41 protein-coding genes (1 of these 41 only partly in view) are annotated in these 57671 nt (G+C 72.1%); 17 read left to right on the forward strand and 24 right to left on the reverse strand.

What is annotated here, in order from left to right:
• Both P1V51_05270 and P1V51_05275 read left to right on the forward strand, forming a co-directional pair.
• Positions 1 to 971, forward strand: the end of a protein-coding gene (locus P1V51_05270; GenBank protein ID MDF1562432.1) for a xanthine dehydrogenase family protein molybdopterin-binding subunit. Its footprint begins 1327 nt before the window's first position; only the last 971 of its 2298 coding nucleotides appear in the window; its start codon lies off the left edge, out of view; its stop codon occupies positions 969 to 971.
• Positions 968 to 1447, forward strand: a complete 480-nt coding sequence (locus tag P1V51_05275) for a hypothetical protein (GenBank protein MDF1562433.1) — start codon at positions 968 to 970, stop codon at positions 1445 to 1447. Before P1V51_05270 ends, P1V51_05275 begins: the two co-directional genes overlap by 4 nt.
• Here P1V51_05275 and P1V51_05280 read toward each other — a convergent pair.
• The 3 genes from P1V51_05280 to P1V51_05290 all read right to left on the reverse strand — a co-directional run bounded on the left by P1V51_05280 (position 1444) and on the right by P1V51_05290 (position 3628).
• Positions 1444 to 1911 carry a hypothetical protein gene (locus tag P1V51_05280; protein ID MDF1562434.1) on the reverse strand — a complete coding sequence of 156 codons (468 nt, stop codon included), beginning with the start codon at positions 1909 to 1911 and terminating at the stop codon, positions 1444 to 1446. The genes P1V51_05275 and P1V51_05280 overlap by 4 nt on opposite strands.
• A 174-nt stretch (positions 1912 to 2085) precedes the next feature.
• Positions 2086 to 2547: a hypothetical protein gene (locus P1V51_05285; GenBank protein MDF1562435.1), complete on the reverse strand. Its 462-nt coding sequence runs from the start codon at positions 2545 to 2547 to the stop codon at positions 2086 to 2088.
• A gap of 193 nt (positions 2548 to 2740) precedes the next feature.
• Positions 2741 to 3628: an SDR family oxidoreductase gene (locus P1V51_05290; GenBank protein MDF1562436.1), complete on the reverse strand. Its 888-nt coding sequence runs from the start codon at positions 3626 to 3628 to the stop codon at positions 2741 to 2743.
• 151 nt (positions 3629 to 3779) lie between these two features.
• On the opposite strand from P1V51_05290, the gene P1V51_05295 reads away from it, so the two are divergent.
• A complete protein-coding gene (locus P1V51_05295) occupies positions 3780 to 6710 on the forward strand; it encodes a hypothetical protein (protein ID MDF1562437.1) in 2931 nt (976 codons plus the stop codon).
• On the opposite strand, the gene P1V51_05300 is transcribed toward P1V51_05295, so the two are convergent.
• The 11 genes from P1V51_05300 to P1V51_05350 all read right to left on the reverse strand — a co-directional run bounded on the left by P1V51_05300 (position 6707) and on the right by P1V51_05350 (position 17571).
• A complete protein-coding gene (locus P1V51_05300; protein MDF1562438.1) occupies positions 6707 to 7813 on the reverse strand; it encodes a cation:proton antiporter in 1107 nt (368 codons plus the stop codon). The two genes, P1V51_05295 and P1V51_05300, sit on opposite strands and share 4 nt — an antisense overlap.
• A gap of 12 nt (positions 7814 to 7825) precedes the next feature.
• A complete protein-coding gene (locus tag P1V51_05305; protein MDF1562439.1) occupies positions 7826 to 8650 on the reverse strand; it encodes a mechanosensitive ion channel family protein in 825 nt (274 codons plus the stop codon).
• A gap of 4 nt (positions 8651 to 8654) precedes the next feature.
• Positions 8655 to 9764 carry a magnesium/cobalt transporter CorA gene (gene corA, locus P1V51_05310; GenBank protein MDF1562440.1) on the reverse strand — a complete coding sequence of 370 codons (1110 nt, stop codon included), beginning with the start codon at positions 9762 to 9764 and terminating at the stop codon, positions 8655 to 8657.
• 83 nt (positions 9765 to 9847) lie between these two features.
• A complete protein-coding gene (gene phoU, locus P1V51_05315; GenBank protein MDF1562441.1) occupies positions 9848 to 10540 on the reverse strand; it encodes a phosphate signaling complex protein PhoU in 693 nt (230 codons plus the stop codon).
• A 9-nt stretch (positions 10541 to 10549) separates the two neighbouring features.
• Positions 10550 to 11344: a phosphate ABC transporter ATP-binding protein PstB gene (gene pstB / locus P1V51_05320; GenBank protein ID MDF1562442.1), complete on the reverse strand. Its 795-nt coding sequence runs from the start codon at positions 11342 to 11344 to the stop codon at positions 10550 to 10552.
• Positions 11345 to 11352: 8 nt separating this feature from the next.
• Positions 11353 to 12219, reverse strand: coding sequence for a phosphate ABC transporter permease PstA (gene pstA / locus P1V51_05325; GenBank protein ID MDF1562443.1), 867 nt, complete (start codon positions 12217 to 12219; stop codon positions 11353 to 11355).
• Between the two features lie 3 nt (positions 12220 to 12222).
• Entirely contained in the window at positions 12223 to 13161 is a 939-nt protein-coding gene (pstC, locus tag P1V51_05330; protein MDF1562444.1) for a phosphate ABC transporter permease subunit PstC, read from the reverse strand.
• A 19-nt stretch (positions 13162 to 13180) separates the two neighbouring features.
• Positions 13181 to 14251, reverse strand: a complete 1071-nt coding sequence (locus P1V51_05335) for a PstS family phosphate ABC transporter substrate-binding protein (GenBank protein MDF1562445.1) — start codon at positions 14249 to 14251, stop codon at positions 13181 to 13183.
• Positions 14252 to 14280: 29 nt separating this feature from the next.
• Positions 14281 to 15435, reverse strand: a complete 1155-nt coding sequence (locus tag P1V51_05340; GenBank protein MDF1562446.1) for a porin — start codon at positions 15433 to 15435, stop codon at positions 14281 to 14283.
• Positions 15436 to 15520: 85 nt separating this feature from the next.
• Entirely contained in the window at positions 15521 to 16867 is a 1347-nt protein-coding gene (locus P1V51_05345) for an ATP-binding protein (protein ID MDF1562447.1), read from the reverse strand.
• Positions 16864 to 17571 carry a response regulator transcription factor gene (locus tag P1V51_05350; protein MDF1562448.1) on the reverse strand — a complete coding sequence of 236 codons (708 nt, stop codon included), beginning with the start codon at positions 17569 to 17571 and terminating at the stop codon, positions 16864 to 16866. Before P1V51_05350 ends, P1V51_05345 begins: the two co-directional genes overlap by 4 nt.
• Before the next feature lie 82 nt (positions 17572 to 17653).
• On the opposite strand from P1V51_05350, the gene P1V51_05355 reads away from it, so the two are divergent.
• The 4 genes from P1V51_05355 (at position 17654) to P1V51_05370 (ending at position 22049) form a co-directional block, all read left to right on the forward strand.
• Positions 17654 to 19117, forward strand: a complete 1464-nt coding sequence (locus P1V51_05355; protein MDF1562449.1) for a hypothetical protein — start codon at positions 17654 to 17656, stop codon at positions 19115 to 19117.
• The gene (locus P1V51_05360) at positions 19114 to 19896 is read left to right on the forward strand and encodes a hypothetical protein (GenBank protein MDF1562450.1); all 783 of its coding nucleotides are present in this window, start codon (positions 19114 to 19116) and stop codon (positions 19894 to 19896) included. The genes P1V51_05355 and P1V51_05360 overlap by 4 nt, the downstream gene beginning before the upstream one ends.
• Before the next feature lie 117 nt (positions 19897 to 20013).
• On the forward strand, positions 20014 to 20475 hold the full coding sequence (locus P1V51_05365; protein MDF1562451.1) for a hypothetical protein: 462 nt from the start codon (positions 20014 to 20016) through the stop codon (positions 20473 to 20475).
• 2 nt (positions 20476 to 20477) lie between these two features.
• Entirely contained in the window at positions 20478 to 22049 is a 1572-nt protein-coding gene (locus P1V51_05370) for a Na+/H+ antiporter (protein ID MDF1562452.1), read from the forward strand.
• Positions 22050 to 22052: 3 nt separating this feature from the next.
• On the opposite strand, the gene P1V51_05375 is transcribed toward P1V51_05370, so the two are convergent.
• Positions 22053 to 26183 (reverse strand): MopE-related protein, encoded by a 4131-nt coding sequence (locus P1V51_05375; protein ID MDF1562453.1) that lies wholly within the window; start codon positions 26181 to 26183, stop codon positions 22053 to 22055.
• A 240-nt stretch (positions 26184 to 26423) separates the two neighbouring features.
• On the opposite strand from P1V51_05375, the gene P1V51_05380 reads away from it, so the two are divergent.
• Positions 26424 to 28106 (forward strand): hypothetical protein, encoded by a 1683-nt coding sequence (locus P1V51_05380; protein ID MDF1562454.1) that lies wholly within the window; start codon positions 26424 to 26426, stop codon positions 28104 to 28106.
• 68 nt (positions 28107 to 28174) lie between these two features.
• Here P1V51_05380 and P1V51_05385 read toward each other — a convergent pair whose 3' ends face one another.
• Entirely contained in the window at positions 28175 to 32329 is a 4155-nt protein-coding gene (locus P1V51_05385) for a MopE-related protein (protein ID MDF1562455.1), read from the reverse strand.
• Between the two features lie 160 nt (positions 32330 to 32489).
• Positions 32490 to 34568, reverse strand: coding sequence for a choice-of-anchor D domain-containing protein (locus P1V51_05390; GenBank protein MDF1562456.1), 2079 nt, complete (start codon positions 34566 to 34568; stop codon positions 32490 to 32492).
• Between the two features lie 154 nt (positions 34569 to 34722).
• Between P1V51_05390 and P1V51_05395 the strand changes: the two genes are divergently transcribed.
• Entirely contained in the window at positions 34723 to 36642 is a 1920-nt protein-coding gene (locus P1V51_05395) for an acyl-CoA dehydrogenase family protein (protein ID MDF1562457.1), read from the forward strand.
• A 42-nt stretch (positions 36643 to 36684) separates the two neighbouring features.
• Complete coding sequence (locus P1V51_05400) at positions 36685 to 38415, forward strand: tetratricopeptide repeat protein (protein ID MDF1562458.1); 1731 nt, start codon at positions 36685 to 36687, stop codon at positions 38413 to 38415.
• Between the two features lie 18 nt (positions 38416 to 38433).
• On the opposite strand, the gene P1V51_05405 is transcribed toward P1V51_05400, so the two are convergent.
• Positions 38434 to 41466 carry an SNF2-related protein gene (locus tag P1V51_05405; GenBank protein ID MDF1562459.1) on the reverse strand — a complete coding sequence of 1011 codons (3033 nt, stop codon included), beginning with the start codon at positions 41464 to 41466 and terminating at the stop codon, positions 38434 to 38436.
• 139 nt (positions 41467 to 41605) lie between these two features.
• Between P1V51_05405 and P1V51_05410 the strand changes: the two genes are divergently transcribed.
• Both P1V51_05410 and P1V51_05415 read left to right on the forward strand, forming a co-directional pair.
• Positions 41606 to 42967, forward strand: a complete 1362-nt coding sequence (locus tag P1V51_05410; protein ID MDF1562460.1) for a pitrilysin family protein — start codon at positions 41606 to 41608, stop codon at positions 42965 to 42967.
• The gene (locus P1V51_05415; GenBank protein MDF1562461.1) at positions 42967 to 44514 is read left to right on the forward strand and encodes a pitrilysin family protein; all 1548 of its coding nucleotides are present in this window, start codon (positions 42967 to 42969) and stop codon (positions 44512 to 44514) included. The genes P1V51_05410 and P1V51_05415 overlap by 1 nt, the downstream gene beginning before the upstream one ends.
• Positions 44515 to 44521: 7 nt before the next feature.
• On the opposite strand, the gene P1V51_05420 is transcribed toward P1V51_05415, so the two are convergent.
• The 3 genes from P1V51_05420 to P1V51_05430 all read right to left on the reverse strand — a co-directional run bounded on the left by P1V51_05420 (position 44522) and on the right by P1V51_05430 (position 46775).
• Positions 44522 to 45664: a hypothetical protein gene (locus tag P1V51_05420; GenBank protein ID MDF1562462.1), complete on the reverse strand. Its 1143-nt coding sequence runs from the start codon at positions 45662 to 45664 to the stop codon at positions 44522 to 44524.
• A gap of 63 nt (positions 45665 to 45727) precedes the next feature.
• A complete protein-coding gene (locus tag P1V51_05425; protein MDF1562463.1) occupies positions 45728 to 46609 on the reverse strand; it encodes a B-box zinc finger protein in 882 nt (293 codons plus the stop codon).
• Positions 46610 to 46622: 13 nt separating this feature from the next.
• A complete protein-coding gene (locus P1V51_05430) occupies positions 46623 to 46775 on the reverse strand; it encodes a hypothetical protein (protein ID MDF1562464.1) in 153 nt (50 codons plus the stop codon).
• 218 nt (positions 46776 to 46993) lie between these two features.
• Between P1V51_05430 and P1V51_05435 the strand changes: the two genes are divergently transcribed.
• Together P1V51_05435 and P1V51_05440 are read left to right on the forward strand one after the other, a co-directional pair.
• The gene (locus P1V51_05435; GenBank protein ID MDF1562465.1) at positions 46994 to 47647 is read left to right on the forward strand and encodes a radical SAM protein; all 654 of its coding nucleotides are present in this window, start codon (positions 46994 to 46996) and stop codon (positions 47645 to 47647) included.
• Positions 47648 to 47679: 32 nt separating this feature from the next.
• Positions 47680 to 52986, forward strand: coding sequence for a thrombospondin type 3 repeat-containing protein (locus P1V51_05440; protein MDF1562466.1), 5307 nt, complete (start codon positions 47680 to 47682; stop codon positions 52984 to 52986).
• On the opposite strand, the gene thpR is transcribed toward P1V51_05440, so the two are convergent.
• Positions 52977 to 53552, reverse strand: a complete 576-nt coding sequence (gene thpR / locus P1V51_05445) for an RNA 2',3'-cyclic phosphodiesterase (protein ID MDF1562467.1) — start codon at positions 53550 to 53552, stop codon at positions 52977 to 52979. The genes P1V51_05440 and thpR overlap by 10 nt on opposite strands.
• Before the next feature lie 10 nt (positions 53553 to 53562).
• Positions 53563 to 54759: an acyl-CoA/acyl-ACP dehydrogenase gene (locus P1V51_05450; protein ID MDF1562468.1), complete on the reverse strand. Its 1197-nt coding sequence runs from the start codon at positions 54757 to 54759 to the stop codon at positions 53563 to 53565.
• Between the two features lie 107 nt (positions 54760 to 54866).
• Between P1V51_05450 and P1V51_05455 the strand changes: the two genes are divergently transcribed.
• On the forward strand, positions 54867 to 55406 hold the full coding sequence (locus P1V51_05455; GenBank protein MDF1562469.1) for a hypothetical protein: 540 nt from the start codon (positions 54867 to 54869) through the stop codon (positions 55404 to 55406).
• Between the two features lie 5 nt (positions 55407 to 55411).
• On the opposite strand, the gene amrS is transcribed toward P1V51_05455, so the two are convergent.
• Entirely contained in the window at positions 55412 to 56509 is a 1098-nt protein-coding gene (gene amrS, locus P1V51_05460; protein ID MDF1562470.1) for an AmmeMemoRadiSam system radical SAM enzyme, read from the reverse strand.
• Between the two features lie 44 nt (positions 56510 to 56553).
• On the opposite strand from amrS, the gene P1V51_05465 reads away from it, so the two are divergent.
• Together P1V51_05465 and P1V51_05470 are read left to right on the forward strand one after the other, a co-directional pair.
• Positions 56554 to 57294 carry an SDR family NAD(P)-dependent oxidoreductase gene (locus P1V51_05465; protein ID MDF1562471.1) on the forward strand — a complete coding sequence of 247 codons (741 nt, stop codon included), beginning with the start codon at positions 56554 to 56556 and terminating at the stop codon, positions 57292 to 57294.
• Between the two features lie 50 nt (positions 57295 to 57344).
• Positions 57345 to 57500: a hypothetical protein gene (locus tag P1V51_05470; GenBank protein ID MDF1562472.1), complete on the forward strand. Its 156-nt coding sequence runs from the start codon at positions 57345 to 57347 to the stop codon at positions 57498 to 57500.
• The last annotated feature ends 171 nt before the right edge of the window (positions 57501 to 57671 follow it).

The following is a 57671-nucleotide window of genomic DNA, read 5'->3' on the forward strand; positions in this document are numbered from 1 at the left end:
GCATCGGCTGCTACTCCTTCATCAGCGGCGGCGTCTTCAACTGGTTCAACACCAAGTACAACTTCGCCTCGGCCGAGGTGCGCCTCTTCGAGGACGGCACCGCCCACCTCCTGACGATGGCCTGCGACATCGGCCAGGGCGCCGACACGGTGCTGCGGCAGATCCTCGCGGCCGAGCTGGGCATCTCCATCGAGAAGATCCGCCTCACCGCCGCCGACACGGCGATCACCCCCAAGGCGGACCTGGGCACCTGGGGCTCCCGCGTCACCCTGATGGTGGGCAACGCGGTGCTGGATGCGGCGCGGAAGATCAAGGAGATGATCATCCCGGTCGTCTTCTCGGAGTACGACCTCAACCAGATCCACGACGTGGGCTTCGCCGGCGACCGGGTCTTCGTGAAGGCCAAGCCCAAGCAGGGGATGCCACTGGCCGAGGCCGCCTACAAGGCCCTGCGCGGGCGCCGGGGCGAGCCGCTGACCGCCTTCGGCGGCTACACGCCGCGCAACGTCGGGCTGATCACGCCGGCCTTCTCCTTCGGGGCGCAGGTCGCGGAGGTCGAGGTCGACGCCGAGACGGGGCTGACCGAGGTGAAGCAGATGTGGACCGCCCACGACTGCGGCACGCCCATCAACCAGATGGCCGTCGAGGGGCAGCTCGAGGGCTCGATCCACATGGGGTTGGGCTATGCGCTCTGCGAGGAGCTGGTCGACCGCGAGGGCCACACCCTCAACGCGAGCTTCCTCGACTACAAGATGCCCGCGGCGATGGACATGCCGCCCAGCGACTCGGAGGAGATCCTCACCTGGGAGCCCTCCGGGCCCTTCGGCGCCAAGGAGGCGGGCGAGGGCCTGGTGAGCCCCACCGCGCCGGCCATCGCCGAGGCCGTCCACCAGGCGGTGGGCGTGCGGATCACCGACCTGCCCATCACCCCGATCAAGATCCTCGAGCGGCTCGCGGGCGAGGACGCATGAGCGAGGCGCTGCCCAGGGAGATCGAGCGCAAGTACCTGCTCTCGGCGCGGCCCGAGCTGCCGGCCGGCGTCGAGAAGATCCACCTCGTCCAGGGCTGGCTGCCGGGCGAGCGGCTGCGCGAGCGGCTGCGGCGCACGACCTTCGCCGACGGCCGGGTGGTCCACCACCGCGCGCTGAAGCTCGGGCGCGGGGTCGAGCGGATCGAGCTCGAGGAGGAGACCACCCCCGAGATCTTCGAGCACCTCTGGGTGCTCACCGAGGGGTGCCGGGTGGAGAAGGAGCGCTACCTCGTCCCGGCGGGGGCCGACGGCCTCTGCTGGGAGATCGACGTCTTCCTCGACCGCGAGCTCTACCTCTGCGAGGTGGAGCTGCCGAGCGCGGACCTGCAGCCCGAGCCGCCGCCCTTCGTCGCCGCGGTCCTCGAGCGCGAGGTCACCGAGGAGCCGGGCTTCACCAACCTCGAGCTGGCGCGCTAGCCGGCGCGCACCACCAGCACGAGGTCGCCGAGGAACTCGGAGGCGTCGTAGCTGGAGAAGACGGGGACCTGGACGAGGCCCAGCTCGTCCTTCGCCTGCTGCAGCTCCTGCTTGCCGACGTGGGGCAGCGTGAGGCCCGCCGGGAGCGCGCCCCACTGCCCCAGGGTCTCGCCCTGGGCGCTGCGCACGACGACGTAGGCGACCCGGTCGGTCTTCTGGAGATCGTCGAGCTTGGACTGCACCTGCTTCTTCTCGGAGAAGAGGATCGCCGGCTCGGCCGAGCGGGCCATGTAGCGGGCGAGCACGGCGCCCCAGGCGAGATCGTGGGAGGCGGGCTCGGCCGCGGAGGCGGGCGCCACCACGTAGCCTCCCGCGCCGGCGTCCCCGTGAGCGCAGGCGGTCGTGAAGAGCGGCAGGGTGGCGACGGCCAGCGCGAGGGTGAGGGGCAGGGTTCTCTCTCTCATGGCGTACTCCAGAAAAATCGAAGAGGGGGAGAGCGGGGCTCTCGGGCACGCTCCGGAATTGCAGCGCCCGTACCAGCGTGGCGATCGGCCCAAGCGCCTGAAATCAGGCCGATCTTCGATCGGCAGCGGAGCCGGTGTTCTCGGATCCGGGTCCCGGGATCGGGACGCCGGCGTCTAGCGGAGGCGGAGCACCAGCACCAGGTCACCGAGGAACTCGGAGTCCTCGTAGCTCGAGAAGACCGGGACCTGGACGACGCCCAGCGCCTCTCTCGCCTGCTGCTGCTCCTCCTTGCCGAGGGCCGGCAGCTCCAGGCCCTCCGGGAGCGCCCCCCACTCCCCGAGGGGCTCGCCCTGGACGCTGCGCACGACGACGTAGGCGATCCGGTCGGTCTTCTGCAGATCGTCCAGCCTCGACTGCACCTGCTTCTTCTCGACGAAGAGGATCGCCGGCTCGGCCGAGCGCGCCATGTAGCGGGCGAGGACCGTGGCCCAGGCGAGATCCTGGGAGGGGGTGGCCTCGGGGGCCGCCTTCACCGCGTAGCCACCGGCGCCCGCGCCGGTGTCGCCGCCGTGGGCGCAGCCGACCGCCAGCAGGGTGAGCAGGGCGAGGCTTGCGATGGGGAGCGGGGCTCTCATGGTGCGTCTCCTGAACCGGTCCGGTCCTTCGACCGGGCCCGAGGAGAGACTACCATATTTATGTAACTTTCTATCCATCATACCTCGAAGAAACCTCCCCCCAAGAGACAACCCACCGAATTCAGGGACATCTGACATTCGGGTGGCACCTATCGGGGCACCTATCGGGGTGCTTCTTCTGAGTGCCGGGCGGCTAGCGGAGGGATTCGGCGAGGGCCTCGCTCTTCTCCCAGAGGGCCTCGGCCAGGGCGTCGTCCTGGGCCGAAGCGGAGGTCTTCGCCGGCTGGCAGTCGGACCAGTACTGGCCGGAGGCGCCCGCCCCGAGCGGGTTCACCGCGAGGAGGCACTGGGTCGCCGCACCCTGGGGGATGCTCTTCACCTTCGCCGGATCCATGGTGGTGAAGAAGGCCTCGGTCTCGCCGGGGTTGTTGCGGCCGAGGTTGGTGCGGATGACCCCGGGGTGGAGCGAGCAGGCGACCTTCGCGCTGCCCTCGAAGCGGCGGGCGAGGCTGCGGGCGAAGAGGACGTTGGCGAGCTTGGACTGACCGTAGGCGGGCCAGGCCGAGTAGGTCGCGGCCATCGAGAGATCGTCGAGCTCGATCCCCACCTCCGGCGCCATGAAGTGGGCGCCGCTGCTGACCACCACCACCCGGCCATCGGCGGCGAGGCGGTCCTCCAGGGCCCGGACCAGGATGAAGTGACCGAGGTGGTTGGTGAGGAACTGCAGCTCGAGGCCGTGCTTCACCGTTCGCTCGGGCAGGGCCATGATCCCGGCGTTGCAGATCAGGGCGTCGATCGGTCGGTCCAGCGCCCTCACCGCGGCCGCCGCCTCCCGGACCGAGCTCGGCTCGGAGAGCTCGCAGGCGATGGGGGTGCCCGCCACGCCGGCGCCCTCGAGCGCCTCCCGGGCCCGGGCCTCGGTGCGGGCGAGCCCGATGACGTGGGCGCCCCGCAGCCCGAGCACCCGGGCGGTCTCCTGGCCGATCCCCGAGTTGCAGCCGGTGACGAGGACGGTCTTGCCCGAGAGATCGAGGCCCTCGGTGACCTCCTCGGCGGTCGAAGAAAACGAGAAGTCGCTCATGACCCCAGACCATGCCCCCGCTCCCTGATAGGTGCCAGCCACTTAGTGGAGGCCGGATTCCAGGGGCTTGGCGGCTTGCCTGCCCCCTCGCCGGGAGCTTGCTAAGTGGCTGGCACCTGTCAGGAGCACCTGTCAGGAGGGTGGACGGGGCGTGGTAGATTGGCTCCTCATCGGGGGTGTGAAGCGGATGCAGCTGCAGTCGAAGATCTCGCCGGGGGTGGCGGTCGCGGTCCTGGGGACGTCGGTCCTCCTCGCGACGGCCTGCGGGCGGGACTTCGCCCTGCCGGTCCTGGTCGACACCCCGGTCCTCGATCTGCTCGTCGAGCCGGAGATCCTGCGGCCGGGGCAGACCCTCTCCATCTCCTTCCGGCCCCTGGTGGAGGGCACCCCCACGGTGACGGTGAACGGCCGCCCCGCCAACCGGGCCGATCCCCTCGCGCACCTCTACACCTACACCGTCGAGGGCACCGAGGGTGAGGTCCTCACCGTGCAGGTCGCCTTCCCCGGCGGGGAGTCGGCCACCGGGCAGGCCTTCGTCGATGCGGTGCCCCCCGAGGCCGCGGCCACCGCCGACCTGCTCCTGGAGATGCGGCCCCGGGGCTCGAACGATCTGCTCTCCGCCGTGGACGGAGCCTTCGCCGGGGACGTCGCCCGGGTGGTGATCTCCGCCGATGCGGCCGGCGAGGAGCTCCTCGCCACCGTGGTGCCCTCCTCGGGCGGCGGCTTCACCGGGCTCTCGGTGGGAGACAACAGCGCGGCCCTCCTCCACGTCCTCGCCGAGGACGCGGTGGGCAACCGCAGCCCGCCGACGGTGATCCCCAACGACATCGCCGCGCCGGCCTTCACCGCCCTGCGCCTCTCCCCCGATCCGCCCCGCTCGGGCGCCCCCTTCCGGATCGAGATCGAGAGTGATCCGGACGTGGCGAGCGCCGACGCCACCTACGATCGAGGCGGCGCCCTGGCCGAGGCCGCCCTGGCCCTCGAGGGCGGCGCCTGGGGGGTGGAGCTCGGGGCCCTCGACTACACCGGCCCCGCCACCCTCTCCCTCGAGCTCATCGACGCCGCCGGCAACCCGGCCCGGCAGGAGCTCTCCCTCGAGGTCGCCCCGCCGGCCGCCCTGGACGAGGCGGCGATCCGCCTGCGGCGGACGAGCCCGGATGCGCCCACCTGGGAGGTCCTCGGCCTCCCGGGCGCCGCCCCGGCCGGCACCGAGCTCGCCGTCTCCCTCCTGGTGGTCGGCTCGAGCTGGGCCCCCCAGGGCACGGCGCTCGTGGGCCCCGACGGCGCCTTCCCCGCCGTCGCCCTCGACCGGGACCTGGCCCCCAGCGACACCCTCGGCCTCGAGGTGCGCCTGCCGGGGACCAGCACCAAGCTCGTCTCCACCTTCCTGAGCCCCGACCGGACCCGGCCCGGGCTGGCCTCCACCCCGGCCGGCCTGGTCGGCGGACCGGCGGCCCCGATCCAGGTGACCTTCACCACCAGCGAGCCGGTGGTCGACGGGGTCACCCTCGTGACCGCGGTGGCCCCCGCCCGGCGCACCGACCCCGGCGGCGAGACGACCGCCCCGGCCTTCGAGTACCTCGTCCCTCCCTCCCATCCGGACGGCGCCCTCGAGGCCACCCTCACCCTGATCGATCGCGCCAACAACGTGGGGGTCGTCCTCCTCGACCTCGTCGCCGACACCACCGGCCCCGCGGTCTCCTTCGACTGGAGCGAGCCCCTCACGCCCCCGACCTCTCTCCTGCCGCCCCCCGACGTCACGGCGACGATCACCGACGGCCACGCCGCGGTCGCCAGCGTGAGCTACCGCGCCTTCCGGGTGGACCTCGGGCAGTGGTGGTCGGGCACCGGCTACGACGCCCCCGCGCCCGTCGATCACCCCATCGCGCTCGCCGCCCTGCCCGACTGGCGCTTCTGGCTCCGGGACCAGGGCCGGCCCGCCGGAGAGCCCCTCCTCGACCTGCCCATCAACGGCCGGATCCGGATCTTCTTCGACCTCGCCGACACGGTGGGCAACACCTCCCGCCACACCTTCACCGCCTCACGCTACGCGAGCGCCGACGTCTTCCAGGAGGGGAGCGGCCGCGGCTGGCTCTCGGCGGCCGCCCTCGCGGGCCCGGTGGCCTGCGCGGTCGGGCGCTCCTACGAGAGCGCCGGCGGCGCCTACGATCCGGGCGGGGGCAGCTTCTTCCTCCTGGGCTCCTCCGACCACGGGGTGACCTGGAGCCGGAAGCCCACGCCCGTCGCGGTGACCGGGGAGAGCCCCTACCCCACGGACCTCGCCCTCGACGACCTGGGCGCCCGCGGGGTGGTCGTCGGCTCCGACGGCCTGGTGCTGACCCTCCGGGCCGGGTGCAGCGCCGACGCGGTCATCGACCTCGGCCTCCAGGGGAAGCTCGCGGCGGCGACCTGGGAGGGTGACACCGCCTGGATCGCCGGGGACGACGGCGTCTTCCGGGGCGATCAGGGCGGCACCCTCTGGACCCCGGTGCTCGACTGGCCTCGCTTCACCGGGATCGTGCGCCTGGGTCCGGGCCGCCTCCTGGCCTCGACCGCCTCCGGCGCCTTCCACCGCTCGACGGACGGCGGCGCGACCTGGAGCGCCCATCAGGTCCTCACCCCCACCCAGGAGATCACGGCGCTGACCGCCGACGACGACGGGATCGCCTACGCCGGCGGCGCCGGCTTCCTCCTCGAGTCCCACGACGGCGGCCAGAGCTGGGCGCCGGTGGCGATGCCCCTGAACATGACCGACTACGGGGTCTGGCAGACCTGGCAGCTCCAGGCCTCGGGGACCCGCGACGGCTTCTGGGCGCTGGTCCAGTACCAGATGGAGAACACCTCGAACCCCGCCTCGCCCTACGTCTACACCGAGTGGTGGTTCGCCAGCCGCGCCGGGGGACCCTGGCTCTGGATGGGGAACTACGGGGACGGCTACTTCCGCTACCGGCGCTCGTCGGTCCTGATGTTCGACACCTACCGGGGCTGGCTCCTGGGCTTCGACGACCAGGCGGGCGAGCCGGTGGTGCTCCTCGAGAGCACGGTGAGCGGCGGACCGCAGGGTTGGAGGTGGTGGCCCTAGGGCGCCTCCTCCGGCCCCGGGCCGAGGAGATCGCTCGGTGACCAGCCCCGCTCCTTGCCGATCCGGACCAGCCGGCTGACGACCGCGATCCAGGCGGGGCTGACGAGGAGCGAGAGGGCGATGATGCCCACCGCGAGGTTGCGGCCGAAGTCGCTGATGAGCCCCGAGCGCCCGCCGACCTCGGCCAGGACGAAGGAGAACTCCCCGACCTGGGCCAGCAGCTTGGCCAGGTGCTCGAGCACGAAGCCCAGGTCGATCATCATCCCCACCGAGACGAAGAAGACCGCCACCAGGAGCACCCGCAGGGGCTCGAGGCTGCGGTGCACCCACTCGGTCTCCCGGGCGGAGGCGACGACGATCCCGGCGACGAAGGCGCCCAGGGCGGTGGAGAGCTGGAAGAGGGCGGTGAGGGTGGCGAAGCCGAAGCAGAGCACGAAGGCCCCGAAGACCTGCAGCTCGTGATCGTCGCGCAGGCGGCTGGCGAAGGGCAGGGAGATCTGTCCGCGGCGCAGGATGAGCGCGACCACGGTGATGATCCCGACGCCCCCCACCACCTGGAGCCCGACGGTGGTGAGATCCTCGGCGCCGGTGGAGAGCAGGCCGATCACCAGGAGCATCGGCACCACGGCCATGTCCTGGACCAGGAGGATGCCCAGGGCGTCGTGGCCGGCCTGGGAGGCGAGCTGCCCCCGGCTACGGAGGATCGAGATCACCACCGCGGTGCTCGAGAGGGAGATGACGAAGCCGAGGAGCACGGAGCGCCCGAGGGGCCAGTCGAGGAAGGCGCCGAGGGCGAGCACCAGCCCGACGCTGGCGAGGATCTGCAGGAGGGTGCCCCCGATCGCGACCTTCCAGTTGGCGACCAGGCGGGGGAGGGAGACCTCCATCCCGAAGAAGAAGAGGAGGAGGACGACCCCGAAGTCCCCGAGCCGGGCGGCCACCGCGGGCTCGGCGAAGATCTCCAGGCCGTGCTCGCCCAGGAGGACACCGGCCAGCAGGTAGACGATGACGTGCGGCTGACGCAGGCGCCGCAGGATCATGCCGAGGACGAGCACCAGCAGGGCCGCCCCGACGACCTTCGGCAGGTAGGGGTCCAGGTGCACGCGCGGGCGCTCCTAGTCCTCGGCGGAGACGGCGCCGGCGAAGAAGCGGCGCAGGATCTGTTGCTCGATCTGGCCCGTCTCCTGGGCCCGGGCCGGCACCCGCAGGTTCAGGGCGTACTCGCCCTCCTTGAGGACCTGGAGGGAGGCGTTGGGATCCACCAGGAAGGACTCCAGGCCGTGCTCACGGGCGGTCTGCTGCATGTCCCGCCGGGCCTCGTCGAGGTAGGGGGCGCAGACCTCCCGGGCGACCTCGAGCAGGCGCGCCTCGGCGGCCTCCCAGGGCTCTCCCTTGCCCACCGGGACCGAGATGATGTGCAGCACGAAGGCGTGAGTGAAGGTCTCGTTGGTGACGGTCTGGGAGAGGAGGAGCGCGTTGGGGAGGATCAGCGCCCGGCCCGTGCGGCGGTGCCAGGGACCGACCTCCAGGAGGGTGGTGGTCAGCGCGCCGATGTCGATGACGTCCCCCCGGATCCCGCCGATGGCGACCCGATCGCCCACGGTGTAGCTGCCCGCGCTGGCGCGCAGGAGCGCCCCGCTGAAGCAGAGGATCAGCTCCTTGGTGGCGATCACGATGGCCGCGGCGATGGCCGCCACCGAGATCGCGAAGGTGCGTAGCTCGGAGGCCCAGACGACGGTCAGCCCCAGGAAGAGGAGCAAGAGCGAGGCCCAGCGCACCTGCACCATCCAGCGCAGCTGCATCTGGTTGCTCGGCCAGTGCACGCGCCTCACGAAGCGAAGGGCGATCACCCGCAGGATGACCACCAGCAAGAGCACGATGCCGGTGGCCAGCAGGTTGCGCAGGAAGCCGCTGTCCTGGAGCAGGGTCTCGATCTCCATCGCTCTAGTCCCGTCTCCCCAGCCAGCCCCTGCGCCAGAAGAAGGCGAGCAGGAGCAGCGAGGTGATGGCCATGATCCCGAGGGCGTAGGGGTAGCCGTAGCGCCAGGAGAGCTCGGGCATGTTCCAGGGTGAGCTCTGGGCGTCGAAGTTCATGCCGTAGAGGCCGGCGATGAAGCCCAGGGGCATGAAGAGGGTGGCGATGATGGTGAGGACCTTCATCACCTCGTTCATCCGGTGATCGTTCGCCGAGAGGTAGATGTCCATCAGGCCGGCGCAGAGATCGCGGCTGGAGTCGACGGCGTCCAGCAGACGGGCGGCGTGGTCCTGGCAGTCCCGCAGGAAGACGCGGGTCGCCTCCTCGATCTCGACCTCCTCGGTCCGGGCGAGGAAGCCGAGGGCCTCGCGGGTGGGGTAGAGCTGGCGGCGCAGGGCGTGCAGGCCCTGCCGGTACTCGTGGAGCTCGGCGGCGGCCGTGGGCCCGGCCCCCGCGTGGATGCGGTCCTCGAGCCGCTCGAGCTTCTCGTCGAAGTCCTCGACCACCGGGAAGTAGCTGTCGATGATCGTGTCGAGGACGGCGTAGGCCAGGTAGTCGGCCCCCGCGTTGCGGATGCGCCCGCGGCCGTGGCGCAGGCGGGTGCGGACCGGATCGAAGCAGTCGCCGGGGCGCTCCTGCAGGGTGAGGACCCAGCCCTTGCCGAAGAAGAGGCTCACCTGCTCGAGCTGCACCGAGCCCTGGCCCACGGGCATCCGCACCACGGCGTAGATCTGATCGTCGTAGTCCTCGATCTTGGGCCGCTGGTGGACGTTCATCACGTCCTCCAGCGCCAGGGGGTGCAGGTCGAAGTGCTCCCCCAGGGCCCGGATGGTCTCGACGTGGTCCACCCCGTCGACGTCGACCCAGACCACCGGCGCGCTGCCCTGGAGGCCCTTCAGCTCGGCGACCGAGGTGAGCTCCTTCTCCTCGATCGTCTCGGGCCCGTAGGTGATCACCCGGATCGTCGGCCGCCGCGCCTCGGGGGTCTCGTTGAGGGTGCCCGGGGGGGCTCCCACCACCGCCTTGTGGTGGGTCAGCCGGCCGATCTGATCGACGATCTTCCTTCGTACGCGGTCCATGCGCGCCCCCCCCTTCAGGAGTCTCCTCTCCTCTACCTCCCCTCCCGGACGAAGGGGAGCCCCGCGCCGTCCGGGGCGCCGGCTCAGCGCTTGTCGGGGAGGTGGCCGCTGTGGCGGACGTCCCGCCCGAGGAGACAGAAGATGACCTCCTCGGCGAGGTTGGTGGCGTGGTCCCCCACCCGCTCGAGCCACTTGGCGATGGACTGGATGTGGATCCCCTCGTGCATCCAGTCGGGCCTGCTCCGCATGATGTCCAGGATGTCCTTGAAGACCTTCTCGTAGAGGTGGTCCACCTCGTCGTCCCGCCCGAGGACCGCCCGGGCCTTCTCCGGGTCCTTCTCGACGAAGGCGTCGATGGCGTCGTGGACCATCCCCCGGGCCAGCTCGGCCATCCGGGGGATGTCGATGTAGGGCTGGGGAGGCGGCGGCTTGCCCGCCAGGTCCTCGGCCCGCTCGGCGATGTTCACGGCCAGGTCACCGATCCGCTCCAGGTCGGTCACCATCTTCAGGGCCAGCGCCATGAAGCGCAGGTCCGAGGCCATCGGCTGCCAGCGGGCGAGGACGAGCAGGCAGAGCTCGTCGATCTCCATCTCCTGCCGGTTCACCGGGCCGTCGTCGCGGATGACCTTCCGGGCCTTGTCCGCGTCGCGCTCGACGAGCGCCTCGATGCTCTCGTCGATCATCGTCTCGACGCTGCCGGCCATCTTCAGGAGGGCCTCGCGCAGCTCGCCCAGCTTCGCCTCGTACTCTCGATCGGTGTGACTTCTCCCAGGCATGACGCGACCCTACCCGAACTTTCCGGTGATGTAGTCCTCGGTCCGGCCGTCCTCGGGAGAGGTGAAGAGGCGATCGGTCGCCCCCACCTCGATGAGGTCGCCGGTGAGGAAGAAGGCGGTCGTCCCCGAGATGCGCGCGGCCTGCTGCATGTTGTGGGTGACGATCACGATGGTGTAGCGCTCCTTGAGCGCGTGGATGAGGTCCTCGATCCGGGCGGTGGCCACGGGGTCGAGGGCCGAGCAGGGCTCGTCCATGAGCAGCACCTCGGGCTGGACGGCCAGGGAGCGCGCGATGCAGAGGCGCTGCTGCTGTCCGCCGGAGAGGCTCCCCCCGGGCGCGTCGAGGCGGTCCTTCACCTCGTCCCAGAGCGCCGCCTGCGCGAGGGCCTGCTCGGTGAGCTCCTCGGCCCGGCTCCGCTCGAGGCGCCCGGTCAGGGTCAGCCCGGAGAGGACGTTCTGCCGGATGCTCATGGTGGGGAAAGGGTTGGGCTTCTGGAAGACCATCCCCACCTTCCGGCGCAGGAGCACCGGATCGATCGCGGGATCGTAGACGTCCTCCCCCTCGAGGAGGACCTCCCCGGCCGAGGTGGCGCCGGGGACCAGCTCGTGCATCCGGTTCAGGCAGCGCACGAAGGTGGACTTGCCGCAGCCCGAGGGGCCGATGATGGCGGTGACGTGGCGCGGCTTCATCGCGAGGTCGATGCCATGGAGGACCTCGTTCTCGCCGAAGGCGGCCGTGAGGCCGCGCGTCTCCATCTTCGGGATCGGCGCGGGCGCGGGCGTCGTCTGGGCAGTTTCGGTCATGGCGTGCTTCAGGCGCGGCGGGAGTGCCGCTGGCGCAGGAGGATGGCGACGGTGTTCATCAGGAGCATCACCGTCAGGAGGACCAGGATCCCGGCGGCGGCGTTCTGCACGAAGGCCTCCTGGGGCCGGGAGACCCAGTTGAAGATCTGGATCGGCAGCGCGGTGAAGGGGGCGTCGATGCCGTCGGGGAGGAAGGTGACGTAGGTCAGGGCGCCGACCACCACGATGGGCGCGGTCTCGCCGATGGCGCGGGAGGTGGCGAGGATCGCGCCGGTGAGGATGCCGGGGAGGGCCGCCGGGAGCACCACCCTCCGCACCACCGACCAGCGGGTGGCCCCCAGGGCGTAGGCCGCCTCCCGGTAGCCCCGGGGGACGGTCCGCAGGGCCTCCCGGGTGGAGAGGATCACGATGGGCAGGACCAGCAGGGCGAGGGTCAGGGCGCCGGCGACGAGCGAGCGGCCCAGGCCCAGCGCCCGGACGAAGATGCCCAGGCCCAGGATGCCGTAGATCACCGAGGGCACCCCGGCGAGGTTGGCGATGTTGGTCTCGATCAGGCGCGAGAGCCTGCCGCGCTTCGCGTACTCCTCCAGCCAGACCGCGGCCCCGATGCCCGCCGGCAGGGCGACGGCGGCGGTCAGGAGGATCAGGTAGATCGAGCCGACCAGCCCCGGGAGGATGCCGGCCTTGTGGGCGTGCCGGGAGGGGTAGCTGCCGAGGAAGTCGAGGGAGAGGCGACCGAGGGCGTCGATGGCGACGTCGGCGACCAGCACCACCAGCAGCAAGAGGGGCAGCCCCACCGCCAACAGACACAGGGCCAAGAAGAGGCGCTCGGGCCAGGGGCTGCGGCTCCCCCGCTGTAGCTCCTGCAACGACATCGCCTAGAGGTCCCGAGCCTTCCGCGCGAAGCGCTGACCCACGAGGTTGAAGGCGAGGGTGAGCAGGAAGAGGCAGGTCGCGACCACGAAGAGGGTGCGGTACTCGAGGGTGCCGTTGGGCACGTCACCCAGGGAGACCTGCACGATGTAGGCGGTCATGGTCTCGACCGGGACCCGGGGGTCGATGGTCAACCGCGGCTGCTGGCCGGCGGCGATGGCGACGATCATCGTCTCGCCGATGGCCCGGGAGACCGCGAGGATCACCGAGGCGATCACCCCGGAGCGGGCGGCGGGCAGCACCACCCGGAAGATGGTCGAGAGCCGGCTGGCCCCCAGGCCCCAGGCGCCCTCCCGCAGGGTGGTCGGGACGGCGTGGAGGGCGTCCTCGGAGAGGGAGGAGATCATCGGGATGATCATGATCCCCATGACCAGGCCGGGGGAGAGGGCGTTGAAGCCCGAGAGCCCCGGCACGACCTTCTGGAGCAGGGGCGTCACCACCACCAGGGCGAAGTAGCCGTAGACGATGGTCGGGACCCCCGCGAGGACCTCGAGGGCCGGCTTGAGGATCGCCCGCGCCCAGGACGGCGCGAGCTCGGAGAGGTAGATCGCCGCGAGCAGGCCCAGGGGCAGGGCCACGCACATGGCGATGCCCGCGATGAGCACCGTGCCGCTGACCAGGGGCCAGATGCCGAAGTGCTTCTCGGCGAAGAGCGGGGTCCACTCGGTGTCGAGGAGGAGCTGGGCGACGGAAGCCTCCTCGAAGAAGGAGAGGGTCTCGCCGGCGAGGACCACCACGATGCCCAGGGTCGTCCCGATCGAGAGCAGGCCCGTCGCAAGCAGGGCGTGCTCGATGAGACGCTCCCGCAGGGGCGTCGCCCCTCCTCGCTGCCCGAGCGAAGAGGGGGCCCCACCTGCGGTGGTCGTCTGGGATGCGTGGTCCATTCGCCGCGAGAAAGAGGTGTCAGTCTTCGCTTCCGCCGAGGAGCGCCTCGACGCTCACGCCGACCCGGGATCCCCCCGACGCGCCGGAGAAGACGGAGCCCTCGGTGCGGGCCGCGAAGCGCTCGCGGGCGAGCTCGTAGGCCTTCTGGGGAAGCGGGATGTAGCCCACCTCCTTCGAGAGCGCGGCCCCCTCGGTGAGGTAGAAGGTGATGAGGTCGTGCACGGCCTTGCGCTCGGCGGACTTCTTGCTGACGTAGATGAAGATCGGGCGGGAGAGAGGCTGGTAGCTGCTGTTGGCCACGGTCTCGAGGGAGGGGGCGATGGCCTCGGCGCCCTCGTCGACCTTGATCGGGACCACCTTCAGCTTGGCCTTGTTCTCGGTGTAGTAGGCGAAGCCGAAGAAGCCCAGGGCCAGCTCGTCGGTGGAGACGCCCTGCACCAGGACGTTGTCGTCCTCCGAGGAGGTGAAGTCGCCGCGGCTGGAGTGCTCCTTACCGACGATGGCCTTGGTGAAGTAGTCGTAGGTGCCGGAGTCGACGCCGGGGCCGAAGAGGTGGAGCTCCTTCTCGGGCCAGCCCTCGCGGATCTGCGACCAGGTCTTCACCGCTCCTTGCGCCTCCGGCTCCCACATCTTCTTGAGCTCGGCGACGGTGAGGTGATCGACCCAGTCGTTCTTCGGGTTCACCACCACGGCGATGCCGTCGTAGGCGACGGGCAGCTCGATCACGCCGATGCCGTGCTCCTTGCACTTGGCTTCTTCACTCGACTTGATGGGCCGCGAGGCGTTGGAGATGTCGGTCTCGCCGGTGCAGAACTTCTTGAAGCCGCCGCCGGTGCCGGAGACGCCGATGGTGACCCGGGCGCTCTTGTTCGCGGCCTGGAACTCCTCGGCCACGGCCTCGGAGATGGGGTAGACGGTGCTGCTGCCGTCGATGGAGATGATGGCAGCCTCGTCGGTCTTGCTGTCGGTCTTGCTGTCCGAGGTGCCGGTAGTGTTGCCTTCGCTGGCCTCGCGCTGCTTGGAGCAGGCGGTGGTGCCGAGCGCGAGCACGGCCAGGGAGAGAGAGAGGAGGATGCTGTGCTTCTTCATGTTCGTTTCCTTCGGGTGTGTGCGCAGAATCAGAAGGAGAGCTGGAGCTGGGCCCGCACCAGGATGTCGGTGCTGCCGTCGCCGTGGAGGAGCGCACCACCGTCGAGCTGGTACTTCAGGCCGTGGCCCTTCGAGAAGTCGGTGAGGACGAGGAGGAGCTCCTGGTCGGCGTCGTCGGCCTCGGCGGGATCCACCAGGGCCCAGCGGGCGCCCAGGTAGTACTTGCCACCGATGGTGTAGCCGGCCTGGAGGCGGGCGCCGAGGGCCGCCGCGGCGAGATCACCGAAGGCGCTGCCGGTGGCGTCCTGGGCGAGGAAGAGCTCGCCGGTGCAGGAGAAGCCCTGGATCTTCAGGATGGCGTCGACGCTCTGGCGGTGGACGAAGTCCCCGTCGGCCGAGCCCACGTCGGAGGCCAGCGAGGCCGCGACGCCGAAGCGCAGGCCGCCGCCCTCGAGGTCGGCCTCGCTGTAGCCCTCGAGCTTGCCGTGGTTGTAGCCGGCCCGCAGGACCAGGGTGGGCTGGAAGAGGGAGGGCACGTTCGAGAACTTGCCGCTGGTGACGCTGCCCTCGCCGGTGGCCGGATCCACCTCGACGTCTCCCGTGAACCTCGCCTTGTCGCCGGTGCCGTTGAAGACCCCGGCCGCCCACTCGAAGGTCGGCGACTTGCTGAAGTCGTTGTGGAGCATCAGGCCGATGTCCCGGCCGGCGCCGAAGGCCTTGTCGGTGATCGCCCGGTCGACGAAGGCCAGCTTGCCGGAGGAGGTGAGCTGCTGCCGGGAGAAGGGCTTCTTGTACTGACCGACGGCGACCTTCAGGCTCTTGCTGGCCTTGAAATCGACGAGGGCGTCCTTCAGCGCGGCGCCGCCCTTGCCGAAGTCGAGCTGCAGCTTGGTGGAGACCTTGCCGGCCCAGTGCTTGCCCTTGAGGGTGACGCGGGCGCGGGGGATGGAGAAGGCGGCCTCGGGGTCCGCGTCCTCGACGATCTCGGTGGCGAAGCGAGCCTGGATCCGGCCCTGGAGGGTCAGCTGCTGGCTCCCGTCGGCGCTACGGATGAAGAAGCCCTTGTCGTAGCCCGAGGTCGGGTGGGCGGCGGGCTCGGCGGCCTCCTCCTCGGCCCGGAGGGCGGTGGGGAAGAGGGCCAGGAGGGAGGCGATGCACAGAGCGTGGAGGGTCAGGCGCGTCATGGTTCGGATTCCTCTCGGAGGTGTTCGGGGCGCACTCTGCTCCCCGCGTGTGACAGCCAGGTGACATCTTCGGCGGTAGGGGGGATCAGGCCAGGGGCAGCCAGAGCCAGAAGACCGAGCCCCGGGGCGCGTTGGGGCGCACCCCCACCGATCCGTCCATCGCCTCGCACAGATTCCGGACGATGGAGAGGCCCAGGCCCGTTCCTCCGGCGGCCCGGGAGCGGCCGGGATCGACGCGGTAGAAGCGCTCGAAGATCCGGTCGTGGTGGCGAGGCTCGATCCCCGGGCCGTCATCGACGATCCGCAGCTCGAGGCCTCCGTCCACGGCGCTGGCCTCCACCCGCACCCGGCCACCCTTCGCGCCGTAGCGGAGGGCGTTCTCCACCAGGTTGTGGAGGATCTGCTGGAGCGCCAGCCGGTCCGCGAGCACGACCGCGGCCTCGTCGATGGCCAGCTCGATCGTGACCCCCTGCCCCTGCGCCTCGTCGGCGAGGGCCCCGATCACCTCCCGGGCGACCTCCGCCGGGGCCACCGCCTCCCGGCGCAGCTCCCGCTGGCCGCTCTCGACCTCCGAGAGGTCGAGGAGGTCGGCCAGCAGGCTCTCGAGCCGGTGAGCGTTGCGCTCGATGGCCTCGAGGAAGCCCCGGCGGGCCCCGGCCTCCTCGAGGGCGCCGCCGAGGAGGGTCTCGGCGTTCATCTTCACCGCGGCGACCGGCGTGCGCAGCTCGTGGGAGACGTTGGCGACGAAGTCCCGGCGCACCCGCTCCAGGCGGCGCAGCTCACCGACGTCCCGGAGGGTGAGCAGGCTGCCTCCCTCATCGAGGCGTCGGCAGTCGATCAGCATCGTCGGCCGCAGCCCCCGCGCGGGCAGCTCCAGCTGACCCTCGCCGGCCTCCACCAGCGTCGCCAGCTCTGGGGCCCGGATCACCTCCACCAGCCGACGGCCCACGAGCGTCCCCAGGCCCAGCATCAGCTCGGCGGCGCGGTTGGCGATGACGATCGCCTGGCCCCGATCGAGGAAGACCACCCCGTCCCGCAGGCCGTCGATGGTGCGCCGGAGCAGCGCCGCCTGGGCTCCGTGGCGCTCGCGGGCGGCCTCCACCTCCCGGCTCAGCCGGTCGATCGCCCCGAAGAGGGTCGCGGTGGCCTCGTCGGTGCGCCCGGCGCCGGCGAGCTGGGTCGGTCCCCCCTCGAGGGCGGCCCGGATCCGCTCGGAGACGCCCTCGACCGAGCGGCCGAGGCGGCGCTGCGCGAGGAGGGTGGTCGCGGCGGCGAGCAGCGGCGCGCCGATCACCGCCAGGATCGCGCCGATCATCAGGGCGCGGGTGTCCGGCTGGAAGGGGTCACCCGCGGCCGCGGCCACGAGGAAGCCGGCCAGCGCGAGGAAGGCGGCGAAGAGCAGCAGGACCCGCCAGAAGAAGCCGCGGATCACCTCGCCGCTCCCTCGTCGGCGGGGGGTGACTCCAGGAAGCGGTAGCCCAGCCCCCGCACCGTCTCGATGTAGGCGCCCGCCACCCCGAGCTTCTGGCGCAGGCGCTTCACGTGGGTGTCGACGGTCCGGGTGACCATCTCCTCGGAGGCGTCCCAGACCTCGGTGAGCAGCTGCCCCCGGCTCTGCACCCTCCCCCGGCGCTCGAAGAGGGTCGAGAGGAGCTTCAGCTCCAGCGCCGTCAGCGAGAGGGGCTCTCCCTCGACCCTCACCGCTGCGCCCGCGAGATCGAGCTCGAGGACCCCGAAGCGCCGAGGACCCTCCTCCTTCGCGGGCCGCCGGCGCAGCAGGGCCTGGAGCCTCAGGATCAGCTCGCGGGTGGAGAAGGGCTTCACCACGTAGTCGTCGGCGCCGAGCTCGAAGCCCCGCACCCGATCGGCCTCGGCGCCCCGGGCCGTGAGCATGATGACGGGCAGATCGGCCAGGCGCTCGTCGGCCCTCACCCGCTTGCAGAGCTCGGTCCCGGGCAGGTCGGGGAGCATCAGATCGAGGAGGAGGAGGTCGGGCCGGGGCTCGGCCGCCAGGCGCTCCAGCGCTCCGGCCCCGGTCATCGCGCTCTCGACGACGAAGCCCGCGCGCGAGAGGTCGTAGACCAGGGGACCGAGGAGGTCCTCCTCGTCCTCCACGATGAGGATGGTCGAGGCCACGGGCGCAATCTAGCCGACGTCTCGGAGATCGCCACCCTCGCCGACTTTCCTCGGACGCCGCCCTCGGCCGATGATGCGGCGCATGGGCGTGGACTTCTCGCACTGGCGATCGATCCTGGAGGAGGTCTACGGTGGCGGCCGGCGCTGGCTGCTGGCCGGGGACGTGCTGGCGCCCCTGACCGGGCTCGCGGCCACCCTGGGCGAGCTCGGCGCCGGGGAGTGCTTCCGCCTCGCCTCCTCCCGGGGCACCGGCCCCCTGCCCGAGGGGCAGGATCACCTGGCCCTCGACCTCGGCGTGAACCACCGGGCGGGGCAGAGCCTGATGGACGCGATCCGCGCCGGGCAGCGGGCCCTCCTCGAGCTGCCGCTCGAGGCCCTCGAGCGGATCGAGGCCTTCGACTCCGCGCGCGAGGCCCGGGTGATCGGCACGATCTTCGACGACGGGAACCCGGTGGCCGGCCGGGAGAAGTTCGGGCGGCGGCGGCCGGAGTGGATCGCCCTGGAGGACAAGACCGTGCTCGCCCCCCTGTGGGCGGCGGCCGGGGTCGAGGCGGCGCCCGAGCGGATCGTCCCGGGCGACGCCGGGAGCTTGCTTCGCGCCCACGCCGAGCTCGACGCGCTGGTCGGGGAGGGCCTCGGGACGGTCTGGGCCGGGGACAACACGGAGGGGTGGCACGGCGGCGCCGAGGCCACCTTCTGGGTGCCCGACGACGAGGCGGCGCGAGAGACGAGCGCTCGAATCGCCGGCCGCTTCGAGAAGGTGCGGATCATGCCCTTCCTCGACGGCATCCCCTGCAGCATCCACGGGGTGGTCTTCCCCGATCACGTCGTCGCCCTGCGCCCCTGCGAGATGATCGTCCTGCGGCGGCCCGACCACAGCGGCCTCGTCTACGCCCGCGCGGCGACCTTCTGGGACCCGCCGGCCGCCGACCGGGAGGTGATGCGCCGGGCGGCGAAGCGGGTGGGCGCGCACCTGCGCGAGTCGGTGGGCTTCCGGGGCGCCTTCACCATCGACGGGGTGATGAGCGCCGGGGGCTTCCGGCCCACCGAGCTCAACCCCCGCTTCGGCGCCGCCCTCGGGGTGATGAGCCGGGGGGTGGACCTCCCGCTGATGCTCACCTTCCTGGCGGTGGTCGAGGGAGTCGAGGCGGACTGGCGGCCCGAAGCGCTGGAGGAGGCCCTGCTCACCGCCGCCGACGAGAGCCGCAGCGGCGCGGGTGGGGGCTTCCCGCAGATCACCGTGAGCGAGACCCGCGAGGCGCTGCTGCGCTTCGAGGAGGTCGACGGGGCGCTGCGCGCCGAGCTGCTCGACAAGCCGGCCGAGGGCGCGGCGGAGCCCGAGGGCGTGGACGCCGACGTCCTCCTGGGCCCCGGGCCCGGCGGGGGCTACCTCAACATCGCCCTGCGCCCCGGGCGCACGCCGGTGGGGCCGAGCGCGGCGCCCCGGATCGCCGCCGGCATGGCCTGCGTGGACCGGGCCTGGTCCCTGGGGATGGGCCCCGCCGAGGCGGCGCCGGAGCACCGGCCGGGGACGCCGGGGCGATGAGGCTCTCGGTCGACGAGGTGCTCGAGCGCAGCCAGTGGGACTTCTTCTGGGTGCCCGACGACGTCAGCGTCGTCGACCGCCCCGAGCTCCTCTACGTGAGCTGCCGCCGGGACGTCGCCCACCTCAACGCCGTCACCCGCTGGCGGGCCGAGCCCTCGCGCTACGACGCGCTCCTCGCCGAGGTCCTCGCCGCGCACGAGGACGTCGAGAGCCGCTTCATGATGGTGCCCCACATCGAGCGGCCGGAGCTCGTGGACGCCCTCCTCGAGCACGGCTACGGGGTGGGCGACGCCCACGACGCCATGGCCATCGAGGTCGACCGCTACACGCCCCGCCCCGCCGGGGAGATCGTGACCCGGCGGGTGGAGACCCTCGAGCAGCTCGACGACGCCCTCCGGGTCACCGCGGTGGCCTTCGGCAAGGGGATCGGGATCCCCCCCGCCCAGCGGGCCGAGGCCCTGGCCGACTGCAGCGGCCCGGGGAAGCGGGTCTTCCGCGTGGTCGCCTACGACGCGAGGAGCGGCGAGCCCCTCTGCGCGGCGGGCTTCACCGAGTTCCCCGAGCTCTCCTTCGGCCTCTTCTGGGGGGGCGGGACGATCCCCTCGGGGAGGGGGAGGGGAGCCTACTCGGCCGTGGTGGCGGCGCGGGTGGAGGAGGCGGCGCGGAGGGGTCTGAAGCGAGTCGGGCTCTATGCGCGATTGAACACCTCGGCGCCGATCTGCGAGCGGCAGGGGTTCGAGAGGCATGGGCGGATGGTGTTCTGGTCGCGGATGCCCTGATGAAGGTTCGGGGTCGACGGGAAAGACCGGGTACGTGTACGTGTACGTGTACGTGCACGCTTACGGAGGAATGACATGAGGGGATGCAATCAGGCCGCCCTGTTGGCGTTCGGAGCAATGCTTCTCTTGGGCGCCGGGCCGGGCAGCTGCGCCAACGAGCCCACCGAGACCCGCTCGGTCTTCGAGGCGCCGCCCGAGGGCGAGGCGAAGCCCGAGCCCGCGACCGAGGTGGAGGCGGGCCCGACCGGGACGGTTCGCTCCGAGCCCGCCGCCCCCCTCGCCGGCCAGCCCCTGAAGATCATCGGCGGCCCGATCAGCTTCACCAACGGCTGCCAGGGCGTCGCCTCGGTGAAGGTCGAGGTCGACGAGGCGAAGGGGGAGATCGCGATCTTCTGGCTGCCGAAGTCGGTCGAGCCCGACGCCATCTGCTCGATGGCGATGCACGACGATCCCGTGGTGGCCTCGCTCGAGGGCCTCTCCGCCGGCGAGTACTCGGTGAAGTTCCACCCGCGCGGAGGTGAGGGCCGGGTGGTGGTCGCCCTCCCCGAGCGCGAGGCGCCGGAGGCCGGCGCGGAGTAGTCATGCACCCCGAGACCACCCTCCTCGCCCTCTTCGCCATCGCCGCGGCGGTGGCCATCCTCTCCCACCGCCTGCGGGTGCCCTACACCATCGCCCTGGTGGTCGCGGGCCTCGCGCTCGGCTTCTTCGAGGTGCTGGAGGCGCCGCACCTCACCAAGGAGCTGCTCTTCCTGATCGTCCTGCCGGGCCTGCTCTTCGAGGCGGCCTTCCACATGTCCTTCAAGGAGTTCTGGAAGGCGAAGGTCTCGATCTTCTCCCTGGCGGTGCCCGGCCTGATGGCGGCCATCGGCCTGACCGGCCTGCTGGTCTTCGTCGCGGTGGACGGCCTTGGCCTGGGCGAGGTGACCCTGCTGGAGGCGATGGTCTTCGGCACCCTCATCGGGGCGACCGACCCGATCAGCGTCCTGGCGATCTTCAAGGCCCTGGGGGTCGACCGACGCCTCTACACCCTGGTCGAGGGTGAGAGCCTCTTCAACGACGGCACCGCCGTGGTGATCTTCACGATCCTCCTGGGGGTGGTCCTCGGCGGTGAGGCCAGCCTGGGCAGCGCCACCTTCGAGTTCGTGAAGGTGGTCGGCATGGCCCTGCTCATCGGCGGCGCGATGGGCTGGCTGGGCTCGATGCTCACCAAGACCCTCGAGGAGCCGGTCATCGAGATCACGCTGACGGCCCTCGTGGCCTACGGCTCCTTCATCATCGCCGAGCACTTCCACTTCTCGGGCGTCATCGCCTGCGTGGTCGCCGGCATGATCTCCGGCTCCTGGGGCGCCCGGATCGGCATGAGCGCCTCGACGCGCCTGGCGGTGGTCTCCTTCTGGGACTACGCCGCCTTCGTCCTCAACTCGCTGGTCTTCCTGCTGGTGGGCTTCGAGGTGAAGATCGGCAGCCTGGTCTCCCACGCCGGGGCCATCGTCCTGGCCTGGCTGGCGGTGCTCCTCTCCCGGGCGATCGTGGTCTTCGGCAAGGGGCTGATCCTGCGCGCCATGAAGAAGGAGGCGCCGCCCTGGAGCTGGTCGGTGGTGCTGACCTGGGGCGGCCTGCGCGGCGGCCTCTCGATGGTGCTGGCCCTCGCCCTGCCCCGGGAGTTCGAGCACCGGGAGCTGATCCTCCACCTCACCTTCGGGGTCGTGCTGATCTCCCTCCTCCTGCAGGGCCTGACCATGAAGCCCCTGCTCTCCCTCCTCGGCCTCTCGGGCAAGGAGGACGACCGCCAGGACTACGAGGAGCGCACGGCCCGCCTCAAGGCGGCGCGCGCCGCCCTGCGCGAGCTCGAGGCCCTGAGGGCCGAGCACACCATCCCCTCGGTGATCCACGACCAGCTCCACGGCGAGCTCGAGCAGGAGCTCGCGGAGCTGCAGAAGGCCATCGACGACCTCACCGAGAAGCGGGTCGACATCCTCGACGCCGAGGTGCTGGCCCTGCGGCGGCACCTCCTGCAGGTGCGCAAGGAGGCCGTCCACGAGACCCACCGCCAGGGCACCATCGGCGAGCCGGTGATGCTGGCGCTGCAGCACGAGATCGACGACCGGCTCCTCGACCTCGCGGCGGCAGAGCACGAGGGCGGCGAACACTAGCCGCTACAAACAGGACCCCTCGTTGGCCGCCTTGATCGGGCGGCTCAAGCCCGTGACGGTCACGGTGGTGCCGCCGCCGCTGACCGTGACGTCGGCCGCCTCCCAGAGGTCGTCGCAGGCGAGGCTCTGGAAGGCCTCGAAGACCATCACCCCGTCGACGTAGATCCGGACGCGGGCGGTGGTCGCGCCGACGCTGCCCGAGCGGTAGTAGTGCACCCCCACCCGGAAGTCGCCGGCCCCGTCCCAGAGCACGTCGTGGTTGATGTTCTCGGGGCCGAAGCCGTTGGTGTCGTCCACGTCGAGGAGGGGATCGTTGGTGCAGTCGCCGTCGGGCACGCCCTGACCCCCCAGCCCCCAGTCGGGGTTCTTCTCGCTGTAGTGGCAGTCGCTGCCCTCGTCCCAGCCGCAGGCCGCCCCGGTGTAGCTGCTGTCGAAGAAGGTGCCGCCGGGGGCCCGGTAGTGCAGGTCGACGTCGGTGGTGTCGGTGTCCCAGGTCAGCTCGATGAAGAGGCGGACCAGGGGCGTGATGACGATGTCGACGCAGTCGGTGTCGCTGCAGCCCTCGGGGTCGGTGACCGTGAGGCAGGCGGTGAAGGTGTCGCCCACGTCGCCGAGGAAGGTGGGGTCCGGCGCGGTGGGATCGCTCAGGGTGGCGCTGCTCCCGCTGGGGGTGGTCAGGGTCCAGCTGTAGGTGAGGGCCTGGCCCCCGGGGTCGCTCGAGGCGCTGCCGTCGAGCTGGATCACGGTGTTGGGGACGTGGCTCTGATCGGGGCCCGCGGCGGCCACCGGCGCCCCGGCCGCGCCGCAGCCCTGGCAGGTGCCGTTGTCCACCGCCACGCAGGAGGTGAGCGCCTCGTCGCAGACGCCGTCGTAGCAGGCGTCCCCGCCGGTGACCCCCGAGCAGTCCCGGGCGACGCCGCCGCAGCTCCCGCCCGAACAGGTGTCGGCGGCGCTGCAGTAGAGGCCGTCGTCGCAGAGGGTGCCGTCGGGCTCCTGGCCGAGCGCGCAGGCGTCGCCCGCCTCGTCGCAGGTGCTGGCGTTGCAGGCGTCACCCAGCCCCGAGCAGTCCCGGGCCGCGCCGCCGGTGCAGCTGCCCCGATCGCAGGCCTCGCCCACGGTGCAGTAGAGCCCGTCGTCGCAGAAGGTGCCGTTGGCGAGCTCCTGCCCCTCGCAGCGGTTGCGGTTCTCCCGGCAGAACCCGACCCGGCAGGCGCCATCGAGGGCCGAGCAGTCCCGGGCCGCGCCGCCACAGGCGCCGGCGGTGCAGGCATCCCCCACCGTGCAGTAGAGCCCGTCGTCGCAGGCGGTGCCGTCGCTCAGGGCGCTGGCCTCGCAGGCCTGGCTCCCCTCGCTGCAGACCCCGGCGTTGCAGGCGTCCGAGAGCCCCGAGCAGTCCCGGGCCGCGCCGCCGCAGGCGCCGGCGCTGCAGCTGTCGCCCACGGTGCAGTAGAGGCCGTCGTCGCAGGCGGTGCCGTCGGTCAGGGGCTGGGCCACGCAGAGCCCGGAGACCTCGTCGCAGCTGCCCTCGAGGCAGAGCCCGTCGAGGCCGGAGCAGTCCCGGGCCGCGCCGCCGCAGACCCCCGCCGCGCAGCTGTCGCCCACGGTGCAGTAGCGTCCGTCGTCACAGGCCGTGCCGTCGGCGCGGGCGCTGCGGGCGCAGGCGCCGGCCGCCTCGTCGCAGAGGCCGAGGTTGCAGGCGTCGTCGAGGCCGCCGCAGTCGCGCGCCTGGCCCCCCTGGCAGGCGCCGGCCTGGCAGCTGTCGCTCACCGTGCAGTAGAGCCCGTCGTCGCAGGCGCTGCCGTCGGCAACCGGATCGGCCACGCAGCTGCCCGCCGCCTCGTCGCAGACCCCCGCGTTGCAGGCGTCGGTCAGGGCCGAGCAGTCGCGGGCCGCGCCCGGCTGGCAGCTCCCGGACTGACAGGCGTCGCCGGTCGTGCAGAAGAGGCCGTCCTGGCAGGGGGTCCCGTCGGCGACCGGCGCCGCGCTGCAGGCCCCGCCGGCCTCGTCGCAGACGCCCACGTTGCAGGCGTCTTCCTGGCCCGCGCAGTCCCGCGCCCCGCCGCCCTGGCAGCTGCCGCCCTGGCAGCTGTCGCTCACCGTGCAGAAGAGGCCGTCGTCGCAGCCGGTGCCGTCCGCCACCGGAGCGGGCACGCAGCTCCCGGCGGCCTCGTCGCAGGCGCCCTCGTTGCAGGCGTCGTCGAGGCCGCTGCAGTCCCGGCCGCCGCCCCCCTGGCAGCTCCCCGCCTGGCAGCTGTCGCCGACCGTGCAGTAGAGCCCGTCCTCACAGAGGGTGCCGTCGGTGACCGGCGTCCCGGTGCAGGCGCGGGAGGCCTCGTCGCAGGTGCCGGTGCGGCAGGAGCCGCCCGCCGCGCTGCAGTCCCGGCCGCCGCCCCCCTGGCAGCTCCCCGCCTGGCAGCGCTCGCCCACGGTGCAGTAGAGCCCGTCCTCGCAGGGGGTGTCGTCGGGCCGGGGGGTGGCGACGCAGGCGCCGGCGCCGCCGTTCGCCGCCGGATCGCAGACCCCGAGGTTGCAGGCGTCGCCCGCGCCGCTGCAGTCGCGGGAGGGCCCCCCGGTGCAGACGCCGGCCTGGCAGCGGTCGGCGGTGGTGCAGAAGGCGCCGTCGTCGCAGGCGGTGCCGTTGGCCAGCGGCCGCGGCTCGCAGGCGCCGCTCGTCGGGTTGCAGACCCCGCTGTTGCAGGCGTCGGCCGCCCCGCTGCAGTCCTTCGGGCCGCCGCTCCCGCAGACCCCGGCCGCACAGGTGGTCGCCACCGTGCAGGGATCGCCGTCGTCGCAGGTGAGCCCCTCGAGGATCGGCACCGCAACGCAGGCGCCGGTGGCCGCGTCGCACTGACCCACCGTGCAGGGGCCGTCGAGGGCCGAGCAGTCCGGGGCGTCCCCGGGCTGGCAGGCGCCGGCCTGGCAGACATCGCCCGCGGTGCAGGCCTGGCCGTCGCTGCAGGGGGTGTCGTCGGCGAGGGGCAGGGCGACGCAGGCGTCGGCCGCGGCGTCGCAGACGCCGAGGTTGCAGCCGTTGCCGAGGGCCGAGCAGTCGGGGCTGCCCGCGCCGAGGCAGGCGCCGGCCTGGCAGAGATCCACCGCCGTGCAGAAGACCCCGTCGTCGCAGGGCGTGCCGTCGGTGCGGGGCCGCGGCTCGCAGGCGCCGCTCGCCGGGTTGCAGACCCCGCGGTTGCAGGCGTCCGCGGCGCCGGAGCAGTCCACCGGGCTGCCCCCGCCGCAGACCCCGGCGCTGCAGGTGGTCGTGAGGGTGCAGGCGTTGCCGTCGTCGCAGGCCGTGCCGTCGGCGAGGGCCTGCGCCCGGCACTGCCCGGTGGCCCCCTCGCAGACCCCCACGGTGCAGGGGCCGTCGAGGGAGGCGCAGTCGACGGGGGTGCCCGCCACGCAGGCGCCCGCCTGGCAGAGCTCGGTGCCGTTGCAGCGATCGGCGTCCTCGCACTGGGGCGAGGTCTCCTCGTCGGTGTCACCGTCGCAGTCGTCGTCGATCCCGTTGCAGCTCTCGATGGCGGCGGGGTTCACCTCCGGCGCCTGATCGTCGCAGTCCCCGGCGCAGCTGCGGTGGCCGTCGCCGTCGGCGTCGAAGCCCTCGTCGGTCGCGCCGTCGCAGTCGTCGTCGAGCGCGTTGCAGACCTCGGTCTGCGGGCCCACGTCGCCCACGCACTTGCCGCTCCACTGTCCCTGATCGCAGACCTCGCTGCCGAGGCGGCAGAGGCCGACCTTCGAGGAGCCGCAGGTGCGCAGGGCCCCGTCGAGGCAGACCGCGCCCTCGCGGTCCGGGGGCGGCAGGGCGTCGGCGATCACCACGCACTCGCCGCTGCCGGGGGCGCAGCGCTCGTCGTCGGCGCAGTCGGTGTCGGCGACGCAGCCGGTGGGCACGCCGCCGTCGGGCGGGCGGTAGGCCTCGCAGATCCCCGTGGCGCAGACCTGGCCGAAGGGGCAGTCGCCGTCGGCCACGCAGGCGATGGGGCCGGCGTCACCCGCGTCGGCGCCCGCGTCCAGCCCACCCCCGCCGTCGACCACGGCGGAGGGAGGGTTGCAGCTGCACCCACCGAGGGTGAGCGCCGCGGTGAGCACGGCGACGGCGATGACGACGAACGGACTGGAGTTGCGACCCGACAACGTTCCCCCGAGAAGGCTCCCCACCCGGGAGGAGCCCGGGCTCGGAAGGCGCGCATTCTAGAGGTCGCGGTGCACCTGTCCAGGGGCCGCGATCGAGAGATCGATTGACGTCTGAGTTCTGGACGGTAGACTCCGCCCTTCTTTCGGCGGGGTCCGCGCTCCCGAACGGGGTGCGTGGTCGTTCAGACGCCGAGCAGACCGGGGAGCGCTGGCTTGATGCGGAGGTTCGGGCTCGGGTTGATGATGGCCCTCGTCGTGGCGGCGAGCGGCTGCGCGGCAGGAGAGACCCTCGACGGCGTCACCCGCCTCCTCGAGGTCGAGCCGGGATCGCTCGACTTCCCCGCGACGGCGGTGGGCGGCCAGCACGTGGCCGGCCTGAAGCTGCGCTCGGTGGGCAGCGGCACCCTCGAGCTCACCTCCCTGCGGATCGAGGGCGCCGAGACCTTCGTCCTCTTGCCCCTCGCCGGGGACGAGCTCCCCCTGCCCCTCGAGAGCGGCCGGGAGCTCGAGCTGCGCGTCGCCTTCGTGCCGGTGGCCGAGGAGACGAGCGAGGCGGTGCTCCTCCTCGAGACCGACGCGAGCGGCGAGCCGCTGAAGGTGTCCCTGCGCGGCCTCGGCCGGAGCCCGCTGCTGGAGCTCTGCGAGGCGATCCCCGAGGTCGAGACGCCCCGCTGCTTCGCCCCCGGGGAGACCCCCACCCTCGACTTCGGAGAGGTGATCCGGGGCCGCACCGCGGTGCGAGACCTCTTGGTGAGGAACCTCGGCGCCGCCGAGCTCCTGATCTTCGACGAGAAGACCGGCCTCTCCCCCGAGGCCGAGGCCGCGGGCTTCGAGAGCCGGGTGAGCCTCGCGGGCGGCGCCCTGCCGCCGGGCGCCTCGGTGCTGCTGCCCCTCACCTTCAGCGGGCGCGAGCAGGGCGAGGCCGCCGGGGAGCTCATCCTCTTCACCAACGACCTGGAGGTGCCGCTGGCCCGGGTCGAGCTGCGCGGCCTGGCGCCGGTCAACGCGACGCCGCAGGCCTGCGCCGCGATCGCCGGGATCGAGCACCTCGACGGCAGCGCGGCGCTGGCCAGCGACGGCGCCCTCCCCGCCCCTCGGCCGGGGGATCGCCTCTTCCTCACCGCCCACCCGGGCGCCGGCTGCTCCCGGGACGCCGAGGACGGCGAGGTGCTCTCCTACCAGTGGCGCCTGCTCTCGCGGCCGACCACCTCGGCGGCGGTCCTGGAGAACGACCTGGCCGGGCCCGCGCCCGGCACCTCGAGCGCCGCCCCCTGGCTGCAGGTCGACGCGGTGGGGAGCTACCAGATCGAGCTGGTGGTCCTCGACGGCCTGGGCGACGCCTCGGCCCCCGCGCTCCTCGAGCTCCAGGCGCTCCCCGCCGACGACCTGGTCGTCGAGCTCGCCTGGTCCGCGCCGGTGGATCTCGACGCCCACCTGATCGCCCCCGGGGGGACGCCCTTCTGCGCGCCCCTCGACTGCTTCTGGGACACCTGCCTCCCGGCGGCCGACGGCAGCTCCGGCCTGGACTGGGGTGAGGACCTCGACGGCGACGGCCGGATCGAGGCCGACGGCGACCCCGCCACCGACCCGCTCCTCGGCCTCGACGACGACGGCCAGAGCGGCCTCGCCAACGCCCGCCGGCTGGAGACCCTCCACCTGCCCCGCGCGGCCCTCGTCGGCGGCGCCCCCTACGCCGTCGGCGTCCACTTCTTCCGGAACGAGGCCGGCCACGCCGCGCGCTTCGAGGCCGTGGTCAAGGTGCTCTACCGGGGCCAGACCCTGCTGGAGAGCCGGCGGACCTTCGAACCCGCCGAGGTCGGCACCTACTGGCGGGCCGGCGAGGTCGACCTCGCCGCCCTGAGCGGAAACGCCTCGACCGACACGTCGATCGAGGCGTATTCCGGCGCTATCGCCTGCCCGTAGGAAGTCGGGCAAGCACGCCCCTTTTGAGGCAAAGCCTCAAAAGGGGCCCGAACCCGAAGGGTTCGCTCCTACTGCGGGGCCCACGCCATGGACGCTTCCGGCGTGTCCTCGGTGCCCGCCAACGCTCCACCGACCACGTAGAGGTTGGAGTAGACCCGGATCATCGTGCCGTAGGAGCGGCTGCTGGCCACGTCCTTCGCCAGGGAGGAGTCGGGGTCGAAGGGGTCGCAGCCCACGCCCACGGCGTTCGCCTGGTTGTAGATCAGCGGCTCCTTGATGGCGGAGAGGCCGTTGGGCTGGCCCGGGATGTCCTCGTCGGTCGCGCCGCCGAGCAGTACCAGGTAGTCGGCGTTGCTGAAGCGGTAGAGGAGGCCGTGGGCGCCCATCGAGGCGGTCACGTTGCCCGAGGTCGAGGTGGTCGAGTCCCACCAGAAGGTGCCGCCGGTGCCGCCGGCCCCGTCGCTGTCGCAGATCAGGTCGCCCACGGTGCCGCCGGCGAAGTCGCGGCTGACCTCGCAGCTGTTCACCGACTTGGTGGCACAGGTGCCGGCGCAGGCGCCGGTGGTGGCCACCAGGCTCTGCTGCCCGTGGATGGCGAAGAGGAAGATCGGCTCGGTGGGATCGATGGCCGTGGCCGGGCCGTCGTTGAAGGTGCCCGGCGGCAGGACTCCGATGATGGTCAGGTCCTGGCCGTCGCAGTCCTGGTCGATGCCGTCGTTGGCGATCTCCGCGGCGCCCGGGTGGATGGTGGCGTCGTTGTCGTTGCAGTCGCAGACCGACTCGGGGTTGTCGAAGCAGGAGCAGTGCAGATAGCCGTCCTGGTCCTCGTCGATGGTGCAGGAGCAGAGCTCGTCGGCGCCGCTGCAGTCCTGATCGATGCCGTCGCCGCAGATCTCCGGGGCGCCCGGGTAGATCGTCGGCTCCTGATCGTTGCAGTCGTCACCGCCGCAGGAGATGGCGTCGTGGTTGTCGCCGTCCTCGTCGGGGGTGGTGCAGACGCAGACGTCGCCCTCGTCGGTGTTGCCGTCGCAGTTGTCGTCGATGCCGTTGCAGACCTCGGTCATCCCGGGGTTCACGTTCGGATCGGCGTCGTTGCAGTCCGGGCCGCCGCAGATGTTGGCCTCGTAGCCGTCGAGGTCGGCGTCACCGCAGGGCGGCGGCGGCGGGGGCGGCGGCAGGAGGGGATCGTCCCGGCCCTGGTTGGTCAGGAAGGTGAAGTAGGCCCGGGCGACCGAGAAGCGCTGGGGCAGCTCGGTGAAGGCGGTGAGCCCCGCCGCGGTCAGCTCGGAGCGCTCGATGGTGTCCACCAGCACACCCGGCGTGGCGCCGGTGTTCCCGGTGCGACCGCCGGCCACGTAGACGAAGGTGCGCTTCTCGAGCGGGTCGTTCTCGTTGACCACGTTGATCACCTGGCCCTCGCCGCCCTCGCGGGGCGTCACCAGGACCAGGGGGTTGCCCTGATCGTCGAGGGCGTCGACCCAGTAGGTGGTGTCGCCGGGCTGCAGCGGCCGCAGGCTGTCCTTGGCGGGCGTCCCCAGGTCGGGGGTGCCGCTGCCGTCGTCCACGAAGGACTCGGAGGTCAGCCCGGTGGCGAGGAGGCCGGTGTCCGTGCCGTTCACGTCGGTGCGGTAGACGTTGTAGGTGGCGTTCGGGATCGGGTTCCAGCGCAGCTCGACGGTCTGATCGCCGGCGTTGACGTCGGCGGTGTTGAGCTGCACGGGGATCCGGTAGCCGGCCACCGTCTCGTGGGGCGTGCCGCCCACGTCGAGGACCGCGCTGACCCGGTAGGTGTAGATGCCCGCCGTGAGGGCGCCGCCGGCGGCGAGGATGCCGCGGGCGCGGCCCGGCGCGGGGGCCAGGAGGCCCTGGCCGTCGTCGGCGAAGGCGGTGGTGGGGTGGCGGTAGACCAGGAGCTGAGCGGTCCCGGCCCGGCCGTCGGCCGCCAGCGAGCGGTAGACGTTGAACTCGGTGGCGGGGGTGCCGCCGTCGCAGTCGGGGGCGGTCCACTGCAGGGAGATCACGCCGCCCTTGCGGATGACCGAGGCCTCGCGGGAGGGCAGGCCCTCACCCTCGGGGCAGATGGCCGACACCCGGTAGTACCAGGAGCCCACCGCCAGGCCGGTGCCGCCGCTGGCGTCGGGGTCGAGGAGGAAGGGCATGGACTCGACGCCCAGGATCCGGGCGGTCTCCACCGAGGAGAGGGCCGCGGTCGAGACCTTGTGGGGATCGTTGTCGGTGCCGCCGATGGCGTAGAAGCGGTTCTTCAGGCGGACGACCACCGGCTTGACCCGCGCGGTGTTCATGGCCACCGGCACCCGGGTGGGGTTGCCGGCGCCGTCGTCGGCCAGCTGGTTGGCGTAGGACCAGACCCCCGGATCGCCGAAGGGCGAGATCCGGCTGAACTCCACGGTGTTCAGCGGGACGCGGGTGCCGCTGCCGTCGAGGCCCACGCCGCCGAAGACGAAGACGTAGGCGTTCTCGAAGTCGTCGAAGGCCAGGGAGCCGGCGTGCCGCATCCGGCCGTCGTTCAGGGTCGGGCCGGGCATGGCCGTGACCTGGTGCTTGCCGGTGGCGTTCGGGGTGATCTGGAAGGAGAAGAAGGTGTCGAACTGGCCGTCGCCGTTGATCACCCGGATCGGGTACTGGCCGTTGGTGCCGAAGGCGCCGCCGTCGGTGACGGTGATCTCGGTGGGGGTGATCCCCGAGACGGTCAGGGGCGCGAGGGTGCCGTCGGGCAGGAGGAAGGCGACGGTGGCCGGCGTGGCGTCGTCGAAGCCGGTGCCGGTGATGGTCACCACCTGGGCCGGATCGCCGAAGTCACCGCTGGTCTGGCGCATGGGATCGATGTTGACGATCTCCGGCGGCGGGGTGCCGGTGACGGTGACCCGGTCGGCCCACTCGGCGCCCTGGCCGTCGGGGTTGGTGACCCGGACGATGTACTCGCCGGCGGGCATGTGCTTGCTCTCGGAGGGGATCACCACGTTGATGGCGGTCGGGCCCACGTAGGCCACCGAGGCCGCGTCGAAGATCGCGTTGGGCGGATCGACCTGGACGAACTGCACCGTCGGGGTGGGCAGGAAGTTCAGGCCGGCGAGGGAGGCCGCACGGTCGGAGAGGATGTTGTCGTTGGGATCGCCGTTGTAGGCGGTCGGGGGATCGACGTCGGTGACCTCCGGCGGCGGGAAGACCGAGACCAGGAAGGCGTAGGGCAGGGTCGCGGTCTGGCCGTTCGGGTTGTCGACCCGCAGGTCGTAGTAGCCCTGGGGGCGGGTGGCGTCGGCGGGGATGGTGCCGGTGAGCGTCGTGTCGACACCGGTGTAGTCGAGGTTGGTCGGCGTGAAGGTCGCCGTGGCGTCGTCGATGTTGACGAAGGTGAGGGTCGCCTGGTCCTCGAGGCCGGTGCCGGTGAGGGTGAAGGCGATGTCGACCTCGCGGTAGCCCACCTCGGGGAAGAGGGAGAGGAGGGTCAGGGGCATGAGGATCTCGGGATCGCAGACGTCGCCGATGCCGTCCTGGTCCACGTCGATCTGGTCGGTGTTGGCGTCGGCCGGGCAGTTGTCGCAGACGTCGCCCACCCGATCGATGTCGCCGTCGGCCTGATTCTGGTTGGCGTCGGCCGGGCAGTTGTCGCAGGCGTCACCGTAGGTGTCCGAGTCGGCATCCTCCTGGCCCGGGTTCGGCACCGCGATGCAGTTGTCGTCGGCGTTGAGGATGCCGTCGCCGTCGCCGTCGCCGTCCGGATCGCAGGCGTCGCCCACGCCGTCGCCGTCGCTGTCGAGCTGGTTGGTGTTGGCCACCCGCGGGCAGTTGTCGGAGGTGTCGTCGATGGTGTCGCCGTCGTCGTCGGCGTCGCAGGCGTCACCCTCGGCGTCGAGGTCGAGGTCGGCCTGGTCCGTGTTGACGACGTCCGGACAGTTGTCGCCGTCGTTCGGCACGGTGTCCCCGTCGCGGTCGTCGTCGCAGGGATCGCCGAGGCCGTCGCCGTCGAGGTCGGCCTGGTCGGTGTTGGCGGCGGCCGGGCAGTTGTCACAGGCGTCACCGACGGTGTCGGTGTCGCCGTCGGCCTGATCGGGGTTCGCCAGGGTCGGGCAGTTGTCCTCGGCGTCCTTCACCTTGTCCTTGTCGGCGTCCTTGCCGCAGGAGCAGCCGTGGACCGAGCCGAGGAGGGCGAAGAAGACGATGACCGAGAAGACGGACGAGAACGGACGATGAGACCGCAACATGGTTTCCTCCTGGCGTGCCCTCTCGCACGCCCAAGAGTTCATTCTAGCTCGATGAGCGGGTGGGAACACGAAAGTGCCCCAGAAAGATCCCGGGCCGCAGGGGCCCGAGATCACAAGGATCCACGGGGGTCTACGCTCGCCGGAGGGCTTTCGATCACCCCTACTGACAGACGGTGGTGTAGGTGACCTCGACGGTCTCGCCGGGCTGGGGGACGCTGGCGGCGGTGAAGTCGATGGCGTTCGCCCCGGCGTCGTAGCTCCAGCCGGTAGCGGGGGTGCGGGCGCCGCCGGCGTCGATGATCCAGACGCTCATGGTGCCGCTGGCGTCCGCGGTGCCGGAGAGGGGGAAGCGGGAGACCAGGCCGAAGCCGGCGGCGATGGCCTGCATGGCGGCGGTCCAGTTGCCCGAGCAGAGGGCCTCCTGGGCGCCGCCGGTCCGCCCGGCGATGTCCCAGTAGCGCGGCGCGGCCTGGGCGCTCATGCCGTTGCCGTTGCAGCCGCCCGTGGGGTTGGTCGGGGTGGGCGGCGGCCCCACGAAGGCCGAGGCGATGAAGAGGTCGGGCCGCCCGCTGCCGTGGATGCCCTCGTAGAAGGCCTGGTAGTTGTCCACGGTGTCGGTGGAGAAGTCGGGCTCGTCGGAGACGAAGATCACCGAGAGGTAGGCGTCGGGGCGGATGAAGCCGCCGTTCTGGGCCGGGTCGGTGATCATCGGCGCGGTGAGCGCCAGGCGGGCGACCTGCATCCCCACCTCGTTCGGCGAGCCGTTCGTGCCAAGCTGCACGTTCTGGGCGAAGGTCGCCGCGGGGTTCGGCGTGGCCGGGGTGACGATGTGCGGCCGGTTGCGGGCCTGGGGCTCCATCATGCCCGGGATGTTGGGCGGGACGCCGGCGGTGGTGTCGTCGGTGGAGACCACGGCCATCTGGTAGTCCACCCCCTGCTGATCGAGGTAGGTGATCAGCTGCGGGGCGTTGGTCGCCAGAGAGGTCTGCTCCTCGTTCATGGAGCAGGAGTCGTCGATCACCCAGAGGATGTCGGCCTTGGCCGCGGCGGTCTGGAGGAAGGTCTCGGTGGCGGTGCCCTGGGCGGCGCCCACGCCGCTGAGCGGAACGACGAAGGAGAAGCCGCCGGGCGCCACGTCGATCAGGGCCATGCCGCTCTCCGGGCCCACCTGCGAGGGCACATAGACGACGCCGAAGCAGACCGAGCCGCCCACCGGCACCAGGATCGGCGTGGGCGGGACGCCGGAGAGGGTGAAGGGCCCGCCGCTGGTGCCGGCGCTGGTGATCGCCAGTTCGATGCCGCCGTCGTTGTTCACGCAGAGCTGGCTGGTGCCCGTGCCGCAGGGGTAGGCGATCGAGCCGAAGTCGTGACCGGTGGGCGAGACCGAGGCCGCGACGTCCAGGCCGTTGCCCAGGAGGCGGACGGTGTGGACCCCGCCGAGCTCGTCGATGGCGGTGAGGAAGCCCGAGGCGGCGCCCGCGTCGGTGGGCGCGAACTCGACGCCCAGAGTGATGCCCTCCCCGGGATCGAGGGTGAGGTTCGCGAGGGGGCCCCCTTCCAGCACGTAGTCCGCGTCGGTGCCCGAGGCGAGGCCGGCGCTGGTGATGGTGCAGGGATCGAAGAGGGCCGGGTTGGCGATCGTCACGAACCGGGTCTCGGTCTGCCCCACCGGCAGATCACCGAACTGCAGCTGAGTCGGGGTGACCTGGAGCCCGGCGATGCAGGACTGGAGGGGGATGCAGGTGCCGGTGGTGCCGGGGCGGTAGCCCACCGAGCAGGTCCCCTCGGGGGCGCACTCGCCGTCGCCGCCGTCGTGGTAGCCCACCTGGCAGAGGCCCACGGCCACGCAGGAGCCGTCGCCGCCGTCGTGGTAGCCGGTGAGGCAGGCCCCCGCAGGGACGCAGGTTCCTTCGCCGCCGTCGTGGTAGCCGCTGGAGCAGGTGCCCTGGGCCACGCAGGTGCCGTCACCGCCGTCGTGCTGCCCGGAGGGGCAGTCGGCGGCGCAGGCGCACTGGCCCCAGGTGCCGTCGGCCCGGCAGGCCTGGAGGCCGTCGGCCTGACCCGGGCAGGTGCAGGTCTGGACGTCGCCGCTGGTGCAGTCCCCGCCCCCATCCGTCCCGCCGTCGCCGCCGCCATCGCTGACGCTGGCGTCGGGCTCGGAGTCGTCGTCCTCGGTGAAGCAACCGGTGAAGGCGGTCGCCGCGAAGGCGAGCAGGCAGATCATCCACAGACGCGTCATGGCGTGCATCGTCACCCCTCCTCGAGGGTCGAAATCGTACGGTTGGCCCCACCTTAGACCCCATATTCCCGCCGTGCTTGACGCGGCGCGTCGAGGTGGCAATAGTTCATTGACCGGGGTGTCAACGAAGACGCCCCCGCAAAGGAGACCAGCCATGGGCAACTTCTATCTCGACAACGACGACCTGCGCTTCTACGTGGAGCGGTACATCGACTGGAAGACTCTGGTGGAGGCGGTCGAGCGCAACTTCACCGCCGCCGACGCCCCCGCGAACGTCGAGGAGGCGGTGGAGACCTACAAGGAGATCATCGGGCTCTTCGGCCAGTTCGTCGCCGACGAGGTGGCGCCGGTCTCGGCCAAGATCGACTCCCAGGGCACCCACCTGATCGACGGTAAGATCGTCCACCCGCCCGAGTTCGACGCGATCTTCGAGCAGCTCAAGGAGATGGGCGTCCACGGCCTGACCCTCCCGCGCGAGCTCGGCGGCATGAACGCCCCGGCCATCATCTACTTCATCGCCTGCGAGCTCTTCGCCCGGGCCGACGTGACGGTGATGAACCACTTCGGCTTCCACACCGGCATCGCCTCGACCCTCATGCAGTACTCCCTGAAGGAGGGCAGCACGAAGTTCGACGAGAAGGGCCACATCACCGAGACCCGGTGGGGCGACGCCATCGCCGAGATCGTCGCGGGCGAGGCCTGGGGCTCGATGGACCTGACCGAGCCCGGCGCCGGCTCGGACCTCTCGGCCCTGCGCTCCAAGGCGAGGAAGGACGACGAGGGCAACTGGCGGGTCACCGGCAACAAGGTCTTCATCACCTCGGGCCACGGCAAGTACCACCTGGTGCTGGCCAAGACGAAGGACGAGGAGAGCCTCGACGCCATCAGCCTCTTCATGGTGCCGCTCACCATCGAGAAGGAGGGCGAGACGGTGGTGAACGCCTTCGTCGATCGCCTCGAGGAGAAGATCGGCCACCACGGCTCGGCCACCTGCTCGGTGCAGTTCGAGGACAGCCTCGGGGACCTCGTCGGCAAGGAGGGCGAGGGCTTCCGCTACATGCTGATGCTGATGAACAACGCCCGCATCGGCGTGGGCTTCGAGTCGCTGGCCACCTGCGAGGAGGCCTTCCGGGTCGCCAAGGAGTACGCCGCCGAGCGCAAGTCGATGGGCAAGACCATCGACAAGCACGAGATGATCCACGACTACCTCGAGGAGATGGAGGAGACGATCGTGGGCATCCGGGCGCTGGCCATGGACGCCGCGGTCTGCGAGGAGCTGGCCTTCCGCTACGAGATGATGGCGAAGCTGCCGGCCCACGCCGCCGAGGCCGACGCCCTCAAGAAGAAGGCGAAGAAGAACGGCTGGAAGGCCCGGATGCGCACGCCGGTCCTCAAGTACGTCGCCAGCGAGGCCGCCGTCTGGACCAGCCGGATGTCCATGCAGATCCTGGGCGGCAACGGCTACATGAAGGACTACCCGGCCGAGAAGCTGATGCGCGACTCGCTGGTGCTGCCGGTCTACGAGGGCACCTCGCAGATCCAGGCCCTGATGGTCCTCAAGGACCACCTCGCCGGCGCGATGAAGAAGCCCCAGCGCTTCCTGCGCAAGCTGGCGATGGCGAAGCTCAACGCGGTGAAGGCCAGCGACGAGCTCGACCGGCGCTTCCACGCCATCGAGTCCCTCGCCTACTCGGCCCAGCAGCACATCCTGCTGAAGATCGCCAAGCGCAAGTGGTCCGAGGCCCTGGACGGCCCCCTGCCGGACTTCTTCGATCGCTTCACCCACATGGACCCCAAGCGCGACTTCTCCTACGGCCTGCTCCACGCCGAGCGCCTCACCCGGATCCTCTCGGACGTGATGATCGCCGAGACCCTGGTCAAGCAGGCGAAGCAGTTCCCCGAGCGGCGCATCTGGGCCGAGCGGTGGATCGACCGGGTCGAGCCGCGGGTCCGCTACAACTGGGATCTGGTGGTCCACACCGGCCAGAAGACCCTCGAGCGCCTGCGGGCCAGCGAGGGCCTCGGCGGGGAGGCCCCGGCCGAGGAGCACCACGCCCCGCGTGACGCGGCCTGAAGGTAGCCTTCGGTAGAAGACCTGCGGCATCCTGTCCGCAGCATGGACGCGCTCATCGCCATCCTGGCTCGACGACCCTGGGTGGCGGCGGGCGCGTTCGTCGTCCTGGGGATCGCGGCGGTGCACGGCCGCGCCCTCACCTTCCCCTTCGCCTGGGACGACGGCGCCCTGGTGGCCGAGAGCCCCCTGATCGCGGCGCCGGAGGGGCTGGGCGCCGCCCTGGCGGCGGCCCTCGAGAGCGACTTCTGGGGGGGGAGCGCCCAGCCCTACGCCTCGGGGATGTACCGCCCGGCGGTGATCGCCACCTACCTGCTGGAGCGGGCGGCCTTCGGCCCCTCGCCGGTGGGGCCTCACGCCCTGAACCTGCTCTTGCACCTCGGCGTGGCCCTCCTCCTCCTCCTCCTCGCCCGCCGGCTGGGGGCCGGGCCCCTCCCGGCCGCGCTCGCCGCCGGCCTCTTCGCCCTCCACCCGGTGGTGGTGATGCCGGCGGTGAACGTGACCTCCCGCACCGATCCGCTCGCCGCCCTCTTCCTCCTCCTCGCCCTGCACGCCGCCCTGGGCCTGCGCCGCGCCCCCCTCGCCGCCCTCGGCGCGGCGGCCGGGCTGCTCCTCGCCCTCCTCTCCAAGGAGAGCGCGGTGGCCGGCGGCGCGGCCCTGGGCCTCCTCGCGCTCCTGCCGGCCGGGACGCCGGGGCTGCCCGAGCGCTCCCGCGGGGAGCGCGCCCTCCTCCTCGCCGCCCTCGCCCTGGCGACGGCGCTCTACCTCGCCCTGCGCTGGCGCGCCCTCGGCTCGCTCTGGCCCGAGGCCCCGGCCTACACCGAGGCGGCCCTCGCCCCCGGCGGCCCGCTGGCCTTCCTCGCCGGCCCCGAGCTCACCCTGCGCTACGCGGTGCTGGCGCTGGTGCCGGTGGGGCTCTCGGTCGTCCACCCCCTGCCCGAGCCGGGCCCCCTCCTGGGCGGCGCCGCGCTCGCCCTCCTCCTCGCCGCGGGCGCCCTCCTCTGGCGGCGCGACGCGCGCCGGGGGCTGCTCGCGCTGGGCTGGTTCGTGCTCGCCCTCCTGCCGGTGACCGGGTGGCTGGCGGCCCCGGCCCGCTTCACCCAGCTCTACCTCTACCTGCCCCTCCTCGGCGTCGCGGCCCTGGGCGCCGTCTGGCTGCGCTCCCGCCGCGCCCTCGCGGTGGCGGCGGTCCTCCTCGGCCCCTTCGTCCTGGGCAGCGTCTCCCGGGTCGCGGTCTGGTCCAGCGGGCTCGCCCTCTGGCAGGACGCCGCCGCCGCGAACCCCGCCGATCCCTCGGTGCAGCTGAACCTCGGCAACGCCCTGCTCGAGGCGGGCCGGGAGGGCGAGGCCCGTGAGGCCCTGACCTTCGCGCTGGAGCAGGCCCTGGAGCAGAACCGCCGGGGCACGGCAGCCAAGGCGGCCCTCTCCCTGGGCAACCAGGCCCGGAAGGCGGGGGCGCTGCCGCTGGCCCGGGGCTTCCTCGCCGAGGCGGCGCGCCTCTCGGAGGACAAGCTCGGCGCGGCGCTGATCAACCTCTCGCTGGTGACGGCCGACCTCGGCGACCTGAGGGCCGCGGAGGACGCGGCCCGCCGGGCGATCACCACCCTCCCCGGCGACGCCCGCGCCCACGTCGCCCTCGGCGTGGCCCTGGCGCGGCAGGCCCGCTTCGCCGAGGCCCGCGCTCCCTTCGAGGCGGCCCTGCGCCTCGATCCCGCGAACGCGGACGCGAAGCGCAGCCTGCAACGCCTCGATCAGGTCGAGGCCAACGGGGGGTAGGGAGCCGGCGGCCCCCGCCTAGTCGCCGCCGATCACGAAGCCGCTGACCGAGTCGAGGTCGAGGTCGATCTGCTCGAGGACGTCGCCGAGGTCGCGGTAGTGCTCGGCCAGCGCGCCGAGCTGCCTCTCGATGGTCTCGGCGGGCACCCCCTGGAAGGAGAGGGCGTGGCCCAGCTGCTCGATCCGCTCCTCGGCCTCGGCGCCGATCCGCTGCTCGGCCTCGTCCTGCAGGGCCGCCAGCTGCTTCATCGCCTCTTTCACGGCCACCTGCGCGGCCTTGGGGATGATCTTCTCCCGGCCCGGGGCGATGGCGTCGAGCTGGGCGCCCCGCAGGTTGTCGCCGGCCCGCTCGAGCTTCGACAGGAGGTCCGCGTCCACCTTCAGCTTGCCGTCGGTCCCCCAGCTCACCGCGACCTCCAGCATCCAGGTCTTCATGAAGCGGGCGAGGTGCCGCGAGGCCACCAGGGCCCCGGGGGCGGTGTCCTCCGGCTCGGGGGGCAGGAGCTCGAAGACGAAGTGGAAGCCGCGCTGCGGCTTGCCCCGGCCCTTGAGGCGCCGCCAGGCGACCCGCCCGTACTCTCCGTCGTGGAGGTAGGCGAAGAGGGCCTCGACGATCGGGTGGCCGGTGGCGAAGTAGGAGATCTCGTCGCGCTCGACCGCCGTCTCCCGCCAGAAGGTGCCCAGCTCGCGGCGCTCCTGGGCGATGGAGAGGCCCGGCAGCGAGTCGACCTTCAGGCGGTTCCCGAAGTTGAAGGCGCACTCGAAGGCGTCGACGTTCTCGTCGAGGTCCACCCCGAGCCCCACCTGCCGCGCCAGCAGGGTGACCGTGTCCTCGAGGCGCTCGTCGAGGTCGCGGGCCAGGCCCCAGAAGCGATCGGGGAGGGTCTCCTCCTCCAGGATCTCGGTCAGCTCGAAGCGCTCGACGGCCCGGTCGGCGATGGCCTGCACCCGGGCCAGATCGCAGGAGCGGTGATCGAGGAGGGGGTCCCAGGCCTCCCGCAGGCTGGCGCGGGCGTCGCTGACCTCCGCGGCCAGCTCCTCGAGGAACTTCGCGCGGGCCTTCTCGCCCTTCACCCCCAGCTCGCCGATCTTCTGCTCGACCTTCTCCAGGACCGAGTCGAGGCCACCCACCGGCTCGGCGAAGACCCCCACCGCCCGGTCGAAGAGCTCGGCGACGAAGGCCGTGAGGGTGCCCTCGGGCTCGAGGACGTGGATCTCCACCGGCTCGCGCTGCCCCACCCGGTCGAGGCGGCCGATGCGCTGCTCCATGGCGCCGGGGCTCCAGGGCAGGTCGTAGCAGATGAGGTGGTGGGCGAACTGGAAGTTGCGCCCCTCGCCGCCGACCTCGGTGGAGATCAGCACGGGGGGCCCGTCCTCGTCGCGGAAGCGGGCAACGCGGCGGTCGCGCTCCACCATGCCGAGATCGCCGTGGTAGGTCAGGCAGCGCATCCCCCGGTCGGTCAGGAGCTTCTCCAGGAAGTCCTGGGTGGCCCGGCTCTCGGTGAAGGTCAGCACCTTGGTGCGCCGGTCGCCGACGTCGAGCTCCTCGAGGAGGGAGAGGAAGCGCTCGGCCTTGGCGTCGACCTCGGGCAGCCCCAGCTGCACCGGATCGAGGTCCAGCTCGCGCTTGGTCAGCGCCTCCGCCAGGGCCGCGGTGGAGGACTCGAGGCTGCGCAGCACCCGCGCCCGGGGGGCGCCCTTGAGGCTGCCGTCCCCGAGGATCGCGTCGATCACCGCCTGGCGGCCCTTCTTCTCGGCGGCGCTGGGCTTCACCGGGTGGCGGTGGAGGCGGCGCTCGGTGAAGCCGCCGACCACAGCCCGGCGGTTCCGGATGAGGGAGGCCGAGACGCTGTAGTGGCGGGCCAGGTGCTCGAGGAGCTGCTCCTTCTTCTTCGCCCCGGCGATGTGAGCGTCGTCGGGGAAGAGCTCGAGGAGGGCCTCGCGGGCCTCGGCGAGCTTGCCGCCCCCCTCCAGGCTGCGCACGACCTGGCTGACCTGCTGCTGGCGGGAGAGGCGGGTGGCCAGCGCCGAGGGGCTCGGGGCCACGTCCGGCTCGATGAGCTCGAGCATGCGGTGGTAGGCCTCGGGGTCGAGGTGCATCGGGGTCGCGGTGAGCAGGAGCAGGCCCCAGGTGTTGCGGGCGAGCTTGCGGGCCATCTCGAAGGCCTGCTTGCCCTTGAGGTGGTGGGCCTCGTCGATGATCACCAGATCCCAGCGCGCCCGCCGGTGGGTGACCTCCTCGATGTGCTTCGGCGTGCGGGCCAGCAGCTCGAGGCTGGTGACGATCTTGGGGTTCTCCCGCCAGGGGCTCTTCTTGGGGTCGGCGGCCTTCGCCCGCTTGAAGCGATCGCCGTCCATGAGGGTGAAGAGGCTGTTGAACTTCCCGGCGAACTCCACCAGCCACTGCACCGTGAGGTGGCTGGGCGCCACGATCAGCACCCGGTGGGCCAGGCCCGAGAGCTTGAGGGCCGAGTAGATCATCCCGGCCTCGATGGTCTTCCCGAGGCCCACCTCGTCGGCCAGGATGAAGCGGGGGGAGCGGGCGCCGAGCACCCGGTCGACCACGGCGATCTGGTGGGGCAGGGGCATCACCCGGGAGGCGAAGAGGGCCCCCAGGGCACTGGTCCGCCGCTCGGCGTCGAGCTTCAGGCCGTCCCGGCGCAGGGCGAAGGCCTTGGCGCTGCCCCCGGTGCCGGCCACCAGGTGGGAGAGCATGTCCGAGGGGGGCAGGGCGGCGTGGAGGCGGTCCTCGCGCACCTCCTCCTTGCTGCCGTCGGCGAAGAGCACCCGGTAGTACTGCAGGTCGTCGCGCACCTCGAGGGCGGCCACCACCTCGGCCTGGCGCCCCTCGTCGTCCACCACCTTGTCGCCCTTCTCCAGCACCACCGGCCGCAGGACGTCGGCCCGGGAGGGCAGGAGGACCGGCTCGTCGCGGCCGGGGAAGGACGCCCAGGCCTGGCGGTCGGCCTCCAGGACCTCCACGAGGTCGCCGACGCCCCAGGAGGGCTGGGGGAGGTAGCGGATGAGCTGGCCGGGTCGGAGCTGTCGCATAGGGCGGCGCAACCTATCACCGCCGCCACGAAACGCCACCGACGGGGCCCCGGCGGAGGGCTCCTGCAGCGGTTGGGGCGAAGCCGGCATCGCGATAGAAGGGGGCGTCCCTCGCGCGAACAAAGAAGGGGAGTCCTCCATGCGCACGCCTCGCCCGATCCTTCCTCTGGCCCTGGTCCTCGCGGGCCTCGGCCTCCCTCCGGCCCCGGCGGCTGCCGCGGACGCCTCGGGACCGAAGCTCGAGTACGAGACCTTCACCCTCGGCAACGGGATGGAGATCTACGTGCTGCCGGACCGCTCCCTGCCCCAGGTGCAGATGATCACCTGGTACGACGTGGGCTCGGCCCACGAGAAGAAGGGGCGCACGGGCTTCGCCCACCTCTTCGAGCACCTGATGTTCAAGGGCTCGGCCCACATCCCCGACGGCCTCCTCGACGTGCTCCTCGAGGGCGCGGGGGGCTACTCGAACGCCTTCACCAGCAGCGACATGACCGTCTACTACAACACGGCGGCGTCGAACTTCCTGGAGACGATGTTCTGGATCGAGGCGGACCGCCTGGCGGGGCTCACCGAGAAGATCGACCAGGCGAAGCTCGACAACCAGCGCGAGGTGGTGCTCAACGAGCGGCGGCAGTCCTACGAGAACCGCCCCTACGGGATGAGCCACATCCTCCTGCGCGAGGCCCTCTGGCCCGACGGGCACCCCTACCACTGGCCGGTGATCGGCTATCAGGAGGACCTGAACGCCGCGAGCCTCGAGGACGTCATCGGCTTCTTCGACCGCCACTACATCCCCGCGGGGGCGGTCATGGTGGTGGCCGGCGACGTGCAGGCCGAGGAGGTGAAGGCCCTGGCCAAGAAGTACCTGGAGTGGATCCCCGGCGGCACGGTGCCGGCCCCCCTCTACGTCCCGACGCCCGAGCCCCTCAAGGGCAGCGCCGCCCTCTCGGCCACCGACGACGTGCAGGTGCCCCGCCTCTACCTGGCCTACCGCGGGCCCGCGGTCTTCAGCCGGGAGGAGCCCCACATCGACCTGGCCGCCCGGATCCTCGGCGGCGGCAAGTCCAGCCGGCTCCACGAGCGCCTGGTCTACCAGGAGAAGATCGCCCAGGACGTCTCGGCCAGCTTCGAGGGCGAGGTCCTCGGCGGCACCTTCGAGATCGTGGTCACCGCCCGCCCGGGGGTCGACCCGGCCGAGCTCGAGCAGAAGGTCCTCCAGGAGATCGAGGCCCTCGGCCAGACCCCCGCCTCCCTCAAGGAGATGGAGCAGGCGCGCAACGTCCGGGAGTCCGAGTTCCTCCAGCAGCTCGAGTCCAGCCTCTGGCGGGGCATCCAGCTGGCCTGGTACCGGGTGCAGGCCCGCAACGCCGACTACCTCGCCCGGGATCTGGAGCGCTACCGCGAGGTGGACGCCGGTGAGGTCAGCGAGGCCGTGAAGAAGTGGCTGCCCAAGAGCGCCCGGGTGACCCTGGTCATCGGGCCGAAGAAGGAGGCCGAGTGATGAAGACGCCCCTGCCGATCCTCCTCTCCCTCCTCCTCCTCTCCCTCGCCTGCGGCGGCAAGCAGAAGGTCGACGAGGCCCCGCCGCCTCCCCCGCCCGCCCCGGCCGAGCCGAGCGCCGCGGCGGCCGAGGAGGAGGGTCCCCGCAAGGCCCCCTGGGCCAAGAGCGGCATCGAGGACTGGACGACCCCGCCCAAGGCCCGGGCCGAGAGCCCCTTCAGGCCCCCGGCCCCGACCACCTTCACCCTCCCCTCGGGCCTGCAGGTGGTGGTGCAGCCACGGCACACCCTGCCCCTGGTCTCCATCGAGCTGATCGCCCGCGGGGCGGGCTCGGCGGCGGATCCGAAGAAGCAGCCGGGCCTGGCGGCCTTCACCGCCGACCTCCTGGACGAGGGGGCCGGCAAGCGGAGCGCGATGCAGATCGCCCAGGAGGTCGAGCGCCTCGGCGCCACCCTCCACACCGGGGTCACGGCCGACCACGGCTGGATCAGCATGCAGACCCTGGCCCGGACCTTCGACGCCTCCTTCGATCTCTTCACCTCGATCCTCACCCGGCCCTCCTTCTCGCCCGCCGAGATCAAGCGGGTGCAGGGAGAGACCGTGGACAACCTGAAGACCCGGCAGGACCGCTCGCGGGAGGTCGCCTCCCTGGTCTTCGAGCAGACCCTCTATGGCGCCGACACCCCCTACGGGCACCCGGCCGAGGGCTTCGTCGCGAGCGTGAAGGGCTTCTCGGCCCCGGCGGTGAAGAAGTTCCACCAGCAGGCCTGGCGGCCAGAGAACATGGTCCTGGTGATCTCCGGGGACGTGGACATCGTCGCCCTGCGCCAGAACGTGCAGAAGCGCCTCGGCCGCTTCAAGGGCAAGGGCAAGAAGGTGAAGCTCAAGGCCCCCGCCGCCGCGCCGGCGAAGAAGGCCGCCCGCCTCACCCTGGTGGACCGCCCGGACGCTCCCCAGAGCGAGCTGCGCGCCGGCCTGGTGGGCATGAGCCGCAGCGATCCGCGCTACGCCTCCTTCGAGGTCCTCACCACCCTCCTGGGCGGTGGCTTCACCAGCCGCCTCAACAACCGCCTGCGGGAGCAGCTCGGCTACACCTACGGGATCCGGGCGATGCAGGTGGACCGCAGCGGCCGCGGCCCCTTCCTGATCGCCTCGGCGCTCCACACGCCCAAGACCGCCGACGCGGTCCAGGAGATCCTGCGGATGGTGGGGGAGCTGGCGACGACGCCGGTGCCGGCGGACGAGCTGGAGAAGGCCAAGCTCAACCTCATCCGGGCCCTGCCGACGCGCTTCGAGACCAACGGCGAAGTGGCCGGCACCCTCGGCGCGCTGGCCGCGCACGGCCTGCCCCTGACCTGGTACGACGACTACGAGAAGCAGATCCGCGCGGTGGACGCCGCCGCGCTGCAGAAGCTGGCCGGGCAGCTGGTGCCCGAGGGTCAGCTCCTCTTCACGATCGTCGGCGACACCAAGGTCATCGAGGCCGATCTCGTGAAGATCCTCGGGCCGGCGAAGAAGACCGATCCCGAGGGCAAGGCGCTGAAGTAGCGGCGCGCTAGCGGGGCAGCTCGACGAGCACCCAGCGCTCGCCCCGCTTCTCGACCACGAAGACCTGGGCGCCCCCGCCGGGCCCCGAGAGGAGCGCCTGCTCCCCGCGCATCTCGACCGAGGTCATGCCCACCGCCAGCTGGATCATCTTCGCGTCGAGCTTCTCGGCGGCCTTGCCGTGGAGCTCGGCCTTGATGCTGGCGATGGTGGCCTCCCGGGCCTCCGGGGTCGTCGGCGGCTGGCCGAGCTTCTCGGACATGTCGGCGAGGATGGCGTCCCAGTCCAGGACCTCGTCGAGGGCGTCGGGCTCGGCCAGGCCGGCCAGGACCTCGAGGTAGCGGGTGAGCGGATACTGCGGGCTGCCGGGGTCGATGACCTGCGGGGCGTCCTCCTTGCGGGCCAGCTCCTCGGTGGTGGCGATCAGGCGGATCGGCGCGTCGCTGGTGGTCAGGCGTAGCATGCGTCCGCTGGCGTCGACGTGGAGGACGTCCTCGCCGGGCTTGTCGTCCTTGGTCACGGTGACGGTGTAGCCAACGACCTCCTTGCCGTCGTGCTGGAACTTCGCCGCGCGCACCTCCAGGGTGATGGTGCGCTGCTTGGCCTGCTCGCCCTTCATCCGGTCGGTCCAGAGGAGGGAGGGCAGGCTCCACTTCGCGCCGTCGGTGAGCGGCAGCCGCTCGACGAGCAGGGCCACCCCCGGCGTCACGTCGAAGTAGGGGACGTCCAGCGGGGCGTGGTCGTCCTTGCCCTTGAGCTTTCGATCCCAGCCCTTGCCCGCGCGCTGCATCAGCGAGGACTCCTTCATCGCCGGCTGGTCGGGGAGCTGCTGGTTCTTCTCGCTCTTCACCGAGACCGCCGAGAAGCTCGCGTCGAGGAGGGAGCGCTCGGTGATCTGCATCTCCACCGGCCCCATGGCGAAGACGCCCTCGGTGGTGACGCGGTAGGCGGCCTTGGCCTCGCCCGCGGCGTCCTCGATCTTCAGGTGCATGAAGCCGATGCGCTGCCCGGAGGAGAGCTCCATCCGGTACCAGCGGCTCCCCAGCTCGGTCTGGGCGGCCGGCCCGAGGGAGGCCTTCGGCTGGAGGTGCGGGTGACCGCAGGCAGAGAGGGCGAGGAGGGCGAGGGCGGGCAGTAGGCGGAGGCTGCGCACGGGGGGCTCCTGGTCTCGGGGGGAAGAAGCCCCCCATAGCAGCGCCCGAGGGCCGCAGGCAAATCAGCCGGCGAGGGCGCCGAAGACCAGCAGGCCGCCGGTGAAGAGGCCGATCACCGAGAGCACGACCCCGGCGATGGCCGTCTTCTTGCGGCCCACCGGGGGCACCGACTCGGCGTTCACCCGCCGCAGGCCGATGAAGGAGAGGATGCCCGAGAGGAGCGCCAGGCCGGGGACCAGGAGGGAGAAGAGCGAGAGGACGAAGCCCGCCCGCGCCAGCTGGTTGTCGTAGTAGGCCCGGTACATCTTCTCCAGCGCCTCCCGGGGTACCTCGAGGTCGAAGGCCAGCTGGTTGCGGGTGCTCTTGTAGGCGGAGAGGAAGAAGATGAAGGGCAGCACCTGCCGGCCGAGGCTGGCGCCGAAGCCGAAGCCCATCCCCTCCTCGGTGCCGGCGAAGGTCAGGGCGTTCGAGACCGCCCCGAGCAGGATCAACCCGAAGAGCCCGAGCCGCGCCCAGGGCTTGAGCAGGAAGTAGGCGCCGTAGACGACGATGGCGATCGCCGCGAAGACGATCTGCGGAAGCGCCGAGAGGACGCCGCCGGGGACCCCGAGCTCCAGCTCCTCGGGGATCGCCAGCGCGAAGATCAGCGTGCCGAGCACCACGAGGTTGCCCAGGGTCCCGGTGAGGCCGAAGAACCAGACGAAGGCGTCGCGGCGGCCGCGGAACTTCGCCTCGATGGCCCGGGTGTAGTCGACGTCCTCGCGCCTGCGGCAGGTGTCGCAGAAGGGCTTCCCGGCCACGAAGGCCAGGCAGCCCGCGCAAGCGAACGCGCCGCACCGCTCGCAGATCGCGGCGGCCGGCGCGTCCGGGTGCTTGGCGCAGGCGGGCCCCACCTCACCCTCCACCGCCAGCGGGGGGTGAGGGGACAGCTCCGGTGAGGTCACGCCCAACGGGATCCTAGAGCGGGCTGACCGGCGCGGGCGCCGGGGCCGGAGCCGGGGCGGTCTCCTCGGCGGGCGGGGGAGGCGGAGCCTCTTCCTTCTTCTGCTTGCCGGCGCAGCCGGGCATCAGGAAGAGAGCGGCGATTCCGATGGCAAAGAGAAAGCGCATGGCGAGTTCCTTGTGTTTGGTTCGCGGCCCGCTCACCGGTCGATCGGGCCGGAAGGAAAGCCTACCTCCGATCGCGCCTCCGGGGGCAAGCCCCCTCCGGATGAAATCGCTTCCACGACGACCCCGTCCAGGCCTCCGAGGGATGGCTCGAGATCGACTCCATCTCGAGCCACGGATCTCTTTCGGTCGGGCGCGCGAGCGATTAGGCTCGCGCGCCCGTGACCGAGCCCACCCTCAAGCTGATCGAGCTGTATCGCTCCCTCCAGGGGGAGAGCACCCTCGCCGGCGAGCCCTGCGTCTTCATCCGGACGGCGGGGTGCAACCTGCGCTGTGTCTGGTGCGACTCGGAGTACACCTTCACGGGGGGGGAGCCCTGGACCCTGGAGGCCATCCTCGCGGAGGTCGAGCGCCTCGGCCCCGGCCACGTGGAGCTCACCGGGGGGGAGCCCCTCCTCCAGCCCGCGGTGATCCCCCTGATGGAGCGCCTCCTCGAGGCGGGCCGGGAGGTGCTGCTGGAGACCTCGGGCTCCCTCTCCCTGGAGGGGGTGCCGGCGGCCGTGCGGAAGATCGTGGATCTGAAGGCGCCGGGCAGCGGGGAGGAGGCCCGCAACCGCTGGGAGAACCTGGAGCGCCTCGGCCCCCGGGACGAGCTGAAGCTGGTCCTCGCCGACCGCGAGGACTACCTCTGGGCCCGGGAGCAGCTCGCCCGCCGGGACCTCGCCTCGCGCTGCGGGCGGGTGCTCTTCTCGCCGGTGGAGGGCCGCCTCGAGCCGGCCCGGCTCGCCGCCTGGATCCTGGAGGATCGCCTGGCGGTGAGGCTCAACCTGCAGCTCCACCGGATCCTCTGGCCGGAGTCCTCCCGGGGGGTCTGAAGAGGTAGGCATGGTGGTAGACTCGCCCCACCATGAAGACGCTCACGAGAGGGATCTCGAGCCTCCTCTTCCTGGGTCTCCTGGCGCTCCCCCGGGCGAGCGAAGGGGCGACCCTCTTCGAGGATCAGTTCACTTGCTCCAATAGCGCCACCATCGGTGCGTCACCGGAGCTCACCGGCTGGGTCTCCACCAGCGTCGCCCAGGATCCCTGGTCCAGCGTGGGCACCGACGGGGTGATTCCGACGGCCGGCGAGGGCTCGACCACGGGCTCCTTCGCCGACGGCACCATCGACTGGCACGAGAACATGCTGCTGACGGGGGCGACCGACTGGTACAACGTCTCCCTCGACGCCACGATCAACTCGGCCGACAACGACACCGTGGGGCTGGTGGTCCGCTACGCAAACGAGGGCTCCTACTACCTCTGCACGATGAACGAGGACGCCGGCCCCGCCTGCACCGACAACGCCGGCATCGGGACCCGGGGGCTGCGTCTGCGGCGGGTGCACGCCGGCACGACCTGCAACAACGGCTACTCCGTCGCGAACGCCACCTTCAACTACACCTCCGGCACGACCTACGCGTTCCGGCTCTCCGCCATCGGCAGCGTCGTCACCTGCACCGTCGACCTGAACGGCAACGGCCTCTTCGGCGACGGCCCCGACGTCTCGGTCAGCTACACCGACGGCGCCCCCCTCCCGGCGGGCCGGGTGGGCCTCTACACCTACACCAACGGCGCCGTGACCTTCGACGCCGTGGCCGTCACCAGCTCGGATCCCGACAACGACCTGGACGGCGTGACCAACACCACCGAGGTGGCCCTCGGCCTCTCCTCGGCCCTGGCGGACACCGACGGGGACACGATCTCGGATCGCCACGAGGTGCTCTCCCACGGCTACGTCCCCGACACCGACTTCGACGGCACCATCGACGCCCTGGACACCGACTCCGACGGCGACGGCTTCTCGGACGCCGAGGAGGCGGGGGACACGGACCTGGCCACGCCTCCGGTGGACCTCGACTGCGACGGACTGCCCGACTACCGGGACCTCGACTCCGACGGCGACGGCTCCCCCGACGCCGTGGACAGCTGCCGGACCGACCCCACCCTCGCCGACACCGACGGCGACACCGTCGGGGACGGCTGCGACCCGGCCCCGAGCGACCCCTGCGTCTGCCTCGACCGGGACGGCGACACCTGCGACGACTGCCAGGTCACCTGCACGGCGCCCGACACCGCCAACGACGGCCCCGACACCGACGGGGACGGACTCTGCAACGCCGGCGACGACGACGACGACGGCGACGGCCTCTCCGACGCCCTCGAGAACTCGATCGGCTCGGACCGGCTGCGGGCCGACACCGATCAGGACGGCCTCCCCGACGACGTGGAGTACGCCGGGAACACCGACCTCCTCGACGCCGACACCGACGACGACGGCATCTCCGACGGCGACGAGGTCGCCGGCACCCTCGGCGCGGTCACCGACCCCAACGACTTCGACTCCGACGGCGACGGCCTCGGCGACGGCCTCGAGCAGGGGGTCGCCTCCGGCGTCCCGGCCGGCACCTCCTCGTCGAGCCTCGCCCGCCCCTTCTCCGGCACGGCCGCGGGCTTCCAGGGCGACGTGGACGCCTCCACCCAGACCGACCCCCTGGTCGCCGACACCGACGGCGGCGGGGTCGAGGACGGCGCCGAGGACGCCGACGGCAACGGCCAGGTGGACGCGGGCGAGACCGACCCCGGCCTCTGGGGCGACGACGATCCGGACGGGGACGGGCTGGACAACACCCGGGAGACCGCCCTGGGCACCGACCGCCGGGACGCCGACACCGACAACGACGGCCTCTCGGACTCCTTCGAGGTCCTCACGGACAACCTCTCGGCCTACGATCCCCTCACGGACACCAACCCCCTCGACGCCGACACCGACGACGACGGCCTCTCCGACGGTGACGAGACCAACGCCGTCACCGGCTACTACACCGACCCCTTCAATCCCGACTCGGACGGTGACGGCCTCTCCGACGGCCTCGAGCGCGGCTCCACCGGCGTGGCGCCCGGCATCAGCGAGGGCACCGGCGTGAGCTACGCGGGCACCGCCGCCGGCTTCCAGCCGGACCTCGATCCCGCCACCCGCACCAACCCCCTCTCCACCGACACCGACGGCGGTGGGGCCACCGACGACGTCGAGGACACCAACGGCAACGGGCTGATCGACAACAGCGAGACCGACCCCAACGACCCGGCCGACGACGCCGCGGCCCGCTGCCGCGACGGCGTGATCCAGGCCCCCGAGCAGTGCGACGACGGCAACCGCGCGACCGGGGACGGCTGCGACGACTTCTGCCAGGAGGAGTTCGGCTGGGTCTGCTACGGCCTGCCGAGCACCTGCGACTCCCCGACCACCGACACCGACGGAGACGGCCTCACCAACAGCCGGGAGCGGAACATCATCCACACCGACCCCCTCGATCCGGACACCGACGGCGACGGCCTGAACGACGGACCGGAGATCGCCGGGGGGAGCAACCCGCTGACCTACCAGGTGGGGGTCGACACCGACCCCCTCGACGCCGACACCGACGACGACGGGATCGCCGACGGCGAGGAGGCCTCCGCCGGCAGCGATGGACACGTCACCGATCCCCTCCTCTTCGACACCGACGGTGACGGCCTCTCCGACGGGCAGGAGACCTCCGCGCCGGCGATCCCCGCCGGCACCTCCGACGTGCGCGGCGTCGCCTACGTGGGCACCGACCTCGCGGTCTACGCGCTCGACATGGAGACCGGCAGCCAGACCGATCCCACCGCCACCGACACCGACGGGGGCGGCGTCGACGACGGCGTCGAGGACGCCAACCACAACGGCCGCGTCGACAGCACCGAGACCAACCCCAACCTTCCGGGCGACGACGATCCGGACGGCGACGGCCTGAACAACGATCGGGAGGCGGCCCTCGGCACCGACCCCCGCCACGCGGACACCGACCTCGACGGCCTCGAGGACGGCGTGGAGATCGCCGGGGGCAACCCGAACCTCTACGACGTGGGCACCGACACCGACCCCGTCGACGCCGACACCGACGACGACGGCCTCTCGGATGGGGAGGAGCTCGTCGTGGGCAACGACGGCTTCGTCACCGATCCCCTGAGCGCCGACACCGACGGCGACGGAATCCGCGACGGCGTCGAGGTCGGCCGCACGGTCTCGGTCCCGGCCGGCCTCTCGGCGGCGAGCGCGATCCCCTACCGGGGCACCGCCCTGCCCTTCGCCGGCGACCTCGACCCGGCCTCGACCACCGACCCCACCGTGACCGACACCGACGCCGGCGGCGTGGACGACGGCCTCGAGGACGTCAACCACAACGGGCGCATCGACGGCGCCGAGGGTGACCCCACCGACCCGGACGACGACGATCCGGACGGCGACGGCCTGACCAACGGCCGGGAGGCGATCCTGGGCACCGATCCCCTCCTCGCCGACACCGACGGCGATGGCCTCGACGACTACGCCGAGGTCAACGGGACCACCGATCCCACCGAGGGCGACAGCGACGGGGACGGGATCGGCGACGCCGAGGAGCTCGCGGGCGGGACCCCGGGCGTCTTCGACGCGGGCCTGGACACCGATCCCATGGACGCCGACACCGACGACGACGGCATCTCCGATGGCGAGGAGATCGTCGAGGGCAGCGACGGGGTGATCACCGATCCCCTGAGCGCCGACACCGACGGCGACGGCGTCGACGACGGCGTCGAGCTCGGCCTCACCGCGGGCGTCTCCGGCGGCACGACCCCCGGCGGGCTCACCTACGAGGGCACCGGCGCCTCCTTCGCCGGCGACCGGGACCCCACCACCACCACCGACCCCCTCGACCCGGACACCGACGGCGGCGGCGAGTCGGACGGCAGCGAGGACGCCAGCGGCGACGGCGCCGTCGACATCGGCGAGACCGACCCCAACGATCCCACCGACGACTTCTACGCGCCGGCCTGCGGCGACGGGGCCCGGGACGCCGGGGAGCAGTGCGACGACAACGACACCGACGACGGCGACGGCTGCTCCGCCCTCTGCCTGGTCGAGGAGGGGTGGACCTGCACCGGCGAGCCCAGCCAGTGCTCCCTCATCCCGCCGGACGACATCGACGGCGACACCGTGCCCGACGCGATCGACAACTGCCCCAACCACCCCAACCCGGGGCAGGAGGACAGCGACGGCGACGGGATCGGCGACGCCTGCGAGGGTCCCCAGCCGCCCAACCCGGACGAGGACGGGGACGGCTTCGTGGACGGCCTCGCCCTCGGCGGCGGCGGCTGCGCCTGTGACAGCGAGGCGAGCAACACCTCCAGCCCCTGGCTGCTCTGCTCCTTCCTCCTCTTCGGCCTGCTCGCCCGGCGGCGGGGCGGGCCCTCGCGCGCAGGAAGGACCCTCGCGCTGGGCGCCGCCCTCCTCCTCGCCGGCGCGGCCCAGGCCCAGGGGCTCACCCCCGAGGAGCCCGGCGACTTCTCGGTGGACCGCTTCCGGCTCTCCGCCGACGGGGCGGGCTTCCTCGACGTGGAGCAGGCCCGGATCCAGGGAGAGCGCTTCTCCTTCGACGCCGGCGGCGCGCTGCACTACCTCTCCGATCCCCTGATGCTCAGCTGGGAGGGAGACGATCGCCACGCCCCCCTGCTGGCGCACCGGGCCTCCCTCGATCTCTTCGGCGCCCTGACGGTGCACTCCCGCTTCTCCCTCGGGCTGGCCGGGCGCCTGGTGCTCTTCCAGTCCCGGCCCGAGACCTTCGCGGCGGACGCGATCCTCCACACCCTCCCCGACCTGGCGACGACCGGCCCCGGCGATCTGCGCGTCACCCCCAAGCTCTGGGTCCTCACCGCCGAGCAGATCGGCATCGACGTCGGCGTGATCCCGGGCGTCCACCTCCCCCTGGGCGGAGGCAAGGCCTACCTCGGCGAGCGGGGCGTGGCCTTCGAGCCCGAGCTGGTCCTCTCCCGGCACTTCTCCCGCCTGGCCCTGGCCCTGAACGCCGCCTACCTCCTGCGTCCGCGCTCCGAGTTCCTCGACCTGGTGATCGACGACGAGCTGCGCCTGCGCCTGGGCGGGAGCTACCTGGTCTCCACCGACGGGGCGAGCGTCCAGGCGAGCGTGCTCTTCGCGACCTCCCCCACCGACCTGGGGGCCCCGGGCACGACCTCCCTGGAGGTGCTCCTCGGGGTCCGGCAGCCCCTCGGGAAGGGGCTCTCCCTCCACTTCGCCGGCGGGGCCGGACTCCTGCGCGGCGTGGGCAGCCCCGACCTGCGGGTCTTCACCGCCCTGCGCTACGCGCTTCAGCGCTGAGCGAGCGCGGGGCGCAGGTGCGCCTCGGCGAGCAGGGTGTAGGCCGGCCCGGCGCGGCCGAGGACGCTGTGGACGAGCTGCACCCGCTCCACCGGGAGCGCCGGCCAGGCCTCCCCCTCGAGGGCGGGCAGCAGCGCCTGCAGAGGCCGGGCGTCGCGGGGGTGGCGGATCCTTCCGAGGGTGAGGTGCGGCCGGAAGGGCCGCTCCTCCGGGAGGACCCCCACGCCCGCGGCCAGCGCCTCGAGGACCCGGTGGAGGGCGAGCAGATCCCCCGGGGGAGGCTCGAAGGCCAGCGCCACCACCCGGGGCCGGCGAGGCCCGGGGAAGAGGTGCAGCCCCGAGGGCGTGAGCGACGAGGTGGGCTGGCCCTCGAGGCGCGCGGCGAGGGAGGAGGCGAGGGCCTCGGCCTTCTCCCGGTCGAGCTCGCCGAGGAACTTCAGGGTGAGGTGCCAGCGGGAGGCGGGCGTCCAGCGCACCTTCGGCGCCCGCTCGCGCAGGGGGGCGAGGGCCGCCTCCGCCCGCTCCCGCAGGGCCCGATCGACCGGCGCCGCCAGGAAGAGCCGCATCCCCGCACCTTCAGTAGGAGCGCGGCAGCTCCAGGGTGTGCTCGGCCACGTAGTTGAGGATCATCTCGTTGGAGATCGGCGCGGTCTTCAGCAGGCGCAGGTTGGTCCAGAGGTGGAGCAGCCCGAACTCCTTGGAGAAGCCGTTGCCGCCGAGGGTCTGGATGGCGCGGTCGGTGGCCTGCACCCCCAGCTCCGAGGCCAGGAACTTGGCGCAGTTGGCGTAGAAGCCCGCCTCCCCCGGGGGCAGGCCCGCGTCGAGGGCCCAGGCCGCCTTGTAGGTCATGGTCCGGGCGGCCTCCTGGCGGATCTTCACCTCGGCCAGGGGGTGCTGGATCGCCTGGTGCGCGCCGATGGGGGTGTCGCGGAAGACCTTGCGATTTCGAGCGTAGTCGCAGGCCAGGCGCAGCGCGTACTCCGAGGCGCCGACCGCGATGGCCGAGGCCAGGATCCGCTCGGGGTTCAGGGCCATGAAGAGGGCCATGGCGCCCCCGTGGAGATCGCCCACCAGGTTGATCCTCGGGACCTTCACGTCCTCGAAGAAGAGGGTCCACTGGTTCATGCCCTCGATGCCGCCGGTGGGCAGCAGGTCCTTGCGCAGCCCGGGCGCGTCGGTGGGCACGATGAAGAGGGAGAGGCCGTAGCTCTTGGGCAGCCCCTGCGCCTCGCACTCCTTGCGGGACATCGTCCGCGCCACGACCAGCATCGCGTCGGCCACGTCGGCGCCGGTGATGAAGGTCTTCGAGCCGTCGAGCACGAAGCCGTCGTCTTCCTCCCTCGCCGAGGTGGTGATCCGGAAGGTGTTGGTGCCGGCGTCCGCCTCGGTCAGGGCGAAGGCCAGCTTCAGCTCACCCGTCGCGATCCGGGGCAGGAAGTGCTGCTTGGTCTCCTCGCTGGCGGTGCGCACCATGCACAGGGCGTCCATGGTGGTGAGCACCAGGATCGGGTTGGCGAAGCCGAGGGTGGTCATCTCCTCCACCGCGAAGGCCAGGGGCAGAAGCCCCATCTCGTTGCCGCCGTAGCTCTCCGGGATCAGGCAGCCGAGGAAGCCGGCCCCGGCGAGGGCGTCCCAGATCTCCTGGGGGAACTCCTTGTTCTCCAGGATGCGCTCCCTCCAGCGCGCGGCGTCCTTCGCGAAGGGCGCGAAGAGGTCGCGGGTGGTCTGCCGGATCGCCTGCTGCTCCTCGGAGAGCGCGAAGTCGAGTGCCATGTCTGGGCTCCTTTCCCGGGGTCCGCTGCCGACTTGAAGCCCGCGCCCCGCCCCCGGTCAAGGGAGGGCGTGGCCAAAGGGGGAGGGGGTGTGGCAGAAGGGAGCCGATGAAGACGCCCCGCACGATCGCCCTGCTCGCCCTCCCCCTCCTGCTCGCCGCCTGCCCGGAGGAGAAGGCGCCCCTGAAGGTGGCCGCCCCGGCGGAGGCCGAGGCCCCGGCGCCCGCCGACGCCCCGCCCGCGGAGGAGGCCCCGGCGCCGGGCGCGCCCCTCGTGCTCTCGAAGCTCGGGCTGAAGCTCGACCTGCCCGCCGACGCCACCGTCATGGACATGCTCGGGGTGCAGGTCGTCACCGGCGGCGGCACCGTCGTCTCGGTCTCGGCGGTGAAGCCCGAGGGCATCGCCCCGGAGACCTTCGCGGAGGCGAAGGCCGCGCGCGACGACTTCTCCCCCACGAAGGTGGGCAAGGAGGAGGAGACGGCCGATGGCTGGCTCCTGACCTTCGAGAACGAGGGCGGGGGCGTCTCCAACTACTGGGTCTGGATGCGCCGCACCCTCGAGGGCCAGGCCTACGAGTGCAAGGCCACCGTGGGCAGCCCGGAGCAGGCCGCCCGGGCCGAGGCCGCCTGCGCGAGCCTGCGCAAGTAGCTCCTTCAGAGCCGGAGGGGCAGGCGCTGCCGGCCCCAGCGGCCGGGCCTCGCCTCGAAGACCCCCGCGAGGGCCGCGCCGCAGGTGGGGCAGGCGCCCTCGGGCGTGAGCCGCCAGGCCAGCAGCTCGTACCAGTCCCGCTCGATGAGCACCTCGCCGCAGCCGGCGCAGTGGGTGGCGTCGCCCTCGGGGTCGTGGACGTTGCCGGTGTAGACGTGGCGCAGCCCCTCTGCCCTCGCCCAGCCCCGCGCGCGGCGCAGGGTCCGCGCGGGGGTGGCCGGCAAGGCGCGCAGGCGGAAGTCGGGGTGGAAGGCAGAGAGGTGCAGCGGCACCTCGGGCCCCAGCTCGGCGGCGACCCAGGCGGCCAGCGCCCGCAGCTCCGCCTCCGAGTCGTTGAGCGTGGGGATCACGAGGACGGTGAGCTCCAGCCAGAGGCCCTCCTGCCGGGCGAGCGCCACCAGGGTCTCCTTCACCGGCTCGAGGTGCCCGCCGGTCTGCCGCCAGTAGAAGTCCTCGGTGAAGGCCTTCAGGTCGATGTTGGCCGCGTCCATCACGCCGAAGAGCTCCTCGCGCGCCCCGGGCAGGACGTAGCCGGCGCTCACCGCGACGGCGCGCAGGCCCCGCGCCCGGGCGGCCCGGGCGCAGTCCACGGCGTACTCGAGGAAGATCACCGGGTCGTTGTAGGTCAGGGCGATCGAGCGGCAGCCCGCCTCGGCGGCGGCCCGGGCGAGGGCCTCCGGCTCGGCCGCCTGCTGCCGGCCGTCGAAGTCGCGGGCGCGGCTGCTCTCCCAGTTCTGGCAGAACTTGCAGGCCAGGTTGCAGCCGGCGGTGCCCAGGGAGAGCACCGGCGTGCCGGGGAGGAAGTGCGCGAGGGGCTTCTTCTCGATGGGGTCGATGCACAGGCCGCTGGAGCGGCCGTGGGTGGTCAGGCGGATCGTCGGCGGGTCGTGGTCGTCCTCGCGCCGGGGCCGGCCCCGGACGAAGCAGAAGCCCCGCTGCCCCGGAGAGAGACGGCAGAGGCGCGGGCAGACCCGGCACTCGAGCTCGCCGGAGGGGAGCTCCTCGAAGTGGCGGGCCACCGGGCCGGTGATCCCTTCGCTCACCCCTCTAGATTAACCCAGCCGGGACCCCGTGGTAGAGGGCGCCCATGAGCTATCAGAATGCCCTCATCACCGGTGCGTCCAGCGGGCTGGGCGCCGGCCTCGCCCACCGCTTCGCTCAGAAGGGCACCCGGGTCTTCGCCCTGGCCCGCCGCGAGGACAAGCTCGCCGAGCTGCGCGAGGCCAGCGGCGAGAAGATCGAGCCGGTGGTGCTGGACGTGAGCGACACCGACGCCCTCGTGGCGAAGATCCGGGAGCTCGACGCCGCCTGCGGCGGCCTGGACCTGATCATCGCCAACGCCGGCGTCGGGAAGACCAAGAAGGCCTCGCGGATCGACTGGGAGAACTGGGTCGAGCCCACCCTGCGGGTGAACGTCCTGGGCGCCATCGCCACCCTCACGGCGGTGCTGCCCCGGATGGTGGAGGAGCGGCGCGGCCACCTGGTCGGCGTCTCCTCGATCGCGGCCATCCGCGGCCTGCCGGGCTCGGGCGCCTACTCGGCGAGCAAGGCGGCGCTCTCGACCTACCTCGAGACCCTGCGGGTCGACCTCAAGTCGAAGGGCATCACCGTGACCACCCTCGAGCCGGGCTTCGTGAAGACGCCCCTGACCGAGGGCGGCAAGCAGCCCATGCCCTTCCTGATGGAGCTCGAGCCGGCCCTCGACGCCATGATGAACGCCATCGAGAAGAAGAAGGGCCACCTCGCCTTCCCCTGGACCCTGGCGAGCGCCGCGGGCATGGGGCGGATGATCCCCCGCAGCCTCTACAGCCTCCTCGTGGGCCGCTAGGGAAGAGAGCGCCCGGCCGCGGCGCGCACAGCGCCGCAGGGCGCGGTCCCGTGACCCCCGAGCTCGAGCTGGGGGGTTCGGGGGGAGCGGTGCTCCCCCCGATCTCGACGGCGGGCCACGCCGCCTTCCCCTGGACCCTGGCGAGCGCCGCGGGCATGGGGCGGATGATCCCCCGCAGCCTCTACAGCCTCCTCGTGGGCCGCTAAACCAGAGATCATGATTCCCGAACAGCGGATGGCGCCGCGGACGTGCCCGGATGCAAGGAAGGGTGAGGGAGCCTAGCCTTAGCTAGGTGACCGAGGCCTGACGCCGCAGGCGGGTGCGGCCTGCAAGCCAGGCGTGATCGGGAATCGTGATTTCTGGTTTAGGGAAGAGAG

The organism is Deltaproteobacteria bacterium, from assembly GCA_029210625.1.
Lineage (GTDB): Bacteria > Myxococcota > Myxococcia > SLRQ01 > SLRQ01 > JARGFU01.

Excerpts from the sequence above, each read along its gene's own strand:
- P1V51_05335 (MDF1562445.1), bottom strand. The coding sequence starts at position 14,251 with ATGAAGAAGCACAGCATCCTCCTCTCTCTCTCCCTGGCCGTGCTCGCG.
- P1V51_05455 (MDF1562469.1), top strand. The coding sequence starts at position 54,867 with ATGAAGACGCCCCGCACGATCGCCCTGCTCGCCCTCCCCCTCCTGCTC.
- P1V51_05405 (MDF1562459.1), bottom strand. The coding sequence starts at position 41,466 with ATGCGACAGCTCCGACCCGGCCAGCTCATCCGCTACCTCCCCCAGCCC.
- P1V51_05440 (MDF1562466.1), top strand. The coding sequence starts at position 47,680 with ATGAAGACGCTCACGAGAGGGATCTCGAGCCTCCTCTTCCTGGGTCTC.
- P1V51_05355 (MDF1562449.1), top strand. The coding sequence starts at position 17,654 with ATGGGCGTGGACTTCTCGCACTGGCGATCGATCCTGGAGGAGGTCTAC.
- P1V51_05360 (MDF1562450.1), top strand. The coding sequence starts at position 19,114 with ATGAGGCTCTCGGTCGACGAGGTGCTCGAGCGCAGCCAGTGGGACTTC.
- P1V51_05290 (MDF1562436.1), bottom strand. The coding sequence starts at position 3,628 with ATGAGCGACTTCTCGTTTTCTTCGACCGCCGAGGAGGTCACCGAGGGC.
- P1V51_05400 (MDF1562458.1), top strand. The coding sequence starts at position 36,685 with ATGGACGCGCTCATCGCCATCCTGGCTCGACGACCCTGGGTGGCGGCG.
- P1V51_05465 (MDF1562471.1), top strand. The coding sequence starts at position 56,554 with ATGAGCTATCAGAATGCCCTCATCACCGGTGCGTCCAGCGGGCTGGGC.
- P1V51_05390 (MDF1562456.1), bottom strand. The coding sequence starts at position 34,568 with ATGACGCGTCTGTGGATGATCTGCCTGCTCGCCTTCGCGGCGACCGCC.
- P1V51_05285 (MDF1562435.1), bottom strand. The coding sequence starts at position 2,547 with ATGAGAGCCCCGCTCCCCATCGCAAGCCTCGCCCTGCTCACCCTGCTG.
- P1V51_05450 (MDF1562468.1), bottom strand. The coding sequence starts at position 54,759 with ATGGCACTCGACTTCGCGCTCTCCGAGGAGCAGCAGGCGATCCGGCAG.
- P1V51_05305 (MDF1562439.1), bottom strand. The coding sequence starts at position 8,650 with ATGGAGATCGAGACCCTGCTCCAGGACAGCGGCTTCCTGCGCAACCTG.
- phoU (MDF1562441.1), bottom strand. The coding sequence starts at position 10,540 with ATGCCTGGGAGAAGTCACACCGATCGAGAGTACGAGGCGAAGCTGGGC.
- pstC (MDF1562444.1), bottom strand. The coding sequence starts at position 13,161 with ATGGACCACGCATCCCAGACGACCACCGCAGGTGGGGCCCCCTCTTCG.
- P1V51_05280 (MDF1562434.1), bottom strand. The coding sequence starts at position 1,911 with ATGAGAGAGAGAACCCTGCCCCTCACCCTCGCGCTGGCCGTCGCCACC.
- P1V51_05385 (MDF1562455.1), bottom strand. The coding sequence starts at position 32,329 with ATGTTGCGGTCTCATCGTCCGTTCTCGTCCGTCTTCTCGGTCATCGTC.
- P1V51_05415 (MDF1562461.1), top strand. The coding sequence starts at position 42,967 with ATGAAGACGCCCCTGCCGATCCTCCTCTCCCTCCTCCTCCTCTCCCTC.
- pstA (MDF1562443.1), bottom strand. The coding sequence starts at position 12,219 with ATGTCGTTGCAGGAGCTACAGCGGGGGAGCCGCAGCCCCTGGCCCGAG.
- pstB (MDF1562442.1), bottom strand. The coding sequence starts at position 11,344 with ATGACCGAAACTGCCCAGACGACGCCCGCGCCCGCGCCGATCCCGAAG.
- P1V51_05275 (MDF1562433.1), top strand. The coding sequence starts at position 968 with ATGAGCGAGGCGCTGCCCAGGGAGATCGAGCGCAAGTACCTGCTCTCG.
- P1V51_05380 (MDF1562454.1), top strand. The coding sequence starts at position 26,424 with ATGATGGCCCTCGTCGTGGCGGCGAGCGGCTGCGCGGCAGGAGAGACC.
- P1V51_05365 (MDF1562451.1), top strand. The coding sequence starts at position 20,014 with ATGCTTCTCTTGGGCGCCGGGCCGGGCAGCTGCGCCAACGAGCCCACC.
- P1V51_05395 (MDF1562457.1), top strand. The coding sequence starts at position 34,723 with ATGGGCAACTTCTATCTCGACAACGACGACCTGCGCTTCTACGTGGAG.
- thpR (MDF1562467.1), bottom strand. The coding sequence starts at position 53,552 with ATGCGGCTCTTCCTGGCGGCGCCGGTCGATCGGGCCCTGCGGGAGCGG.
- P1V51_05410 (MDF1562460.1), top strand. The coding sequence starts at position 41,606 with ATGCGCACGCCTCGCCCGATCCTTCCTCTGGCCCTGGTCCTCGCGGGC.
- P1V51_05430 (MDF1562464.1), bottom strand. The coding sequence starts at position 46,775 with ATGCGCTTTCTCTTTGCCATCGGAATCGCCGCTCTCTTCCTGATGCCC.
- corA (MDF1562440.1), bottom strand. The coding sequence starts at position 9,764 with ATGGACCGCGTACGAAGGAAGATCGTCGATCAGATCGGCCGGCTGACC.
- P1V51_05370 (MDF1562452.1), top strand. The coding sequence starts at position 20,478 with ATGCACCCCGAGACCACCCTCCTCGCCCTCTTCGCCATCGCCGCGGCG.
- P1V51_05340 (MDF1562446.1), bottom strand. The coding sequence starts at position 15,435 with ATGACGCGCCTGACCCTCCACGCTCTGTGCATCGCCTCCCTCCTGGCC.